Annotated in this window: 44 protein-coding genes and 1 pseudogene (1 of these 45 running past the window's edge); 23 read left to right on the plus strand and 22 right to left on the minus strand. The window is 61.3% G+C overall.

All coding sequences use genetic code 11. The features are described 5' to 3' along the window. Positions 1-389, plus strand: a pseudogene (locus MUW49_RS15805) (IS4 family transposase); the annotation flags it as partial. Between the two features lie 210 nt (positions 390-599). Here the strand turns inward: MUW49_RS15805 and MUW49_RS15810 are convergent. Next, on the minus strand, positions 600-1,283 hold the full coding sequence (locus MUW49_RS15810; RefSeq protein ID WP_039039002.1) for a B3/4 domain-containing protein: 684 nt from the start codon (positions 1,281-1,283) through the stop codon (positions 600-602). Between the two features lie 335 nt (positions 1,284-1,618). Between MUW49_RS15810 and ycaO the strand changes: the two genes are divergently transcribed. The 3 genes from ycaO (at position 1,619) to pflB (ending at position 6,934) form a co-directional block, all read left to right on the plus strand. Then, positions 1,619-3,379 carry a 30S ribosomal protein S12 methylthiotransferase accessory factor YcaO gene (gene ycaO / locus MUW49_RS15815; protein ID WP_103260004.1) on the plus strand — a complete coding sequence of 587 codons (1,761 nt, stop codon included), beginning with the start codon at positions 1,619-1,621 and terminating at the stop codon, positions 3,377-3,379. Between the two features lie 382 nt (positions 3,380-3,761). Further along, entirely contained in the window at positions 3,762-4,610 is an 849-nt protein-coding gene (focA, locus tag MUW49_RS15820) for a formate transporter FocA (protein ID WP_200164719.1), read from the plus strand. Positions 4,611-4,651: 41 nt separating this feature from the next. After that, complete coding sequence (gene pflB, locus MUW49_RS15825) at positions 4,652-6,934, plus strand: formate C-acetyltransferase (RefSeq protein WP_010674504.1); 2,283 nt, start codon at positions 4,652-4,654, stop codon at positions 6,932-6,934. A 708-nt stretch (positions 6,935-7,642) separates the two neighbouring features. Here pflB and MUW49_RS15830 read toward each other — a convergent pair. Continuing rightward, positions 7,643-8,098 carry a YcgN family cysteine cluster protein gene (locus MUW49_RS15830; RefSeq protein ID WP_103859296.1) on the minus strand — a complete coding sequence of 152 codons (456 nt, stop codon included), beginning with the start codon at positions 8,096-8,098 and terminating at the stop codon, positions 7,643-7,645. 519 nt (positions 8,099-8,617) lie between these two features. Between MUW49_RS15830 and MUW49_RS15835 the strand changes: the two genes are divergently transcribed. Then, positions 8,618-9,598: an IS5-like element IS5 family transposase gene (locus MUW49_RS15835; RefSeq protein ID WP_234915625.1), complete on the plus strand. Its 981-nt coding sequence runs from the start codon at positions 8,618-8,620 to the stop codon at positions 9,596-9,598. Between the two features lie 269 nt (positions 9,599-9,867). On the opposite strand, the gene sucD is transcribed toward MUW49_RS15835, so the two are convergent. The 8 genes from sucD to sdhC all read right to left on the minus strand — a co-directional run bounded on the left by sucD (position 9,868) and on the right by sdhC (position 19,448). Then, a complete protein-coding gene (gene sucD, locus MUW49_RS15840; RefSeq protein ID WP_005300222.1) occupies positions 9,868-10,740 on the minus strand; it encodes a succinate--CoA ligase subunit alpha in 873 nt (290 codons plus the stop codon). Continuing rightward, positions 10,740-11,906, minus strand: a complete 1,167-nt coding sequence (gene sucC / locus MUW49_RS15845) for an ADP-forming succinate--CoA ligase subunit beta (RefSeq protein WP_005300220.1) — start codon at positions 11,904-11,906, stop codon at positions 10,740-10,742. Before sucC ends, sucD begins: the two co-directional genes overlap by 1 nt. 106 nt (positions 11,907-12,012) lie before the next feature. Then, positions 12,013-13,206, minus strand: a complete 1,194-nt coding sequence (gene odhB / locus MUW49_RS15850) for a 2-oxoglutarate dehydrogenase complex dihydrolipoyllysine-residue succinyltransferase (protein ID WP_041211356.1) — start codon at positions 13,204-13,206, stop codon at positions 12,013-12,015. An 87-nt stretch (positions 13,207-13,293) separates the two neighbouring features. Then, a complete protein-coding gene (sucA, locus tag MUW49_RS15855; protein ID WP_010674498.1) occupies positions 13,294-16,104 on the minus strand; it encodes a 2-oxoglutarate dehydrogenase E1 component in 2,811 nt (936 codons plus the stop codon). A gap of 114 nt (positions 16,105-16,218) precedes the next feature. Continuing rightward, complete coding sequence (locus tag MUW49_RS15860; protein ID WP_010674497.1) at positions 16,219-16,935, minus strand: succinate dehydrogenase iron-sulfur subunit; 717 nt, start codon at positions 16,933-16,935, stop codon at positions 16,219-16,221. 17 nt (positions 16,936-16,952) lie between these two features. After that, a complete protein-coding gene (sdhA, locus tag MUW49_RS15865; RefSeq protein WP_103858742.1) occupies positions 16,953-18,719 on the minus strand; it encodes a succinate dehydrogenase flavoprotein subunit in 1,767 nt (588 codons plus the stop codon). A 1-nt stretch (position 18,720) separates the two neighbouring features. Next, positions 18,721-19,065 carry a succinate dehydrogenase, hydrophobic membrane anchor protein gene (sdhD, locus tag MUW49_RS15870; RefSeq protein ID WP_010674495.1) on the minus strand — a complete coding sequence of 115 codons (345 nt, stop codon included), beginning with the start codon at positions 19,063-19,065 and terminating at the stop codon, positions 18,721-18,723. Continuing rightward, on the minus strand, positions 19,059-19,448 hold the full coding sequence (gene sdhC / locus MUW49_RS15875) for a succinate dehydrogenase cytochrome b556 subunit (protein WP_029314418.1): 390 nt from the start codon (positions 19,446-19,448) through the stop codon (positions 19,059-19,061). Before sdhC ends, sdhD begins: the two co-directional genes overlap by 7 nt. Before the next feature lie 423 nt (positions 19,449-19,871). On the opposite strand from sdhC, the gene MUW49_RS15880 reads away from it, so the two are divergent. From MUW49_RS15880 to MUW49_RS15890, 3 genes are all read left to right on the plus strand, one after another. After that, positions 19,872-21,158 (plus strand): citrate synthase, encoded by a 1,287-nt coding sequence (locus MUW49_RS15880; RefSeq protein ID WP_103858741.1) that lies wholly within the window; start codon positions 19,872-19,874, stop codon positions 21,156-21,158. A 93-nt stretch (positions 21,159-21,251) separates the two neighbouring features. After that, positions 21,252-21,566 carry a DUF4377 domain-containing protein gene (locus MUW49_RS15885; protein ID WP_042863768.1) on the plus strand — a complete coding sequence of 105 codons (315 nt, stop codon included), beginning with the start codon at positions 21,252-21,254 and terminating at the stop codon, positions 21,564-21,566. A gap of 97 nt (positions 21,567-21,663) precedes the next feature. After that, the gene (locus tag MUW49_RS15890) at positions 21,664-22,188 is read left to right on the plus strand and encodes a GNAT family N-acetyltransferase (protein ID WP_103858740.1); all 525 of its coding nucleotides are present in this window, start codon (positions 21,664-21,666) and stop codon (positions 22,186-22,188) included. Positions 22,189-22,257: 69 nt separating this feature from the next. On the opposite strand, the gene fabB is transcribed toward MUW49_RS15890, so the two are convergent. Continuing rightward, a complete protein-coding gene (fabB, locus tag MUW49_RS15895; RefSeq protein WP_029314417.1) occupies positions 22,258-23,469 on the minus strand; it encodes a beta-ketoacyl-ACP synthase I in 1,212 nt (403 codons plus the stop codon). Positions 23,470-23,559: 90 nt separating this feature from the next. On the opposite strand from fabB, the gene mnmC reads away from it, so the two are divergent. Then, a complete protein-coding gene (mnmC, locus tag MUW49_RS15900; protein ID WP_181023104.1) occupies positions 23,560-25,575 on the plus strand; it encodes a bifunctional tRNA (5-methylaminomethyl-2-thiouridine)(34)-methyltransferase MnmD/FAD-dependent 5-carboxymethylaminomethyl-2-thiouridine(34) oxidoreductase MnmC in 2,016 nt (671 codons plus the stop codon). 118 nt (positions 25,576-25,693) lie between these two features. Here mnmC and MUW49_RS15905 read toward each other — a convergent pair whose 3' ends face one another. Beyond that, positions 25,694-26,299: a DUF922 domain-containing protein gene (locus MUW49_RS15905; RefSeq protein ID WP_103858738.1), complete on the minus strand. Its 606-nt coding sequence runs from the start codon at positions 26,297-26,299 to the stop codon at positions 25,694-25,696. Between the two features lie 323 nt (positions 26,300-26,622). On the opposite strand from MUW49_RS15905, the gene dcuC reads away from it, so the two are divergent. The 5 genes from dcuC (at position 26,623) to MUW49_RS15930 (ending at position 33,106) form a co-directional block, all read left to right on the plus strand. Next, positions 26,623-27,975, plus strand: a complete 1,353-nt coding sequence (gene dcuC / locus MUW49_RS15910) for an anaerobic C4-dicarboxylate transporter DcuC (protein WP_010674486.1) — start codon at positions 26,623-26,625, stop codon at positions 27,973-27,975. Between the two features lie 90 nt (positions 27,976-28,065). Next, positions 28,066-29,715, plus strand: a complete 1,650-nt coding sequence (locus MUW49_RS15915) for a bifunctional UDP-sugar hydrolase/5'-nucleotidase (protein ID WP_104452873.1) — start codon at positions 28,066-28,068, stop codon at positions 29,713-29,715. A gap of 279 nt (positions 29,716-29,994) precedes the next feature. Beyond that, complete coding sequence (locus tag MUW49_RS15920) at positions 29,995-31,638, plus strand: hypothetical protein (RefSeq protein ID WP_104452872.1); 1,644 nt, start codon at positions 29,995-29,997, stop codon at positions 31,636-31,638. Between the two features lie 131 nt (positions 31,639-31,769). Next, positions 31,770-32,273, plus strand: a complete 504-nt coding sequence (locus MUW49_RS15925) for a M48 family metallopeptidase (protein ID WP_010674483.1) — start codon at positions 31,770-31,772, stop codon at positions 32,271-32,273. A 20-nt stretch (positions 32,274-32,293) separates the two neighbouring features. Then, complete coding sequence (locus MUW49_RS15930; RefSeq protein ID WP_052258834.1) at positions 32,294-33,106, plus strand: DUF2927 domain-containing protein; 813 nt, start codon at positions 32,294-32,296, stop codon at positions 33,104-33,106. A 195-nt stretch (positions 33,107-33,301) separates the two neighbouring features. Here the strand turns inward: MUW49_RS15930 and MUW49_RS15935 are convergent, their stop codons facing one another. After that, positions 33,302-33,556 carry a DinI family protein gene (locus tag MUW49_RS15935; RefSeq protein ID WP_010674481.1) on the minus strand — a complete coding sequence of 85 codons (255 nt, stop codon included), beginning with the start codon at positions 33,554-33,556 and terminating at the stop codon, positions 33,302-33,304. A 225-nt stretch (positions 33,557-33,781) separates the two neighbouring features. Here MUW49_RS15935 and MUW49_RS15940 point away from each other — a divergent pair, with 225 nt between their 5' ends. Together MUW49_RS15940 and ykgO are read left to right on the plus strand one after the other, a co-directional pair. After that, the gene (locus tag MUW49_RS15940; RefSeq protein WP_039040091.1) at positions 33,782-34,051 is read left to right on the plus strand and encodes a type B 50S ribosomal protein L31; all 270 of its coding nucleotides are present in this window, start codon (positions 33,782-33,784) and stop codon (positions 34,049-34,051) included. Continuing rightward, the gene (ykgO, locus tag MUW49_RS15945) at positions 34,048-34,173 is read left to right on the plus strand and encodes a type B 50S ribosomal protein L36 (RefSeq protein ID WP_010674479.1); all 126 of its coding nucleotides are present in this window, start codon (positions 34,048-34,050) and stop codon (positions 34,171-34,173) included. Before MUW49_RS15940 ends, ykgO begins: the two co-directional genes overlap by 4 nt. A gap of 69 nt (positions 34,174-34,242) precedes the next feature. On the opposite strand, the gene araC is transcribed toward ykgO, so the two are convergent. The 4 genes from araC to MUW49_RS15965 all read right to left on the minus strand — a co-directional run bounded on the left by araC (position 34,243) and on the right by MUW49_RS15965 (position 38,883). Then, positions 34,243-35,154 carry an arabinose operon transcriptional regulator AraC gene (gene araC / locus MUW49_RS15950; RefSeq protein WP_104452871.1) on the minus strand — a complete coding sequence of 304 codons (912 nt, stop codon included), beginning with the start codon at positions 35,152-35,154 and terminating at the stop codon, positions 34,243-34,245. A 132-nt stretch (positions 35,155-35,286) separates the two neighbouring features. Further along, complete coding sequence (araH, locus tag MUW49_RS15955; protein ID WP_010674477.1) at positions 35,287-36,288, minus strand: L-arabinose ABC transporter permease AraH; 1,002 nt, start codon at positions 36,286-36,288, stop codon at positions 35,287-35,289. A gap of 48 nt (positions 36,289-36,336) precedes the next feature. Next, a complete protein-coding gene (gene araG, locus MUW49_RS15960; RefSeq protein WP_010674476.1) occupies positions 36,337-37,833 on the minus strand; it encodes an L-arabinose ABC transporter ATP-binding protein AraG in 1,497 nt (498 codons plus the stop codon). Between the two features lie 66 nt (positions 37,834-37,899). Further along, positions 37,900-38,883, minus strand: coding sequence for an arabinose ABC transporter substrate-binding protein (locus MUW49_RS15965; RefSeq protein WP_244812943.1), 984 nt, complete (start codon positions 38,881-38,883; stop codon positions 37,900-37,902). A gap of 360 nt (positions 38,884-39,243) precedes the next feature. On the opposite strand from MUW49_RS15965, the gene MUW49_RS15970 reads away from it, so the two are divergent. From MUW49_RS15970 to araA, 3 genes are read left to right on the plus strand one after another with little or no spacing between them, the layout of a single operon-like run. After that, positions 39,244-40,920 (plus strand): ribulokinase, encoded by a 1,677-nt coding sequence (locus tag MUW49_RS15970; protein ID WP_244812944.1) that lies wholly within the window; start codon positions 39,244-39,246, stop codon positions 40,918-40,920. Further along, positions 40,917-41,615 (plus strand): L-ribulose-5-phosphate 4-epimerase, encoded by a 699-nt coding sequence (locus tag MUW49_RS15975; protein WP_042863753.1) that lies wholly within the window; start codon positions 40,917-40,919, stop codon positions 41,613-41,615. The genes MUW49_RS15970 and MUW49_RS15975 overlap by 4 nt, the downstream gene beginning before the upstream one ends. Positions 41,616-41,629: 14 nt before the next feature. Beyond that, entirely contained in the window at positions 41,630-43,129 is a 1,500-nt protein-coding gene (araA, locus tag MUW49_RS15980; protein ID WP_139737324.1) for an L-arabinose isomerase, read from the plus strand. A gap of 96 nt (positions 43,130-43,225) precedes the next feature. On the opposite strand, the gene MUW49_RS15985 is transcribed toward araA, so the two are convergent. After that, the gene (locus MUW49_RS15985) at positions 43,226-44,116 is read right to left on the minus strand and encodes a LysR family transcriptional regulator (protein ID WP_139737325.1); all 891 of its coding nucleotides are present in this window, start codon (positions 44,114-44,116) and stop codon (positions 43,226-43,228) included. A gap of 115 nt (positions 44,117-44,231) precedes the next feature. Here MUW49_RS15985 and MUW49_RS15990 point away from each other — a divergent pair, with 115 nt between their 5' ends. Genes MUW49_RS15990 through MUW49_RS16000 form a run of 3 tightly spaced genes read left to right on the plus strand, consistent with a single transcriptional unit; the run spans position 44,232 to position 47,031 of the window. After that, positions 44,232-45,383: a methionine aminotransferase gene (locus MUW49_RS15990; protein ID WP_139737326.1), complete on the plus strand. Its 1,152-nt coding sequence runs from the start codon at positions 44,232-44,234 to the stop codon at positions 45,381-45,383. 8 nt (positions 45,384-45,391) lie between these two features. Further along, positions 45,392-46,207 carry a carbon-nitrogen hydrolase family protein gene (locus MUW49_RS15995; protein ID WP_041211571.1) on the plus strand — a complete coding sequence of 272 codons (816 nt, stop codon included), beginning with the start codon at positions 45,392-45,394 and terminating at the stop codon, positions 46,205-46,207. Positions 46,208-46,260: 53 nt separating this feature from the next. Next, positions 46,261-47,031: an ABC transporter substrate-binding protein gene (locus tag MUW49_RS16000; RefSeq protein WP_198497936.1), complete on the plus strand. Its 771-nt coding sequence runs from the start codon at positions 46,261-46,263 to the stop codon at positions 47,029-47,031. Positions 47,032-47,123: 92 nt separating this feature from the next. On the opposite strand, the gene MUW49_RS16005 is transcribed toward MUW49_RS16000, so the two are convergent. Together MUW49_RS16005 and mprF are read right to left on the minus strand one after the other, a co-directional pair. Further along, positions 47,124-47,837, minus strand: a complete 714-nt coding sequence (locus MUW49_RS16005; protein ID WP_198497937.1) for an AcvB/VirJ family lysyl-phosphatidylglycerol hydrolase — start codon at positions 47,835-47,837, stop codon at positions 47,124-47,126. A gap of 10 nt (positions 47,838-47,847) precedes the next feature. Then, positions 47,848-50,403, minus strand: a complete 2,556-nt coding sequence (mprF, locus tag MUW49_RS16010) for a bifunctional lysylphosphatidylglycerol flippase/synthetase MprF (RefSeq protein WP_244812945.1) — start codon at positions 50,401-50,403, stop codon at positions 47,848-47,850. Between the two features lie 219 nt (positions 50,404-50,622). On the opposite strand from mprF, the gene MUW49_RS16015 reads away from it, so the two are divergent. Then, complete coding sequence (locus tag MUW49_RS16015; protein ID WP_244812946.1) at positions 50,623-51,333, plus strand: metallophosphoesterase; 711 nt, start codon at positions 50,623-50,625, stop codon at positions 51,331-51,333. Between the two features lie 433 nt (positions 51,334-51,766). Here the strand turns inward: MUW49_RS16015 and MUW49_RS16020 are convergent, their stop codons facing one another. Beyond that, positions 51,767-55,300: a hypothetical protein gene (locus MUW49_RS16020; protein ID WP_244812947.1), complete on the minus strand. Its 3,534-nt coding sequence runs from the start codon at positions 55,298-55,300 to the stop codon at positions 51,767-51,769. 65 nt (positions 55,301-55,365) lie between these two features. Beyond that, positions 55,366-57,671: the 3' portion of a DUF1983 domain-containing protein gene (locus MUW49_RS16025; protein ID WP_244812948.1), read on the minus strand. It continues 961 nt past the right edge of the window; the window shows 2,306 of its 3,267 coding nt (coding positions 962-3,267); its start codon lies beyond the right edge, outside the window — the gene reads right to left on this strand; its stop codon occupies positions 55,366-55,368.

Genomic DNA, 57,671 nt, shown 5'->3' on the forward strand with positions numbered 1-57,671 from the left:
TCGAGCTGGGATACCGGGATATCAAAAGCGCGATGCAGCACAACGCCATCACGCTGAGAAGCAAGAAAGTGGACTTGGTCTATCAGGAGCTGTGGGGATTGCTGCTTGGATACAATCTGGTCAGGCGGGAGGCCAGCCAGGCCGCCATAGCCCATCAGCGAGCGCCCAATGAGGTGAGCTTTAAGTTTGCCTGTCAGTTCATCGCGAACCAGATGGCAGTGATGGCGGGCGCGTTATCGCCAGCCCATACGCCACGGAGGTTGGCGGAGTTGCGGGGCTGCATAGGCGTCATGTTCATAGAAAAACGCCCCAGGCCATCGAGACCCAGGGCGGTGAAGATATCAAAGACCCGTTTTCCGGTAAATCGCAATGCGGCTCCGCTTAAGTGAACAGCATTGCGGGTACACCGGCCCCGACGTGGCAAGCTCCAGGGGACGATGTCAGCCCGGCGTGTTGCCGTGTTCCTCTGCTTGCTGATGTGTTCGCAGGCGGTGGGTAAAGGCGGGCGGCACAGACGTGGCATGGCGAGCAAGATCCTCCCCATGACCGCCCGGGCGAGCATGAGGCGCCTCCTTTTATCTTTTCGTCTGCTCCTTCAATCACTCCACCAGCGTCTGCTCGATGCGGGCCCCAGGCATCATCTGCGTAAGACCGGCAATCAGCCTGTCGCCGGCCTCCCACAAGGCCGTGCGCGGCATCGGCGGCAGACACTCCAGAATGAACCACATCCGGGGGGAAGAGAGGCTCAGGCGAGTGCGGATCCCCTGGCGCCAGTTCCAGCGGCGACAGGTGACGCCGAGATCGTCCCGCCACACCACCTCTCCGGGAGCCGGTGCCTCCTGGGTTGGCAGCCCTTCTTTGAGGGTGTCAAAGCATTCGCTGCCATCGGCAATCACCAGGCGCGGCGCTCCCACATAGGCCGCCAGATCCTCCCCGCCCACGGGAATGGCATACTCGATGCTGATGGCGTTGTAGAGATCGACCACGGGATCGATGGCGGGCAAGACGCCATCGCGCAGCACCCGCTTGCGCAGTGCCTGGGCCGAGCAGGGCGTGCGGGCAGGCTTGGCGCCAAACCCCTTGAATACCTGATCCCAGGCGGCCAGATGTTCAAGGGCCCAGGGGGCCTCGTCGGTGCCAAGGGCCGCACATGCCCGGGCCAGGGCCCGCTCCCCCACCAGAGTGTCAATCACGGGGGCGGCTTCCACCACGATGCTGAGGGCACAAAAGCCCGGCGCCAACCTGGCTATCTCGGGGTCGATACGGGGGATCATCGGGAACATTCAGCACTCCTGGTCAAGGTTCATCAAGACGGGGGGGCGGAACGGGCACGGGCGTTCCCCTCTTTTCCTCCCCCCACCAACGGTTGACGCCATGATGAAGGGCACAGGGTCATAATAAAATTTACTTTATCTTAATTGTGTTAAGTAAAACTGATGGCCCAACCCTCTTTCCCATGAAAAATCACCGCCCCGCAGCGCACCGCCCGGCCCCACTACCACACCCCGCCCATCCAATGCAGACCAGGGCAAGCCCACACCATTGCCCTGGCCGCTTTCCCCGTCACTCATGCTATTATCTGCGTCCAAACATGAGCCCATAAAATCAGGATATTGTGATGACCGACCACACTTTTATTCCCGGCAAGGACGCAGCGCTGGAAGACTCCATCGAACGCTTCCAGACCAAGCTGCAAGCCCTGGGGTTTGATATCGAAGAGGCCTCCTGGCTCAACCCCGTGCCCAACGTCTGGTCCGTGCACATCCGGGACAAGGAGTGCGCCCTCTGCTTCACCAACGGCAAGGGTGCCAGCAAGAAGGCGGCGCTCGCCTCCGCCCTTGGCGAGTATTTCGAGCGTCTCTCCACCAACTACTTCTTCGCCGACTTCTACCTAGGCGAGCAGGTCGCCAATGGCGACTTCGTCCACTACCCGAACGAGAAGTGGTTCCCCATCGAGGGGGATCAGCTTCCCACAGGTCTGCTCGACTCCTTCACCCGCAAGTTCTACAACCCGGACGGTGAAGTGACCGCCGACATGCTGGTGGACCTGCAATCCGGCAACGAGGAGCGCGGCATCGTCGCCCTGCCCTTCGAGCGTCAGTCCGACCACCAGACCGTCTACATCCCGATGAACATCGTCGGCAACCTGTATGTCTCCAACGGCATGAGCGCCGGCAACACCCGCACCGAAGCCCGCACCCAGGGGCTGTCGGAAGTGTTCGAGCGCCACGTGAAGAACAAGATCATCGCCGAGGCCATCAGCCTGCCCCAGATCCCGGGCGAGGTCATCGCCCGTTACCCCGGCATCAAGGCGTCCATCGATGCACTGGAGGCCGAAGGCTTCCCCATCTACAGCTTCGATGCCTCCCTCGGCGGCCGTTATCCGGTCATCTGCGTGGTGCTGCTCAACCCGAGCAACGGCACCTGCTTTGCCTCCTTCGGCGCCCACCCGCGCTTCGAGGTCGCCTTCGAGCGCACCGTCACCGAACTGCTGCAAGGGCGCAGCCTCAAGGATCTGGACGTCTTCGTGCCGCCGTCGTTTGACAACGAGCAGGTGGCGGATCACCACAACCTGGAGACCCACTTCATCGACTCCTCCGGCCTCATCAGCTGGGATCTGTTCAAGGAAGAGTCCGACTTCGAGTTTGCCGACTGGGACTTCCGTGGCACCTCGCAAGAGGAGTTCGACCACCTGATCGGCATCTTCCACGAGCTGGAGCAGCCGGTCTACATCGCCGACTACGAGCACCTGGGTGTCTACGCCTGCCGTATCCTGGTGCCCGGCATGTCCGACATCTATCCGGTGGAAGATCTGCTGCTGGCCAACAACACCATGGGGGCCCACCTGCGGGAAACCATCCTGGCGCTGCCGGCGCTCGAGTGGGACGCAGAGCAGTACATGGCCCTGTTCGACCAGCTGGATGAAGAGGGTCACGACGAGCGGACCCGGGTGCGCGAGCTGCTCGGCATCGCCGCCGCCAAGGGCACTGCCCTGCACACCCTGCGCGTCGGTGAGCTCAAAGCCATGCTGGCGCTGGCCGCAGGCGACCTGGAGAGCGCCCTCGACCTCATCGACTGGACCATGGAGTTCAACCAGTCGGTGTTCCCGGCCGATCGCGCCGCTTACTACCGCGCCCTGCGCGCCTGCGTCGAGCTGTTCCTGGACGAGGATCGCGACCCCGAGCAATACCGCCCGGTATTCGCCCGCATGTTCGGGGAAGAGACCCTGGCACAGGCCTGGGCCAATGCCCGCGGCGAGGCGCGCTTCCACGGGTTGGAAGCCGCCGATCTCTCCCTCTCCCAGTTCCCGCTGCACCAGAAACTGCTGGCCGCTTACGAGAAATTGCAAAAAGCCAAACGAATCCATACCTGGAACTGATATGCTAGTGTGACGAAGGGGCCTTATGGCCCCTTCTGTTTTATGGTCTACGCTTTGGCTGGCCTTTATTCAAAGATGAAATAAAAGACAAAAAATACCTCTTAGGGGGTTGTTAATTTGATGCCCATGGTGCAGGGGTTCCGCAAAGGTGCCTTGCCGGTACTTTTTTAGAGATGCCGTTTATAAGTTCTTAAAAATCAGAATATTAATAAATTTTTCACTTCTGTTTCACCTGAAACCTGGTGTAAAGAGAAGCTTCCGGACGACGAAAAATCCTGTAGTAAAATTACATTCACAATCTGTAATTCTTGATCGGAGTCAATTTTGGGGATCTGCCCCTTTGTTATGATTTCCACAGGCAAAATATGCAGGTACATGAGAATTGAAAGCAGAATCACCCTTTGATTGTCTCAAGCCCGAAGCCATCGCCGCACTGGCCGAAGACATTACCTATGCCAAGGCCACCAAGCCCGCATACAAGACTATTCCTCTGGCCATCACGGCAGGCGCCTTCATCGCCATCGCCTTCGTCTTCTATATCACCGTCACTACCGGCTCAAGCGGCATGTCCTGGGGTATGGCCAAGCTGGTCGGTGGTCTCTGCTTCTCCCTCGGCCTCATCCTCTGTGTGCTGCTCGGTGCCGAGCTGTTCACCTCCACCACCCTGACCCTGGTGGCCAAGGCGGCCAATCGAATCAGCTGGGCCCAGTTGCTCAAGAACTGGGGACTGGTCTACTTCGGCAACCTCATCGGCGGACTCATCATCGTCGGGCTCATCATCATGTCGGCGGAATACACGGCGGCGGATGGCCAGTGGGGGCTGAACGCCATGAAAGTGGCCCAGCACAAGATCCACCACACCTTCTTCGAGGCCGTGGCCCTCGGCATCCTCTGCAACCTCATGGTGTGTCTCGCCGTGTGGATGGCCTTCGGCGCCCGCAGCGCCACCGACAAGGTGATGGTGATGCTGCTCCCCGTCGCCATGTTCGTGGCCTCCGGTTTCGAGCACAGCATCGCAAACATGTTTATGATCCCGGTCGGTATCGCCATCCACAGCGTCGCGAGCCCGGAATTCTGGCAGGCCATCGGCCAGGATCCGGCGACCTTTGCCGACCTGACCGTGTCCAACTTCGTCCTGCACAACCTCATCCCTGTCACCATAGGTAATATCATTGGTGGTGGCGTCATGGTTGGGCTGACTTACTGGTTTATCTTCCGTCGCCATCATTAAGGATGGCGGCAGACACATAAATACCTTGAGAGGTAATGAAAATGGCAGAACTTAACGAACAGTTCCAAAAAGCATGGGAAGGCTTCGCAGCCGGTGAATGGCAGACCTCTGTCAACACCCGTGACTTCATCCAGAAGAACTACACCCCGTATGAAGGTGACGAGTCCTTCCTGGCTGGTGCGACCGAAGCCACCACCAAGCTGTGGGACAAGGTCATGGAAGGCATCAAGATCGAGAACCGCACTCACGCGCCGGTCGATTTTGATACCGACCTGCCCTCCACCATTACCGCTCACGATGCCGGCTATATCGACCAGAGCCTGGAGCAGATCGTCGGTCTGCAGACTGACAAGCCGCTCAAGCGCGCCATCATCGCCAACGGCGGTATCAAGATGGTCAAGACCTCTTGCGAAGTGTACGGTCGCCAGCTTGACCCCATGGTCGAGAAGATCTTCACCGAGTACCGCAAGACTCACAACCAGGGCGTGTTCGACGTCTACACCAAAGACATCCTGAACTGCCGCAAGTCCGGCGTCATCACCGGTCTGCCGGATGCCTACGGCCGTGGCCGTATCATCGGTGACTACCGTCGTGTTGCCCTGTACGGTATCGACTTCCTGATGGCCGACAAACTGGCCCAGTTCAAGTCCCTGCAGGCCGATCTGGAAAACGGTGTCAACCTGGAAGCCACCATCCGTCTGCGCGAAGAGATCTCCGAGCAGCACCGTGCCCTGGCCCAGATGAAGGTGATGGCTGCCAAATATGGCTGCGACATTTCCGTACCGGCCAAGACCGCCAAAGAAGCCGTCCAGTGGACCTACTTCGCCTACCTGGCGGCGGTCAAGTCCCAGAACGGCGCGGCCATGTCCTTCGGTCGTACCTCCAGCTTCCTGGACATCTACATCGAGCGTGACCTGCAAAAGGGTCTGATCACCGAGCAAGAAGCCCAGGAGCTGATGGACCACATGGTCATGAAGCTGCGTATGGTTCGCTTCCTGCGTACCCCGGAATACGATTCACTGTTCTCCGGCGACCCGATGTGGGCCACCGAGACCCTGGCCGGTATGGGCGTTGATGGCCGTACCCTGGTCACCAAGAACAGCTTCCGTATGCTGAATACCCTGTACACCATGGGCCCGTCCCCTGAGCCGAACCTGACCATCCTGTGGTCCGAGAAGCTGCCGGTCGGTTTCAAGAAGTACTGTGCCAAGGTATCCATCGAGACCTCTTCCGTTCAGTACGAGAACGACGACCTGATGCGTCCGGACTTCAACAACGATGACTACGCCATCGCTTGCTGTGTGTCCCCGATGATCGTCGGCAAACAGATGCAGTTCTTCGGTGCCCGTGCCAACCTGGCCAAGACCATGCTGTATGCAATCAACGGTGGTATGGACGAGAAGCTCAAGATCCAGGTCGGTCCGAAGACCGAAATGGTCACCTCCGAGTACCTCGACTACAACGACGTGATGGACAGACTGGATCACTTCATGGACTGGCTGGCCAAGCAGTATGTCGCCGCCCTGAACATCATCCACTACATGCACGACAAGTACAGCTACGAAGCCTCCCTGATGGCGCTGCACGACCGTGACGTCTATCGCACCATGGCCTGCGGTATCGCCGGTCTGTCCGTAGCCGCTGACTCCCTGTCTGCCATCAAGTACGCCAAGGTCAAGCCGGTACGTGATGCCGATGGCGTCTCCATCGACTTCGAAATCGAAGGCGAGTACCCGCAGTTCGGCAACAACGACGCTCGCGTCGATGACATCGCCTGCGACCTGGTCGAGCGCTTCATGAAGAAGATTCAGAAGCTCAACACCTACCGTGGTGCCGTGGCTACCCAGTCCGTGCTGACCATCACCTCCAACGTGGTGTACGGCAAGAAGACCGGTAACACCCCGGATGGTCGTCGCGCCGGTGCGCCGTTCGGCCCGGGTGCCAACCCGATGCACGGTCGTGATCAGAAGGGTGCCGTTGCTTCCCTGACGTCCGTCGCCAAGCTGCCGTTCGCCTACGCCAAAGATGGTATCTCCTATACCTTCTCCATCGTGCCGAATGCCCTGGGCAAAGACATGGAAGCCCAGAAAGCCAACCTGGCCGGCCTGATGGATGGTTACTTCCACCACGAAGCCAACCTGGAAGGTGGTCAGCACCTGAACGTCAACGTGATGAACCGTGAAATGCTGCTGGACGCCATGGAAAACCCGGAGAAATATCCGCAGTTGACCATCCGCGTATCCGGTTATGCCGTTCGCTTCAACTCCTTGACCAAGGAGCAACAGCAAGACGTCATCACCCGTACCTTCACCGCTTCTCTGTAATAGCGTCTCGGTGAAACAAAACCGGCGCCCAGGCGCCGGTTTTTTTATGGCTGTTTGGCAGTGTGCAAGCCGCTTCCCACCTCCCAGGCCCGCTGGCTCGTGGGCTCTGACCCGCAGGCTCGGCCAGACGTTAGCCTCCTAACGCCCCTCTCTATGATGCCCCTCTCCACTCCCCTCCTGCGCTTGATGCACGGATGTGCCCACCGGCACTCAGGTACTCAGGTACTCAGGTACTCAGGTACTCAGGTACTCAGGTACTCAGGTACTCAGGTACTCAGGTACTCAGGTACTCAGGTACTCAGGTACTCAGGTACTCAGGTACTCAGGTACTCAGGTACTCAGGTACTCAGAAAAGCAGAGCAGAGCCATGCTCGACCACCACGAGTTTTGCATAGCAACCTCGATCTATTCCCTCTCCCCTTGGGAGAGGGTCAGGGTGAGGGGAAACCACTCTACATCGCTAGCAAGCGCCAGAAAGCAACAAGGGCTGCAGAGTGTGCTCTGCAGCCCTTGTGTCATGGATGCGGTTTAACGGGTGCTGGCTGCGTCAGGGGCGACCTCTCACGACTTCACGATGCTTTCATCTCACCATGAAGTTTCAAACTGCCTTTATCGCAAAAAACTGATCACTTATATGCCAAAAACAACAGGGGCAGAGAAGTCTCACTCCCCTGCCCCTATAGTAAGAAATAAACGGTGGTTTAAGGCTTAGCTCGCCCAGGTGATGATATGGTCGGCCCAATCGCCGGCATGTACCTCATGGATCACCTTGCCGCGCACCGACTGGCCAGCCTGATGCATGGCGCTGCGGCTGCCGGTGATAAGGGGATGCCACTCTGGCAGGCTCTGCCCCTCAGCCAGCAGGCGATAGGCGCAGGTGGAGGGCAGCCAGTTGAACTCGGCAATCTTGTCGTGGGTGATCTGCAGGCAGTCCGGCTCTTTCTTAAAGCGGTTGCCGTAGTCGGAGCACTGGCAGGTCTTGGTATTGAGCAGGTTGCAGGCCACGTTGGTGAACACCAGCTCCTCGGTGTCCTCGTCGATCAGCTTGTTCAGGCAGCACTTGCCGCAGCCGTCGCACAGGGACTCCCACTCGGCTGTGGTCATCTGTTGCAGGCTTTTTATCTGCCAAAAGGGGGCGCTCTGCACGGGTTCACTCTGCTGCATAAAAGTTGACTCACTCAATACACTGACAAGCGCGTGGTTATACGCCCTATGGCCCGATTTTTCAAGGTTGGTGGCGGTTTCGCCTATGAACTCTAGGTCGGTATTCTGGAACAGATCAACGATCCCCACGTTACTCACATCGTCTTTTACAGCAAGACCGATTTACCCAATCAAGGCTAAGCCTGCCATGCACTGCGAGCAAAGCGAAATGCCGTAAGCCCGGCGCCTTTGCCTGCGACATGCAGACTATTGGGTCCGCATTTTTATGACGCAAGTGATAGCCAGCCCTGATAGCGAGGAACGTTGTGCAAGGGTCAATAAGCGGGAGCTAACCCGGGTTCAGCATGACCCTTTGACCTGGACGGAGGAGGCATTAGCAACCACCGTGGCCGGCTTATTGCCCAAAACGGCGGCAGATTGATTCACCAGCGAAACAGCATCAGCCAACTTGGGAAGGTGCGAACAAGTCCCTGATATGAGATCATGTTTGTCATCTGGAGCCATGAAAAAGGGTTCATCATGAGTCATCAGCTCACCTTCGCCGACAGTGAATTCAGCAGTAAGCGCCGTCAGACTAGAAAAGAGATTTTCTTGTCCCGCATGGAGCAGATCCTGCCATGGCAAAACATGGTGGAAGTCATCGAGCCGTTTTATCCCAAGGCTGGTAATGGTCGTCGGCCCTATCCGCTGGAAACCATGCTGCGCATTCACTGTCTGCAGCACTGGTACAACCTGAGCGATGGCGCGATGGAAGATGCTCTGTACGAAATCGCCTCCATGCGTCTGTTTGCGCGGTTATCCCTGGATAGCGCCTTGCCGGACCGCACCACCATCATGAATTTCCGCCACCTGCTGGAGCAGCATCAACTGGCCCGCCAATTGTTCAAGACCATCAATCGCTGGCTGGCCGAAGCAGGCGTCATGATGACCCAAGGCACCTTGGTCGATGCCACCATTATTGAGGCACCCAGCTCGACCAAGAACAAAGAGCAGCAACGCGATCCGCAGATGCATCAGACCAAGAAAGGCAATCAGTGGCACTTTGGCATGAAGGCCCACATTGGTGTTGATGCCAAGAGTGGCCTGACCCACAGTCTGGTCACCACAGCGGCCAACGAGCATGACCTCAACCAGTTGGGTAACCTGCTGCACGGTAAGGAGCAATTTGTCTCAGCCGATGCCGGCTACCAAGGAGCGCCACAGCGCGAGGAGCTGGCCGAGGTGGATGTGGACTGGCTGATCGCCGAGCGTCCCGGCAAGGTAAAAACCTTGAAACAGCATCCACGCAAGAACAAAACGGCCATCAACATCGAATACATGAAAGCCAGCATCCGGGCCAAGGTGGAGCACCCGTTTCGCATCATCAAGCGGCAGTTCGGCTTCGTGAAAGCCAGATACAAGGGGCTGCTGAAAAACGATAACCAACTGGCGATGTTATTCACCCTGGCCAACCTGTTTCGGGCGGACCAAATGATACGTCAGTGGGAGAGATCTCACTAAAAACTGGGAATAGCGCCTTAAATGGCGAAGAAACGGTCTAAATAGGCTGATTCAAGGCATTTACGGGAGAAAAGATCGGCTCAAACTGAAAAAATGAAATGACTGAGTCAGCCGAGAAGAATTTCCCCGCTTATTCGCACCTTCCCTAAAGCAAGGAACACTCTGACGCCGTGTAAATAAAACTACTTCTTGGCGATCCCGCTATCACTAACCTCCATATAAAATGCCGCCCTAGGGCGGCATTTTGCTATCTGAGATAACAGGCTAACTTACCAGCCGGTTACTTCACGCAGGGCCTTGCCGATATCGGCCAGGGAGCGCACGGTTTTCACGCCGGCATCTTCCAGGGCGGCAAATTTCTCGGCCGCGGTGCCTTTGCCACCGGCGATGATGGCGCCCGCATGACCCATGCGCTTGCCAGCCGGGGCGGTGACGCCCGCGATGTAGGAGACCACCGGCTTGGTGACGTGGGCCTTGATGTAGGCAGCCGCGTCCTCTTCGGCGTTGCCGCCGATCTCGCCGATCATCACGATGGCTTCGGTCTGCGGGTCATTCTGGAACATCTCCAGAATGTCGATGAAGTTGGAGCCCGGGATGGGGTCGCCACCGATACCGACGCAGGTGGACTGGCCGAAGCCCTCATCCGTGGTCTGCTTGACCGCTTCATAGGTCAGGGTGCCGGAGCGGGAGACGATGCCCACCTTGCCCGGCTTGTGGATGTGGCCGGGCATGATGCCGATCTTGCACTCACCCGGGGTGATGACACCCGGGCAGTTGGGGCCGATCATGCGCACGCCGGTTTCCTGCAGCTTCACCTTGACGTCCAGCATGTCCAGGGTCGGGATGCCTTCGGTGATGGTGACGATGAGCTTGATACCGGCATCGATGGCTTCCAGGATGGCGTCCTTGCAGAACGGCGCCGGCACATAGATGACGGAGGCGGTGGCGCCGGTGGCTTCCACGGCGTCACGGACGGTGTTGAACACCGGCAGGCCGAGGTGAGTGGTGCCACCCTTGCCGGGGGAGACGCCGCCGACCATCTGGGTACCGTAGGCAATCGCCTGTTCGGAGTGGAAGGTACCCTGACCGCCGGTAAAGCCCTGGCAGATCACCTTGGTGTCTTTGTTGATCAGAACGCTCATTATTTGGCCTCCGCTGCTTTTACCACTTGTTGAGCTGCGTCAGTCAGACTCGTTGCGGCGATGATATTGAGGCCGCTGTCGGCCAGTTTACGGGCACCCAGTTCGGCGTTGTTGCCTTCCAGACGCACCACCACGGGCACTTTCACCCCCACTTCCTTGACGGCGCCGATGATGCCTTCCGCGATCATGTCGCAGCGCACGATGCCGCCAAAGATGTTGACCAGCACGGCTTGTACCTTGCTGTCGGAGAGGATGATCTTGAAGGCCTCGGTCACGCGCTCCTTGGTGGCGCCGCCGCCGACGTCCAGGAAGTTGGCCGGGGAACCGCCATGCAGGTTGACGATGTCCATGGTGCCCATGGCCAGGCCCGCGCCGTTGACCATGCAGCCGATGTTGCCATCGAGCGCCACATAGTTCAGCTCCCACTGGGCGGCGTGCGCTTCGCGGGGGTCATCCTGGGACGGGTCGTGCATCTCGCGCAGCTTGGGCTGACGGTACAGGGCGTTGGCGTCGATGTTGATCTTGCCGTCCAGGCAGTGCAGGTTGCCCTTGTCGGTGATGACCAGGGGGTTGATCTCCAGCAGGGCGAAATCGCAGTCCAGGAACATCTGGCCCAGGCCCATGAAGATCTTGGTGAACTGCTTGATCTGATCGCCGACCAGACCCAGCTTGAAGGCCAGCTCGCGGGCCTGATAAGGCTGCGGGCCTACCAGGGGATCGATGGCCGCCTTGTGAATGAGTTCCGGGGTTTCGTGGGCGACTTTCTCAATCTCCACACCACCTTCGGTGGAAGCCATGAAGACCACGCGGCGAGAGCCACGGTCGACCACGGCGCCCAGGTACAGTTCCTTGGCAATGTCGGTGCAGGACTCCACCAGGATCTTGGTAACCGGCTGACCATTGGCGTCAGTCTGATAGGTCACCAGGTTCTTGCCGAGCCAGTTCTGGGCAAAGGCGCGGATCTCGTCCTTGCTCTTGGCCAGCTTGACGCCGCCCGCTTTACCGCGGCCACCGGCGTGGACCTGGCATTTGACGACCCAGGTGTTGCCGCCAATCTTGTCGGCCGCTTCGGCCGCTTCCTGCGGGGTGGCACAGGCATAACCTTCGGAGACCGGCAGGCCATACTCGGCAAACAGCTGTTTTGCCTGATATTCATGCAGATTCATAGATGCTCTATCCGTGTTGTAGGTATTTCCGTCCGGGGCTCGTGTTTCTCAATCCCCTGTGAATGGGGGCCTGGGCGGCCCCTCGTTATCTTTCAGTCACGCTTGCTCAGACATCCAGCAGCAGACGGGTCGGGTCTTCCAGGAGCTCCTTGATGGAGACCAGGAAGCCCACGGACTCGCGGCCGTCGATGATGCGGTGATCGTAGGAGAGCGCCAGGTACATCATCGGCAGGATCTCGACCTTGCCGTCGACGGCCATGGGGCGGTCCTGGATCTTGTGCATGCCCAGAATGGCGCTCTGGGGCGGGTTGATGATGGGGGTGGACATCAGGGAGCCGAACACGCCACCGTTGGTGATGGTGAAGTTGCCGCCGGTCAGTTCATCCACGGTCAGCTTGCCGTCACGGCCCTTGCCGGCCAGGTCTTTGATGGCCTTCTCGATGTCCGCCAGGCTCATGTTGTCGCAGTCACGCAGCACCGGGGTCACCAGACCACGGGGGGTGGAGACGGCGATGCTGACGTCGAAGTAGTTGTGGTAGACGATGTCGTCACCGTCCAGCGCCGCGTTCACTTCCGGGTAGCGCTTGAGGGATTCGACCACGGCCTTCACATAGAAGGACATGAAGCCGAGCTTGATGCCGTGCTTCTTCTCGAAGATCTCGCCGTACTGCTTGCGCAGCTTCATGATGGGCGCCATGTTGATCTCGTTGAAAGTAGTCAGCATGGCGGTGGTGTTCTTGGCCTCCAGCAGACGCTCGGCGATGCGCTTGCGCAGACGGGTCATGGGCACACGCTTCTCGGTGCGACCGGCCAGCGGCGCGACCGGTGCGGCAGCCACGGGAGTGGCAGCAGTCGGCGCAGCCACCGGAGCCTTGCCCAGATTCTTGATGAAGGCTTCCACGTCTTCCTTGGTGACACGACCACCCTTGCCAGTGCCGGTCAGCTTGGCGACGTCGATGTCATGCTCGGCCACCATGCGGCGCACGGAAGGGCTCAGGCCATCGGCAGCGTCATCGGCCACGGCTTCCACCGGCTTTTCGCTGGTCGCTTCACCAGCAACGGGGGCCGGCTTGAGCATGGCGATCAGCTGGCGGGAGAGCACGGTGGCCCCTTCGCTCTGCAGGATGTCGCCCAGTACGCCGGCTTCCGGCGCGGGCACTTCCAGCACGACTTTATCGGTTTCGATGTCAACCAGCACTTCGTCACGGGCAACCAGATCACCCGGTTTCTTGTGCCAGGTCGCGATGGTGGCATCCGCCACTGATTCCGGCAGGTCCGGTACCTTGATCTCGATAGTCATGTAATCAGTTCCTTGTTACTTCTTGGCCAGCAGGCTTGTTCCAGGTCAGAGAGGATCCCGACACGGGCCCTCTCATCCACAACTCGTTCATTCCAGGGTAAGGGCGTCTTCCACCAGGGCTTTTTGCTGCTTGGCGTGGACGGACATGTAACCGACAGCCGGTGAGGCCGAGGCCGGGCGACCGGCATAACGCAGACGGGCATGGCTTGGCAGCACGCTGTCGTAGTGATGACGGGTGCTGTACCAGGCGCCCTGGTTCTGCGGCTCCTCCTGACACCAGACGAAGTCGGTGACATGGCTGTAATCGGCCAGGATGGCGCGCACTTCCTCTTCCGGGAAGGGGTAGAGCTGCTCGATCCGTACCAGGGCCACGTCCTGCTGCTCCGCCTTGCGACGGGCATCGAGCAGGTCGTAGTAGACCTTGCCGGAGCAGAAGACCACGCGCTTGACGCCTTTGGGATCCAGCGCATCGATTTCGCCGATGGCGTTCTGGAAGGTGCCCTCTGCCAGCTCTTCGAGCTTGCTCACCGCCAGCGGGTGGCGCAGCAGGGATTTGGGCGTCATCACGATGAGCGGACGGCGCATGGGGCGCACTACCTGGCGACGCAGCATGTGGAACACCTGCGCCGGGGTGGAGGGCACGCACACCTGCATGTTGTGCTGGGCGCACATCTGCAGGTAACGCTCCAGACGGGCGGAAGAGTGCTCCGGGCCCTGACCCTCGTAACCGTGGGGCAGCAGCATGGTCAGGCCACACATCCGGCCCCACTTCTGCTCGCCGGAGGAGAGGAACTGATCCACCACCACCTGGGCGCAGTTGGCGAAGTCACCGAACTGGGCTTCCCAGATGGTGAGACCGGCCGGCTCCGCGCTGGCGTAGCCATACTCGAACGCCAGGACCGCGTTCTCGGTCAGCACGGAGTCGTACACCTCGAACGGGCCCTGCTCGTCATGCAGGTTGCACAGCGGAGTGTAGGTGCTGGCATCGGTCTGACTGTGCAGCACGGCGTGGCGATGGAAGAAGGTACCGCGGCCGGAGTCTTCCCCGGTAAAGCGAATGCGGGATCCCTTGTCCACCAGGGTGGCGTAGGCCAGAGTCTCGGCGAAGCCCCAGTCCACCAGCTTCTCACCGGCGGCCATCAAGCGACGGTCTTCGTAGATCTTCTCGACCTGACGTTGCAGCACATGGGTCGCCGGGTACTGGCTGATGCGCTCACCCAGGGCCTTCAGATGATCCATGGGCACAGTGCTGTCATAGGCCATGGCCCAGTCGTGACCCAGATACGGCGTCCAGTCCACGGAGTGCAGCTCCATGGGGCGCCACTCCTTGCTCACCCGCTCGCCCCGATCCAGGGTGTCGCGATAGTCGTTGACTAGCGTGGTGGCCAGCTCCGGCGCGATGGCTCCTTCGGCGATCAGCTGATCGGCGTAGATCTTGCGCGGGGTCGGGTGCTGCTTGATCTTCTGGTACATCAGGGGCTGGGTCGCGCTCGGCTCGTCAGCCTCGTTGTGGCCGTGACGACGGTAGCAGACCAGCTCGATCACCACGTCGCGCTTGAAGGTGTTGCGGTAATCCAGGGCAATCTGGGTCACCAGCACCACGGCTTCCGGGTCATCCCCGTTGACGTGCAGCACAGGGGCCTGCACCGCCTTGGCGATGTCGGTGCAATATTCGGTGGAGCGCAGGTCACGGATATAGGAGGTGGTGAAGCCCACCTGGTTGTTGATGACGATGCGCACCGTGCCGCCCACGCCATAGGCACGGGTCTGGGACATGTTGAAGGTCTCGGCAACGACCCCCTGCCCCGCGATGGCGGAGTCACCGTGGATGGTGATGGGCAGGACGCTGGAGCCGTCCTTGTCACCGCGACGGTCCATACGGGCACGCACGGAGCCGATGACCACGGGGTTGACGATCTCGAGGTGAGACGGGTTGAAGGCGAGCGCCAGGTGGACGTTGCCGCCCGGGGTGGCGAAGTCGGAGGAGAAGCCCATGTGGTACTTCACGTCCCCTGTGCCCCAAGATTCGCCGTGCTTGCCGGCAAACTCGTCGAACAGGTCCTGGGCGCGCTTGCCCAGCACGTTGATGAGCACGTTGAGGCGACCACGGTGGGCCATGCCGATGACGGCTTCCTTGCAACCCTGCTCACCGGCGCGGCGAATAAGCTCTTTGAGCATGGGCACCATGGCATCGCCCCCTTCCAGGGAGAAACGCTTGGCCCCCGGGAACTTGGCACCCAGGTATTTTTCCAGCCCTTCGGCGGCGGTCAGGCTCTCGAGGAAGCGGGTCTTCTCTTCGAGGGTATAGTTGCCCTTCCCTTCGATGGATTCCAGCCTGTCTTGCAGCCAGCGCTTCTCCTCGGTGGAGGTGAGGTGCATGTAGTCGGCGCCGATGCTGCCGCAATAGGTTTTCTTCAGCGAGGCATACAGATCGGAGAGCACCATGGTCTCGCGACCGATGGCGTAGGAGCCCACATTGAAGGTGGCCTCCATGTCTGCACCTTGCAGGTTGTGGAAGGCCGGATCCAGCTCGGCGACCGGCTCGCGCTGCCACAGACCCAGGGGGTCCAGGTTGGCGTTCTGGTGACCGCGGAAGCGGAAGGCGTTGATCAGTTGCAGTACGCGAACCTGTTTGGCATCCACCTGGGGATCGGAGACGGGAGCGCTGTAACGGGAGGAGTCCTTGGCCAGGCGGCGGAAATAGTCGCGAACCTGGGAGTGGGGTTGTTCTACTGCATGTCCGTTGACCTGGGGCAGCGACTGGAACAGGCTGCGCCATTCGTCGGCAACGGAGTCGGGGTTTTCCAGGAAGGATTCGTACAAATCCTCAATGTAGCTTGCATTCGCACCAGCCAGGTGAGATGACTCCAACCAGGCCTTCATCACGCCGTTATGCATTTCTATCCCTTGTACATCTTGTTCGCTGCACTGCAGCTTATAGGGTCATAGCCATCCCGGGGCGGGATGGCTATCCAGAGGTCGGGCCCGGCGCAAGGCGCCCTGGCCCCGATACTACACGGCCCGGTTGAGCAACATCGACTTGATCTGACCGATGGCCTTGGTCGGGTTCAAGCCCTTGGGACAGACGTTCACGCAGTTCATGATGCCGTGGCAGCGGAACACGCTGAAGGCGTCATCCAGGTTGCCCAGTCGCTCACTGGCCGCAGTATCGCGGCTGTCCGCCAGCCAGCGATAGGCGGCGAGCAGGCCGGCCGGACCGATGAACTTGTCCGGGTTCCACCAGAAGGAGGGGCAAGAGGTGGAGCAGCAGGCACAGAGTATGCACTCGTACAGGCCATCCAGCTTGGCGCGCTCTTCGGGGGATTGCAGGTGCTCACGCACGGGCGGCAGTTTTTCGTCGTTGATGAGGAAGGGTTTGACCTTCTCCCACTGGGTGTAGAACTGGGTCATGTCGATCACCAGATCCCGGATCACCGGCAGACCGGGCAAGGGCCGAATGACGACCTTGCTGCCCTTCTTCAAGAGATCGGAGAGCGGCGTGATGCAGGCCAGACCGTTCTTGCCATTCATGTTGAGACCGTCAGATCCACATACCCCTTCGCGGCAGGAGCGGCGGAAGGCGAGCGTGGGATCAAGCTCCTTGAGCTGGATCAGTGCGTCGAGCACCATCATGTCGGAACCTTCAGGAATATCAAGACGATAATCCTTCATATACGGGACGTTATCAACGTCCGGATTGTATCTGTAGACAGAGAATGTGACGTTCATTGTGCTTGGCTCCGCAATCAGTAAGTCCGGACCTTGGGCGGGAACGCCTCACGGGTCTTGGGTGACATGTTGACAGCGCGACGGGTCATGGACTCGGTGTCCGGATGATAGAGGCTGTGGCACAGCCAGCTCTCATCGTCACGCTCCGGGAAGTCGAAGCGGCTGTGGGCGCCACGACTCTCGGTACGGAAGTTCGCCGCCACCGCGGTGGCATAGGCGGTCTCCATCAGGTTGTCCAGCTCCAGGCACTCGATGCGCTGGGTATTGAACTCCTTGGAGGTGTCGTCCAGACGGGCGTTCTTGAGACGCTCGCGGATGAGTTTCAGCTCGGCCAGCCCTTCTGCCATGGCATCCCCTTCCCGGAACACGGAGAAGTTGTTCTGCATGCAGCGCTGCAGGTCCTTGCGGATCTGGGCCGGGTCTTCCCCGTCACGGTTGTTTTCCCAGCGGTTGAAGCGCTCCAGCGCCTTGGCGATGTCGGCGTCGGTGGCTTCCGTGCCGTGCTCCATCGAGCCCAGGGTCTCCACCAGGTGCATGCCGGCAGCACGACCGAACACAACCAGATCCAGCAGCGAGTTGCCGCCCAGACGGTTGGCACCGTGCACGGAGACGCAGGCGATCTCGCCCACCGCGAACAGACCGACAACCGGCACGTCGTTGCCATCCTTGTCCTGGGTCAGGCACTGGCCGTTCACGCTGGTCGGCACGCCGCCCATCATGTAGTGGCAGGTCGGGATGATGGGGATAGGCTCTTTGACCGGATCCACGTGGGCGAAGGTGCGAGAAAGCTCGCAGATGCCCGGCAGACGGGATTCCAGCACCTCTTTGCCGAGGTGATCCAGCTTGAGCTTGATGTGCGGGCCCCAGGGACCGTCGCAGCCACGGCCTTCGCGGATCTCGATCATGATGGAACGGGCCACCACGTCGCGACCGGCCAAGTCCTTGGCGTTCGGCGCATAACGCTCCATGAAGCGCTCGCCGTCCTTGTTCAGCAGGTAGCCGCCTTCACCGCGGCAACCTTCGGTCACCAGTACCCCTGCCCCGGCGATGCCGGTCGGGTGGAACTGCCAGAACTCCATGTCCTGCACGCCGACCCCGGCGCGCAGCGCCATGCCGACGCCGTCACCGGTGTTGATGTGGGCGTTGGTGGTGGACTGATAGATGCGACCGGCGCCGCCGGTGGCGAGCACGGTAGCCTTGGCCTTGAAGTAGACGACTTCACCGCTCTCCATGTCGATGGCGGTACAGCCGACGATATGACCATCCTGGTTCTTCACCAGATCCAGGGCATACCACTCGGAGAAGACGGTGGTCTTGTTCTTGACGTTTTGTTGATACAGGGTGTGCAGCAGGGCGTGACCGGTGCGGTCGGCTGCCGCCGCAGTGCGGGCAGCCTGCTCACCGCCGAAGTTCTTGGACTGACCGCCGAATGGACGCTGGTAGACGGTACCGTTGTCAAAGCGGGAGAAAGGCAAGCCCATGTTCTCCAGCTCATAGATGGCCTCGGGGCCGGTCTTGCACATGTATTCGATGGCTTCCTGATCACCGATGTAATCGGAGCCCTTGACGGTGTCATACATGTGCCACTGCCAGTTGTCGTCGTGGGCATTGCCCAGGGCGACCGTGATCCCGCCCTGGGCGGAGACCGTGTGGGAACGGGTCGGGAAAACCTTGGATAACAGGGCGCAGCTCTTGCCGGACTGGGCAATCTGCAGCGCGGCGCGCATACCGGCGCCACCGGCACCGATCACGACCGCATCAAATTCACGAGTTGGAATAGTCACCTTACACACCCCACAGCACGACGAAACCAGTCATCACATAGACAAACAGCACCACCACCAGCACAAACTGCAGCGCACCGCGCAGTCCGACCGGCTTGATATAGTCGGTCAGCACCTGCCACAGACCGATCCAGGCGTGGATCAAGACGCATACGAGCGTCAGCAGGGTGAAGACCTTGGTGAAGGTGTTGGAGAAGAAGCCGGTCCACACCTCGTAGGTGATGTCGTTGAACGCGACAAAGCCAACCAGATAGAGGACGTAGCACGTCATGATGAGGGCGGTGGCGCGGATCAGGATGTAATCATGAACACCGCTGCGCCCGAAAGTTGCAGAATTGGTTACCATACCAGTACCCCCGCCAATACCGCCAAAACCGCGGTGATCACGAAGGCCACACGGGCACTCTGATTACCGGATTCCAGCTCTTCCCAATAGCCCATGTCCATGACCAGGTGCCGCAGACCGCCCACGATGTGGTAAGCCAGCGCGGTCAGGATCCCCCACAGCACGAACTTGACCAGGAAGTTGTCCATGATGGCAACGACCGATTCAAATCCTTCGGGAGAGGCGAGTGAAGTACCAAGCATCCACAGCAAGATGGCCAATGCCACAAAGGTGATGACCCCTGAGACACGATGCAAGATGGAAGCGATGGCGGTGACAGGAAAGCTGATCGTCTGTAGGTCGAGGTTTACAGGTCTCTGTTTGTTTTTCACGGCTTTGCCCACTCAGCTCCATTGAGCACGTTAGTTATTGTTTTCACACGCTTTGAGGGCGAGGAGTGGCATTTGTTAGGTTTTTGTTACCAAAACAACTCAGGAAAGCCAAAAATAACATTTTCGATATCACATCTGGCTTTGCGAAAGCGTTTCAAACACCGACGACCATCACCCACGTGGCGCAGTATATCGGCGGCCTTAACCAATGACAATCAAATAGCTACACAGAAAATCCAAAACCGTAAACCAGATCTCACAACAGCTTTAACAAGTCATTAATGATCATCCAGCAAAATTGACAAAGACATGGTTCTCTGGTTCAAATAAGGCGCTCCAGCCGCCGTGGTACGGGTAAGAACCTTTGCCAGCGTCATAACAGTCGTAATAAAGTAGGGCTGGAACCAAATTATAAAAGAGCAAAGGAGACGTGCTATGGCTGATAAGATAGCCACCCTACATCTGCCCGGAAAAGAGCCGGTTGAACTGCCGATCCTCTCCGGTACCGTTGGACCCGATGTGATCGATGTCAGAAAGCTGGGCACGCAAGGATATTTCACCTTCGACCCCGGCTTCATGGCCACCGGTTCTTGCAAATCTTCCATCACCTACATCGATGGCGACCAGGGTGTCTTGCTGCACCGCGGTTACCCCATCGCCCAGTTGGCCACCCAGGCCAGCTACCTCGAAGTCTGCTACATCCTGCTGTACGGCGAGGCCCCCACCAAGACCCAATATGCGGAATTTGAACGTCTGGTCACCCGCCACACCATGGTGCACGAGCAGATCGCCTTCTTCTTCCGCGGCTTCCGCCGCGACGCCCACCCCATGGCCGTCATGTGCGGCGTGGTCAGCGCGCTGTCCGCCTTCTATCATGACGCCCTCGACATCAACAACGAGGAGCATCGCGAGATCTGTGCATTCCGTCTGCTCTCCAAGATGCCGACCCTGGCCGCCATGTGTTACAAGTACTCCATCGGCCAGCCCTTCATGCAGCCGCGCAACGCCCTCTCCTATGCAGGCAACTTCCTGCACATGATGTTTGGCGTGCCGACCGAAGAGTACAAGGTCAACCCCATCATCGAGCGCGCCATGGACCGCATCTTCACCCTGCATGCGGACCATGAGCAAAACGCCTCCACCTCCACCGTGCGTCTGGCCGGTTCTTCCGGTGCCAACCCGTTTGCCTGTATCGCCGCGGGGATCGCCTCCCTGTGGGGCCCGGCCCACGGTGGTGCCAACGAAGCCTGCCTCAAGATGCTCGAAGAGATTGGCTCCGTGGATCGCATTCCCGAGTACATCGGCCGCGCCAAGGACAAGAACGATCCGTTCCGTCTGATGGGCTTCGGTCACCGGGTCTACAAGAACCACGACCCCCGTGCCACCGTAATGCGCGAAACCTGCCACGAGGTACTGACCGAGCTGCAGATCAAGGATCCGCTGCTGGACGTGGCCATGGAGCTGGAACGCATCGCGCTGTCCGACCCCTACTTCATCGAGAAGAAGCTCTACCCGAACGTGGACTTCTACTCCGGCATCATCATGAAGGCCATCGGTATCCCCATGTCCATGTTCACCGTGATCTTCGCCATCTCCCGTACCATCGGCTGGATTGCCCACTGGAACGAGATGCACTCGGACCCGGATCAGAAGATCGGCCGTCCCCGTCAGCTCTACACCGGTCAGCCCCTGCGCGAGTTCGTGCCCCTCGACCAGCGCTGAGCCCGATCTGTCATGGTTTGTTACAAAGGCGGTCATTGACCGCCTTTTCTTTTGCAGGTTTAATCGCGCCCTTTTACGCCAAGGACATTCATCATGAAATCTCCCCTGCTCCTCAGCTCCGCCCTCCTGCTCAGCGCCTGCCAGAGCGCCCCGACCACCGAAACCCTCTATATCCAGGACAAGTTGGCAGACTGCGTCGGTGTCGCCCCCATGAAGTGCATGCAGGTGCGCAGTCAGCCGGGAGAGAACTGGAGCCTCTTCTATCAGCAAATCGAAGGCTTCACCTTTGAACCGGGCTTTCGCTATCAACTGGAAGTGAGCAAGGAGCAACTTGCCGATGTGCCGGCCGATGCCCCTTCCTTGCGCTACCAGCTGATCAAGGTCGTGAGCAAGGAGCCGGTTCGCTGACGAGTCGCTGACAGGTAACCCGGTTTCGTTTGTGTGCTCTCTGAGGTATGCTGTCACCCCTTTTTGCCACGGTTTGAGTACGGACCCGACCCGCATCATGATCACGATCCGCACCATCCGCACGCCAGACTGGCCCGCCATCATGGCCATCCAGCACGAGTGTTATCACCAGTTCGAACCCGAGCCCCTCGAGGTGATGCAGAACAAAACCGAGCTGGCCCCCGCCTGCTGCTGGGTGGCCGAGCGTCAGGGCAAGGTGCTGGGCTACCTGCTCTGCCACCCCTGGCGTGCCCACCAGCCCCCGCCCCTCTCGGTGCCGATGAAGGCGCTGGCCGGCCACGACGAGTTCTATCTGCACGATCTCGCTGTCTCGAGCAAGGCACGCGGCCTGGGTGTCGGACAGCGACTGCTGGCAAGGGCACTCGCTTTCGCGAGCCATGCTGGATATCGCCATGCAGGCCTGGTGGCGGTTCAGGATGCCCCCGCCTTCTGGCGCAAGCAGGGGTTTGTGCCCGCCGACACCGGCAAATCGCTGGTGGAGTATGGTGACGGGGCTGTCTATATGCGGTTGCCCCTGGCAGACAGCGGTCCCGAACCGGGAACCATCAGCAGAGTTCAATAAAAAGAGTTCAATAAAAAAGGCGCCTTTCGGCGCCTTTTTCTATTTCGCGTTGCGCTCCCCACGGGGAGATCAAGCCTTGAACTTGCTGAACACCAGAGAGGCGTTGGTACCGCCAAAGCCGAAGCTGTTGGACATGACGGTATTGAGGTCGGCCGCTTCGTATTCACGCACGATGGGCAGGCCCACGGCTTTCTCGTCCAGGTTCTCGATGTTGATGCTGGGGGCGATGAAGCCGTGTTCCATCATCAGCAGGGAGTAGACGGCCTCATGCACGCCGGCGGCGCCCAGAGCGTGACCGGTCATCGCCTTGGTGGCGGAGAGCTTGGGTGCATTGCTGCCAAACAGGGTCTGAATGGCTTCCAGCTCCTTGGTGTCACCAACCGGAGTAGAGGTACCGTGAGTGTTGATGTAGTCCACCTTGCCGACACCCTGCATCGCCATCTTCATGCAACGCACGGCGCCTTCGCCACTCGGGGCCACCATGTCGTAGCCGTCGGAGGTCGCACCGTAACCGGTGATTTCGGCGTAGATGTGGGCACCACGGGCCAGGGCGTGTTCCAGCTCCTCGACCACCAGGATGCCGCCACCACCGGAGATGACGAAGCCGTCGCGGTCCGCATCATAGGTGCGGGACGCTTTTTCCGGGTTGTCGTTGTACTTGGTGGAGAGCGCGCCCATGGCGTCGAACTGGATGGTGGAAGACCAGTCAAGCTCCTCGCCGCCACCGGCAAAGATGATGTCCTGCTTGCCAAGCTGGATCAGTTCCAGGGCGTGACCGATGCAATGGGCAGAGGTCGCACAGGCGGAGCTGATGGTGTAGTTGACACCTTTTATCTTGAACGGGGTGGCCAGGCAGGCGGAGGTGGTGGAGGACATGGTACGCGGCACCATGTAGGGACCCACCCGCTTGACGCCCTTTTCACGGGCGATATCGGCAGATTCGGAGGTGTTCTTGCCGGAGGCGCCGCCGGAACCGGTCACGATGCCGGTACGCTCGTTGGAGACCATCTCTTCCGGCAGGCCGGCATCTTCGATGGCCTGCTGCATGGAGAGGTAGGCGTAGGCCGCGGCGTCACCCATGAAACGCATGACTTTACGGTCGATCAGTTCAGACGGATCGAGTTTGATGTTACCCCAGACACGGCTGCGCAGGTTGTACTGCTCGAACTGCTCGGAATAGGTGATGCCGGATTTGCCTGCTTTCAGGGAGGCCAGCACCTCTTCCTTGTTGTTGCCGATACTGGAGATGACGCCGATACCGGTGATCACTGCTCTTCTCATTAATTCATCTCGTCTGGAAAAACTGGCACCGAGTCTACCCGCTTTCGGCTGCCAAACTGGTCTGCTTTCACGTAGAATGCCCGCGATTTTGTGACGCGAGCCGAGGAAAACGTGAGTCAAACATCCTTACATCATGCCCGATTGGACTGGAACGAAGCGGGAACTCCAGTCTCCAGTGAGTTCGGGGATGTGTACTTTTCCAATGATAACGGTCTAAGTGAAACCCGCTACGTCTTTTTGCAGCAAAATCGACTGCCAGAGCGATTTTCGCACCACGATAGTGACAGTTTCGTGATTGGTGAAACAGGTTTCGGTACAGGACTTAACTTTCTGGCCACAATGGCCGCCTTTCTGGAACAGGCCCCCCTGTCCGGCAACGGATCCCGGCTGCACTTCATCAGCGTCGAGAAATACCCTCTTACCCAGGCCGATCTGCGCAAGGCCCTGGCCGCCTGGCCCGAGCTCGCCCCCTTGAGCCAGCCTCTCATCGACCAGTGGCCGTTGCCGGTCTCCGGCTGCCATCGCCTGCTCTTTGCCGATGGCCGCATCCGTCTCGATCTCTGGTTTGGCGACATCAAGGAGATGCTGCCCCAGGTGCCCCATCCGGCAACTGGTCTGGTGGACGCCTGGTATCTGGACGGTTTCTCCCCTGCCAAGAACCCAGAGATGTGGACCCAGGATCTCTTCGACGATCTCGCTCGCCTCGCCCGCCCCGATGCCACCCTCTCGACCTTTACCTGCGCCGGTTTCGTGCGACGGGGGCTGATTGCCGCCGGCTTTGCCATGAAGAAGGTGAAGGGCCACGGCAGCAAGCGGGAGATGCTGGCGGGTGTTCGGGAAGGCAAAGTGCCGCAGCAGAGCATCGCCCCCTGGTATGCCCGCCCCGCAGGGCGGGAGGGAGAGGTGCTCATCATCGGTGGCGGCATCGCTTCCGCCATGACGGCGCTCTCTCTGGTGGAGCGGGGTCGGCACGTCACCTTGCTGTGCGAAGACGGCGAACCGGCCAGCGGCGCTTCCGGCAATCGACAAGGAGCCCTCTACCCCCTGCTCAACGGCGAGCACGATGCCCTGTCGCGCTTCTATTCGCTGGCCTTCGGCTTTGCCAGAAACCGGCTGCTGGCTTTGGCAAAGCACCACCCCGTCGCCTTCTCCCTGTGTGGCGTCACCCAACTCGGCTACGACGACAAATCCGCCGCCAAGCTTGCCAAGATGAGCCAGGGCCCCTTCCCCCCCGAGCTGATGCACCCACTCTCGGCAGCGGAGGTTGAGCAGGTGGTCGGCCTGCCCTGCGATGCGGATGGTGTGAGCTATCCCCTGGGGGGCTGGCTCTGTCCGGCGGATCTCACCCGCGCCGCCATCAGGGAGGCGCAGGCCAGCGGGCGGCTGGAAGTGGTGTTCAATGCCGCTGTAACCCGCATTGCCGAAGAGGCCGATGGCTGGCACCTGGAGAGCCGGGATGGCCGCCAGTGGCGTGCCCCCAATCTGGTGGTGGCAGCCGGGCATCAGTTGCCAGCCCTTCTCCCCTTTGCCGAGCTGCCGCTCTATCCGGTGCGCGGCCAGGTGAGCCATGTGCCGACCACGGCTGGCTTGAGCCAGCTCAAGAGCGTGCTCTGCTACGATGGCTACCTCACACCGGCCCACAACGGCGCGCACTGCATCGGGGCCAGCTATGGCCGCAACCAGACCGATCTAGCTTACCGCACCGACGAGCAGGAGCAGAACAGGGCGCGGCTGCAAGCCTGTGTGCCCCAGCAGCGCTGGCCTGCCGAGGTGGATGTGAGCGGTGCTCTGGCCCGCATCGGGTTGCGCTGCGCCAGCCGGGATCACCTGCCGGTAGCCGGGCCCGTCGCCCGGTTGGCGGCGCTGGCGGATCATGACGTCAACGCCCCCGCGGATCAGCAGAGCGCACTGCCCCTGCACGCCGGCCTCTACGTGCTGGGGGCGCTCGGCTCCCGGGGTCTGTGCTCGGCGCCCCTGTGCGGCGAACTGGTCGCCAGCGAGATCTGCGGCGATCCCCTGCCGCTGGCCGCCGATCTGCTGGAGGCGCTCCATCCCGCCCGCTACTGGGTGCGAAGGCTGCGCAGGGGCAAGCCACTGCGCGACTAGCCACCCAGGAGCCGGGGCTGCCAGCCTCCACGCTATTGGCGCACCAACAAAAAAACGGGCTCAATCAGCCCGTTTTTTTATGTTTCCCATGAGCGGCCATGGGACTGTACACGTGTTATCAGCCAGCCCTGGGCCAGACGACCCCCAGCTTGCGACCCTGATCGGTCTGGCGGGCCAGGCTGTCGAACCGCGCCCGGGTGGCCTCCAGCACCGCCTGCCCTGCCTGCCAGCCCTGATGCTCCAGAGTTGGGCAATCCCGGGTCACCGGCAACTGGGCGAGGCGCGTGCCAAGCTGGCTCACGCTCTCCAGCAGGATGTCCTTGTGACGACTCTCGTAGTCAAACATGGCGGCCACCAGCTTGTCCCACTTCTGGCGCTCCTTCGCGGGCGCACGGGCCTTGTCCATCCAGTTGGGCACCCTGACCTGGATGCGGGCACGGACGCTGGCCTGCTCCAGCTCGCAGCGCGCCGCCGTCGCCTTCGTCTGCAACTGCCAGGAGAGCTGATAGCTGGCCTTGCCGATGTGCCCGTCCGCCTGGGTGGGCGACAAGGCGGTGATCTGGCGCATCACGGCCCCCACATCGGCCCCGGAGACCCGATAGAACTGGAAGTCGACCTTGATATCGGGGGCGACCTTCACACCGGCATAGTGGGAAGGTACAGCACCGATTGAGGCGGCATAAATGAGGGCCACCGTCACCCCTGTCTTGCTGAAGAGTCCCATCTGTCCGCGGCTTTGCTCCTTGTGAGTCCCGGCTTAATTTCAATTAATAATCAATGAATTAATAACCCGATTGGGAGATTACCCCTGATCCAGCCCCCTGTCATCCGCTCTTGGCACCCGGTTGCTGCAAACGTGCGAGTCATCACCCCGGCTCAGGCGGGGATTTGCAGTCGAGATCACAAGCTGCCATCGAACGGATGGTGAAACACTCCTTAGTGGGTAATATCCGCAGTGTTTTTGTTGGCCGATGCCGGATAGTCCAGCGCAACCCTCTGGTGAGCCCTGGCAGGCCACCCCCTCACTTCAACTCTTGGGAAGGTTTTATGATAGAACTCCTGATCGGCACCCTGGTCACCCTGGCCGTGGGTCGCTACATCTTCAAGGGCTACTCCGCCACCGGGGTACTGCTCAGCGGCGGCCTGCTGCTGCTGGCGATCACCGCCCTGATGGGCAAGGCGGTGCTGCCGGCGAGCGTCCCCTCTACCGGCCACATGGCCACCGACATCTTCGAATACGTGCGCTTCCTGCTGGTCGACAGGGGGGGTGGCCTCGGCATGCTCATCATGGTGCTGTGCGGCTTTGCCGGCTACATGAGCCACATCGGCGCCAACACCATACTGGTGAAGCTCGCGAGCAAACCCCTCGGTGTCATCAAGTCCCCCTACATCCTGCTGGTGGCCGCCTATCTGGTCGCCTGCGCCATGTCGCTGGCGGTGAGCTCCGCAACCGGCCTCGGGGTTCTGCTGATGGCCACCCTCTTCCCGCTGATGGTCAACATGGGGATCTCCCGTGGCGCGGCAGCGGCGGTGTGCGCCTCGCCGGCCGCCATCATCCTCTCCCCCACCTCGGGGGACGTGGTGATGGCAGCCCAGGCCGCGAACATGGAGCTCATCGAGTTTGCATTCAAGCTGACCCTGCCCATTTCCCTGGTGGCCATCGCCGCCATGGCGGTGACCCACTTCTTCTGGCAACGTTATCTGGATCAGAAGGCCGGGGAGCACAACGCCGCGGTCGCCCCGAGCGATCTCGTCACCGACGCCCCCGGCTTCTACGCCATCCTGCCCTTCACCCCCATCATCGGTGTGCTGCTGTTTGACGGCAAACTGGGGCCCAAGCTCGACATCGTCACCATCATCGTCATCTGCCTAGTGCTGGCCGCCCTGCTGGAGCTGGTGCGCAAGCGCAACGGCCGCGAGCTGCTGGACGGGCTGCAGGTGTGCTGGCGCAACATGGCCGACGCTTTCGCCGGCGTGGTGATGCTGCTGGTGGGTGCCGGGGTCTTTGCCCAGGGTCTGATGGGACTCGGTTTCATCGCCAACCTCCTGGATCTGGCTCAGAGCTTCGGTACCGGCGGCATCGTCATCATGCTGGTGCTGGTGGTCATCACCACCCTGGCGGCCTTCACCACGGGTTCCGGCAACGCCCCCTTCTACGCCTTCGTGGAGCTCATCCCCCATTTGGCCACCAGCCTCGGCGTCAACCCGGCCTATCTGGTGATCCCCATGCTGCAGGCATCCAACCTCGGCCGCACCATCTCGCCGGTCTCCGGGGTGGTGGTCGCCTGTGCGGGGATGGGCAATCTCTCTCCGTTCGAGGTGGTCAAACGTACCTCGCTGCCGGTGGCCGTCGGCCTGCTGGTGGTGATCCTCGCCACCCAGATCATGGTTCCCGCCTGACTCTTTACCGGCCCGGCTGCCGCCGGGCTGGTATCCCCCCCACCCCATGCAGTAGACTCGGTGCTCTTTTTTCCTAAGGAGGACCGAGCCTTGAGTATGACGGTTCAACTTGCCCACTTCAGCGACTGCCACTCCCATTTCGATGGCGCCCCCATGCGCTTCTCCCCCGATGGCAAGTCCGAATGGCGCACCCAGTGCGGCGGCTATGGCCGCATCCTGACCCGGCTCACCGCCCTGCGCCAACAGGCCGAGGCAGCCGGCCAGACCTGCCTGCTGCTGCATGGCGGCGATACCTTCCAGGGGTCACTTTACTTCAACCGCTTCAAAGGGCGGGCCAATGCGGACCTGCTGGCCCTCTTGCGACCGGATGCCATGGTGATCGGCAACCACGAATTCGATCTGGGCAACGGGCCGCTGGTGGAGTTTTTGCGCCAGCTCGATTTCCCGGTGCTCGCCGCCAACATCGACAACCGTCAGGAGCCCGCCGATGCCCCGCTGCGGCTGCAGGGGCTGCCGCAGCTGTTTGACGCGAGCCGCCCCTGGCACAAGCGCGTCATCGACGACGTGCCCTTCGCCCTGCTCGGCATCACGCTGCCGCAGATGGCCGCCATCGCGAGCCCCGATCCCCACACCCGTTTCCACGGTATCGAAGAGACCTTGAGCCGCGCCCTCGAAGAGATCAAGGCCGAGGGGATCCACCACATCATATTGCTGAGCCACCTGGGTCTGGCGCAGGACAAGCGACTGGCGACCCGCTTCCCCGAGCTCAGCCTCATCGTCGGCGGGCACACCCACAGCCTGCTGGGGGATCTGGCGCCGCTCGGGCTCGACAGCGAAGGCAGCTATCCCCTCATGGTGAACGGGGTGGCCATCCTGCACGCCGCCCACAGCGCCCTCTGTCTCGGGGTGTGCGAACTCACCTTCGACGAGCAGGGACGCGTGTGCCAAAGCCGCGGCCAGCTGGAGTGGTTACCCTGGGATCCCTGGCCCTTTGCTTCCCCGCCTCCTGCGGGGCTGCACTTCTGCGAACCGGCCCCCGAGCTCGAGCAGCATCTGACCAGACGCTATCGCCCCGAGCTCGAAACCATGACCCGGCGCGTGGTGACCCGGCTCGCTGATCCGCTCCATCACCAGCGCCTGCCCGATGCCAGCCTGCCCGCCGGCAGCCAGGTCGCCCCCCTGGTAGCGAGTGCCATGCTGGCCAGTGCCCGCGAACAGGTGGGTCAGGTGGACTTTGCCTTGCACAATGCCGGGGGCGTGCGCTGCTCCCTCGAGCCAGGCCCCCTGACCGAAGCAGACGTTGCCGGACGCCTGCTGCCCTTTGCCATTCCCCTCACCCTCTACCGGGTGCACGGCCATGAACTGGCCGAAGCGCTGGAGGGGGCCATCGACAACGCCACCAACAATGGTGTGACGGGCAATGGCAGCGGCAGCTTCCCCTATACCGCCGGGGTGCGCTTCTGCTATCAGGCCGACAGACCCAAAGGGGAGAGGATCACTCGCCTGGAATGGGAAGTCAGCCCAGGTCAGTGGCAGCACGTCGAGCCGGATGCCATCTATCGCGGGGTCTCCAGTGCCTATACCGCCTCCGGCAAGGAGGGCTACACGGCCCTTGCCCGCACCCTGACCCAGCACAATCAGGAGCTCGGCATTACCCTGGCGGATGCCTTCCTGCGCTGGGCACGCCACCTGCCGGAACTCAGCCCCCTGCCGGCCCTGGTGGAGTATCACGGCCAGTGAATCTGGCACCGGCCCATCCCGGGTCGGTGCCGCCTTTCCCCCGCATAGGGGCATCCTGATCCGCTCCCAGGCGCAGGCCCCCTACCATGCAACCTCAGGCTGTGACGCCCGACTGCGCCAGCCCTGTCTTGTGATGGGGCCTGCCAGTGCAGCCAGAGGCGTGAAAACGATACTTTTACGAATTATTTCAGGTGCCTACACTTCTTCCATTGCATCGTGCAGCCCGGCTCGGCAAGATAAGCCCGCTTTTTCAGTCTTTCCCGCAGGAACAGGTCACCCATGAATCATGCCATCCGCTTTACCCCGCACCGCCACAATCCCGGGATCAGGCCGTCGGTCATCTTGCTCACCGCCCTGATGGCTCTGCTGTTCTGTCTGCGCAATCCGCTGTTCCACGGCATGGCCCCGGGATTTGATGCCTCCCTGTTTGCGGTGATGGGCAAGATGTGGAGCGAGGGGGGCGTACTCTATCGGGACATGATCGACATCAAGGGTCCCATGATCTTCGCCCTCGATGCACTGGGCTATGGCCTTGGTGGCTTCTTCGGGATCTGGCTGCTGGAGTGGGTGCTCTGCTGGCTGGGCCTCATGGCGAGCTGGCAGGCTTTTTCGCAGCTCGGGCTCTCGGTGCGGGCGCGACTTGGCAGCATGCTGGCCCTGCTGGCGCTCTACAGCACTCGCTACTACTACGGCAACATGACAGAGGACTGGACATTCCATCTGGCCCTCATCGCCCAGTGGGCTTTCATCACCATGCTGCTGGACAAGCGATTCAGCTGGGGACCGGCCCTGGTCGCCGCACTCACCTTCGCCATCGTGGCCTGGATGCGCACCAACAACGGCGCCTTCTGGGGTGCCTGGTATCTGGTGCTCTTCTGTCACTGGTGCCTGCGTGAGCAGTGGCGCTGCGCCTTTGCCCTGCTCTTTTCCAGCCTGCTTGGACTGGCCCTCGTCGGCGGCCCGCTCTATGCCTACTTCCAGCACCACGACGTGCTGGCCGAGTTCAAATACTACGCCTTCGGCATCTTCTTCGAAGGGAGCTACGGCAACGGCTTCTCTCCTGAGGTGGGCGCCGTCGGTCTGCTGCGCACCGGCCTCATCATGCTGCTGCCCGCCTTCCTCGTCCTGATGCTCGGGCGCCGCCAGGAGTGGTATCTCCCCGCGCTGTGCGCCACCCTGCTGGGGGTGCTGTTCACCCTGATCGCCAACTCGGTCTCCGGCCATGTGTTCGATCACTATGATGTGCTCTATCTGCAGCTTGGCCTGCTGCCGCTCGCCTGCCTGCTGGACAGAAGCGAGCAGCGATCCGATGCCCTGGGGCTACTTTGCATCTCCCTGGTGGTGCTGACCGCCAGCTGGTTGCTGGCCCAGCAGCTCGGTTACGGCTGGAGCACCAAGGAGTGGTCTCTGGAGCGGGTGCGCGAGGTGCTCGGCAACAGCCTGCTGTGGGCCTTGCCCGTGCTCATTCTGGTCCCGCTCTGGCGCGCCTGGGACGTGCGAAGCGCCACCCCCTGGCTCGCCTCGCTGGCCATGCTGGTACTGCTGGTCAACAACGCCTGGGAAGGCAATCTCAAGGGTAGGCCGTTCAATCCCCCCGCCCAGGTCAGGGTCGATCGTATCCTGGCCGAGACGGCGCCTACCGACAAGATCTGGGTCGATGGCATCCAGCCGCAATACTACCTCTGGACCGATCGCCAGCCGGCCTCCGCCTATCTGTTCTTTGCCAACGTCAACCCGCCCTACGATGTGCGCGAGCGGGTGCTGGCTGACATCCAGCGCCAACAACCCAAATTCATCATCGCCAAACCGGAGCGGGTGGCACAGGAGCTCAAGACTCCGACCTCCCCCTCCCACCTTGCCTTCTACCAGTATCTGGCAGCCCAGTATGAAGAGGTGGACCCGGGCCTGTACCGGCGCCGCTAATCAGGCACACAGAAGGGGCCATCCTGGTGATGGCCCCTTTTCGTTGTCGTCATAAAGAGGGGGGCCGACCATGTTCAAGGGGCCCCATCCTGACTACAATGGCGCTCTTTTTTGCGGCAGAGGGAAGAATCATGGCGGAGCTGACTTATCTGGGGGGCTATCCGGAGCCACTCAAGGCTCAGGTACAGCAGTTGATTGCGGCGGGCAAACTCGGCGAGATGCTGGCCAAACGCTACCCGCAAACCCACCTCGTCCAGAGCGACAAGGCGCTGCTCGCCTATACCATGGAGCTGAAGAACCGCTACCTGAAAAGCTCGGCGCCGCTTTCCAAGGTGATCTTCGACGGCAAGATCAACGTGATCAAGGATGCCCTGGGACTGCACACCTATGTCAGCCGGGTGCAAGGCAGCAAGCTCAAGGCCAAGAACGAGATCCGCATCGCCGCCCTGTTCAAGGAGGCCCATCCCGCCTTTCTCAAGATGATAGTGGTGCATGAGCTGGCCCACCTGAAGGAGAAGGATCACAACAAGGCTTTCTACCAACTCTGCCAGCACATGGAACCGGACTATCATCAACTGGAGTTCGATCTCAGGCTCTGGCTCACCTGGCGTGATATCGAGCGTACCGCCCGCTGATCCCCTTGCAAGGAGGCAAGATGCGCCCATGGCACACACCTCTCCAGCCCGTTCGCCATGGGCACTGGTTGCTCCCGGGGCTGATGCTCTGGCTCTTCTCCCTGCCGCTGTCGGCCACCGAACGCTGGCAGCGTGATGACTACCTTGTCCAGAGCTTCATGGAAATCGCCATGAAACGGGAGTATGGCCATGAACAACAGGAGCACTTCTCCCGCTGGCCGGGCCCCGTGCGTCTCAAGCTCGTCAACGAATTCGGCGACAAGCCGCTGCAGGCCGAGGTCGTCAAGGTACAGACCCGTCACCTGAGCAGGATCACCGGTCACCCCATCGAGATTGTCAACGACAACCCCAATCTCACCCTCATCATGACCCGGCACAAACAGATGGCGAGCTGGGCTGCGCGCACCATGCGCCAGGACGAGTCGGTGCGCATCGCCCTCAAGGAGGGGATCTGCCTGGCCAATTTCGCCACCAACGCTCGCTACGAGATCACCCGTGCCACCATCATCATTCCGGTGGATTACAGCCGGGCAAAGGGCCGTTTTCTGGATTGCGTGGTGGAAGAGCTGAGCCAGGTGATGGGGCTGCCCAACGACTCGGACAAGGTGTTCCCTTCCATCTTCAATGACAGCAGCATCGACAGCTTTCTGACCGGGCTCGATTACGTGTTGCTCAGGCTTGCCTACCACCCGGCATTGCAACCGGGCATGACGGCGGACGAGGTACGCGCGGCGCTCCCCACCGCCCTCAAGGCACTGCGTGCCAATGGCGACATCGCACAGGCCACCCAACGGGTGCAGGTCGACAGCCTCAAGCGTTGGGCGGGACTCTGAGCGCAGCCAGAAACATTACTCTTTCGCCTTTCGCCTTCATGGTCATGCGCTTACCCCATCAACGCAACACGCAGCCCGAGGCTGCGTGTTTTGAAGAGCGGTTCGGCAAAGCCGGTACAGGGATCATCATCCGGCTGGAGGTTCCTCCTCGCGCCCTGGCGGATCACGACGATGTTTGCCGCTGAGAGCTTATCTTCAGGCCTCCAGAGCCTCTTCTTCCGGCATCCAGCTATCGGCGTTTTCCCACACCTCCTGCACCATGGCTTCGGCCAGCTCCTTGTCTTCCTTGCTGGCGCGACTGACCGTCAGAGCCATGGCACTACCCGGTGCCACCCGCACATGCAGATCGGGAAAGCGCTCACCCAGTTGCTTGAGCAGCTCCTGGCGCAAGGCCTCCATGGTCGAGGTGGGGATCTGGTGTTTTCTGTCGATGATGATTTCCAGGCGCATAAGGTACGTCTCCATGATAGTTTACTGTATTTTTATACAGTAATTTTGAAAAGTAAAGATGGTGGCTGCACATAGGCCCTCACCGCCCATGCCTTCTTGCTGACGATGTGCAGCCGAACGGCCCCGATTTTCCCCCATCGCTGTCATCATGGAAAAAACAGTTGATATTAATTCTCATCCATCGCATTATTCACGTCTTGTTATAACATAACAAAAGAGGCAATCATGCGCCCCCATATTCACCCTGAATACCGCAAGGTTCTGTTCCACGATCTCGCCAGCAATACCTACTTTCTGATCGGCTCCACGCTGGCCACCGATCGCACCAGAGAGTGGGAAGATGGCAACACCTACCCCTATGTGACGCTGGATGTCTCCAGCGCGTCCCACCCCTTCTATACCGGCAAACAGAAGCAGGTCGGCAAGGAAGGTCAGGTCGCTCGCTTCGGCCAGCGATTCGGTCAGTTCTTCAGCAAAGGAAAAGAGAAACAATGAAAGTCCTCGCCTCCCTGAAATCCGCCAAGTCGCGTCACCCGGATTGCCAGATCGTGCGTCGGCGCGGCAAGCTGTTCGTCATCTGCAAGAGCAATCCCAGGTTCAAGGCTCGTCAGGGCTGATTGCGCATCCGCCCCCTCATGGATAACAAAAGCCCTCGTCATGAGGGCTTTGTCATCTCTGGGCTCTGCTCATAGCGGGGTGGCGCACTTGCGGTATTCGGTGGGGCTGACCCCTACCCGCTTTCGGAACACCCGCGAGAAGTAGAGCTGATCGTCATAGCCCACCTGCTGGCCTATGGTGGAGACCGACAGCGGCGTGGTCTGCAGCAGCAGCTTGGCCCGCATGATGCGCTGATCCTCGCGCCAGCGCACTATGCTCACCCCCACCTGCTCGCGAAACAGGTGCGCGAGGCGCGAGGGGGACAAGAACACCTGCTCCGCCAGCGCTTCCACCGAGATCTCGGCCGAGAGGGACTCGCTCAGGATCTGGCATGCCTCGTGGACCCGGTGATCGATGGCGGGATAGGCATTCTGGGACGATGCCTCGTAGCAGCGGATGAGCAACCGCTCCAAGAGGTTCATGGCCAGTTGCTCCGACATGGGCCGCAGCTGCTTGTGGGTCTCCTCGATGTCGAGGAAGAGGGCGTCGAATTCGGTGAGCAGCTGGTTGTCCGCCAGTTGCAGCCGCCCCACCTGCTCCGTCACCTGGGGCCACTTGAGCCAGTCAGCCCAATAGGCCCGCGGCCGGAAATAGACCCAGCGGTGATACCACTCCCGGGCATCCGGCGCCCGGCCGTAATGGTGCACCGCCGCTGGAGGAAAGAGCAGCAGGTCGCCGGGTTCCACGGTGAAGGCCTTGTCCCCCTGAAAGATCTGCCCCTTGCCCTTGATGGTCAGGTTGACGATGAACCCCTTCATGCCGTGGGGCCTGTCGATGGTGAAATCCAGCGCGCTCCCCTGCTCGATGGGAGTCATCCCCGAGACCAGGAAGACGTCGAAGGCATAGCCAGGCAGCAGGGGATTGAGTTGTTTCGGCTTCTCTTTTTGCATCGAGGACATGGCGGAAAACAGGGTTTCGGTAAAAAAGTCGACATGGGCCATTGTAGAGATCCGGCGTAGGAACCCCCTAAGTTCGCAAGCTGTGCGTTGTGAAATTGTTGAACTGGCTCACAGCTTGCCGGGGAAAACACCGGGCCGGCGCGAGGCCGACCCGGTGACGAGGAAAGACATCGCTCAGATACGGGCTTTGCGCACCTGCTTGTAGCGGTCGAACAGCACGGCGGCGAGCAGGATGAGGCCACGCACCACGTACTGGGCAAACGGGGAGATGTTGAGCAGGTTCATGGCGTTCTCCATCAGCCCCAGGATCAGCACCCCGGCGATGATGTAGGAGATCTTGCCGATCCCCCCCTTCATGGAGACCCCACCCAGCACGCAGGCGGAGATCACCACCAGCTCGAAGCCGATGGAGGTCATGGGCTGACCCGAGGTCATGCGGGATGCGAGGATGATGCCGGCGAGCGAGGCGATGAGCCCGGTCATGGTGAAGATGATGATCTTGGTGCGCACCACGTTGACCCCGGCCAGACGCGCCGCCTCCTCGTTGCCCCCCATGGCCAGGGTATTGCGCCCGAAGGTGGTCTTGTTGAGCAGCAGACCGAACAACACGAAGCAGACAGCCGTCAGCCAGATGGGCGTCGGGATGCCGAGCAGGGCGGAGTTGCCAAGCTCGAAGAAGCCCTCCTCCACGATGCCCACCGCCTTGCCGTCGGAGATGATGTAGCCCACCCCGCGCGCCATCTGCATGGTGGCAAGGGTGGTGATGAGGGCGTTGATCTTGAATTTGGCCACGACGATGCCGTTGATGAGGCCAAAGACAAGGCCCACCGAGAGACCGGCCAGAATACCGAGGGGGATGCTCTCGGTGGCGTTGATGCCCACCGCGCAGGCAACCCCGGAGCAGGCCACCACGGAGCCCACCGACATGTCGAACTCGCCGGAGGCGAGGCAGAACAGCATGCCGCAGGCCACCATGCCCGACATGGAGACGGCAAGCCCGAGCCCCCGCATGTTGATAAGGCTGGCGAAGTTGGGGACCAGCACGCAGGCGAGCAGAAACAGGATGGCGAAGATCACCAGCATGCCGTACTGATCCCAGATGCGGGTCAGTTGCAGGCGGGTACCGCTCGCCGCGGTGTCGTTGGCGGCTTGGCCGACCGAGGTCGTTGTTGTCATGGTATTTCTCCTGAAAATTCCGGGTGCTATCTCGTTGCGGTCAGCAGATCAACGGGCCGGCATGGCCAGATTGAGCGCCTTGACCTCGTTGGCCTCGTCGTGGGAAAGCTCTCCGGCGATCTCCCCCTCCCGCATGACCAGGATCCGATCCGCGATGCCCAGCACCTCCGGCAGCTCGCTCGAGACCACCACCACGGCGATGCCCACCTTGGCCAGATCGTAAATCACGTTGTAAATCTCGTTCTTTGCCCCGACGTCGATGCCTCGGGTCGGCTCGTCGAGCAGGATCACTTTCATGTCTTCCGACAGCCAGCGCCCCAGAATGGCCTTCTGCTGGTTGCCGCCGGAGAGGTTCATGATGGCCTGCTGGGGAGACGGGGTCTTGACCCGCATGTCGCGGATCCGCAGCCTCGCGTTCTCGTCTTCCCACTTCTGGTTGATCCAGAAGCCTCCCCACGCGTGGTGGCGGCGAGCGCTGATGTTGATGTTCTCCTGCACCGAATGGATGGGGATGATGCCGAGCGCCTTCCTGTCTTCGGTACAGAGCATGATGCCGCTGCGAATGGCGTCGATGGGGCTCTGAATGACAACCTGTTTGCCAAACACCGATATCTCGCCCCCTCGAGGTGTCTCGGCGCCGAAGATAAGCTTCATCAGCTCGCTGCGCCCGGCCCCCACCAGCCCGAAGATGCCGAGGATCTCCCCTCTCTTTACCTCGAGCGACACCGGCGCCTTGAGGCCGGGCCCCATCAGGTGCTCCACCTTGAGGCCCGCCTCGCCAAGCGGCCTTGGGCTGTAACCATAGATGTCGGTCAGTTCGCGCCCCACCATGGTCTTGACCAGCAGATCCCGGTCCACCTCGGCCATGGAAGCGAAGGTGCGCACGAACTGGCCATCCTTGAACACCGTGATGGCATCGCACAGGGCGAAGATCTCGTCCATGCGGTGGGAGACGTAGAGAATGACCTTGCCCTCGTCCCGCAACTGGCGGATGACCCGAAACAGCTGCTCAATCTCGCGGGACGAGAGGCTGCTGGTCGGCTCGTCGAAGGCGATGACGCTGGCGTCCCGGGTCAGGGCCTTGGCGATCTCCACCATCTGCCACTGACCCAGGGACAGGTACTTGAGCGGCGTCTCGGGGGAGACATCCATCCCGAGGCGTGCCAGCTGCCTGGCTGCATCCTGATAGAGCTTCTCCCGATCGATGACGCCGCGCCGGGTCGGCAACTGCCCCAGGTAGATGTTCTCCGCCACGCTCATTTCAGGGACCAGGTGCAGCTCCTGATAGATGATGGCGATCCCGCTCTCAAGGGCATCGACCGTGTTTTGGAACACTTTCTCCTGACCCGCCAGCTTCACCACCCCGCGGGTGGGCGCCTGAAAACCGCTCAGGATCTTGAGCAGGGTGGACTTGCCGGCCCCGTTCTCTCCCATCAGCGCGTGTACCGTGCCCTGCTGGCAGGCGAAGGAGACGTTCTGCAGCGCCTTGACGCCGGGAAACTCCTTGCTGATGCCGCAAAACTCCAGATATGGAACTTGATTCATGAGATGACTCCAGCCAGCCGGCACGGCGCACTCCGCCATGCCGGCATGGGTATCAAGGGATGGGGATCACAGCCCTTTCTTTTGCAGCTCGGCCTTGAAGTTGTCGCGGGTGATGAGTACCACGTCGGTCACCTCGGTGAACTTGGCAGGCTCGGCGCCGTTGACGACCCAGTCATGGAGCATCTGGATGCTCTTGTAGCCGTGTACGTCCGGGCTGGGCAGCAGGGAGCCGAGGAAGCCGGTGGCGCTGGACTTGGAGAGCTCGTTCACCGCATCCACCCCGTTGATGCCGATACCGATGACGTTCTCCGCCTTGAAGCCCTGCCCTTCGGTGGCGCGCACGCCGCCGAGCACCGTGTTGTCATTCATGCCGACGATGAGCCAGTTCTTGACCTCGGGGTGTTGCACCAGCATGGAGTTGGCGGCATCCAGCGCCCCCGGAATGTCGTTGCTCTTGGTGGGCGCGCGGAAGATCTGGCCCTCGGGGAAACCGGCGGCCTTGAGCGCGCCCAGGGAGCCCTCGACCCGGCGACGGGCGGTGTCGAGCTCGTCGGCGGTGATGGCGAGCACCCCGGTGGCCTTCAGATCCCACTGGCGCTTTTGCATCTCCTTGTAGAGCTCCTGCCCCTGACGCTCGCCAATCTTGGTGGCGGCCATCATCACCAGGGGCACTTGCTCCATGGGCTGGCCCTTGGCGTTGACGAACTGGTCATCCACCGTGATGACCTTCAGATCCATGCTGTTGGCCTTGGCCATGATGGCGGCACCGAGTTTGGGATCCGGGGTACAGATGACGAAGCCCTTGGCGCCATTCGCCGCCAGACTGTCGATGGCATTGAGGGTCTTCTCCCCGTCGGGGACGGCTATCTTGATCACCTCGAAGCCCAGATCCTTGCCCGCCTTGTCGGCGAAGTTCCACTCGGTCTGGAACCAGGGCTCCTCGGGCTGCTTGACCAGGTAGCCCAGCTTCAGCGCTTCGGCCGAGAAAGCAGAATTTGCCATACCAAGGGCGAACCCCATCGCGATCATGCCTTTAACGATTTTGTTCATGCGAATGTCTCCAACGGTTCTATCAATCCATGTATCCACGCAATGCTGCTCGTTGAGTCAATCAAGTCGCAGCCATATAAAAACATGCTTAAACAGGACGTTATTGTTGTTGCTGGTTGAGCGAACCAAGTTGTAATCGTTTTCACTATTAAAAATGGAGAGCAGGATCACGCCATGAGATTGCAGCCATTTCGTCTATATAATTAGCAATTTCGTCACATATTGAATTTTAGAGAGCCGTCACCCTGTCGCACTGACAGCGTTAAAATCCATATTTCCAGCAGCCAATGGCTAACCGCCCCTCCTGCCCATCTCCTATGGTTCCCCCCAGTCACCCCTCATTGATGGTCAGGAGCACTTATGTCTGAGCACATCGTCATCGGACTCGATTTCGGCAGCGACTCGGTCAGGGCACTCGCCGTGCGCTGCCAGGACGGCGCCGAGCTGGCGACCCATGTCGTCTATTACCCGCGCTGGCAGGCAGGCCACTACTGCCAACCGGTCAACAACCAGTTCCGCCACCACCCCCTCGACTATCTGGAGTCCATGGAGCAGGCGGTGGTGGCGGTGGTGAGCCAGCTCACCCCGAGCCAGCGCGCCGCCGTGCGCGGCATCGGGGTGGACAGCACCGGCTCCACCCCCGCCCCCATCGACAGAGAGGGGCGCGTGCTGGCCCTGCGTCCGGAGTTTGCCGACAACCCCAACGCCATGTTCGTGCTGTGGAAGGATCACACCGCCATCGAGGAGGCGGAGGCCATCACCGCCCTGTGCCACGGCGGCCAGTTCCCCGACTACAGCCGCTACATCGGCGGCATTTACTCCTCCGAGTGGTTCTGGGCCAAGATACTGCACGTCTCCCGAGCCGATGCGGCAGTGCGCGCCGCCGCCTGCAACTGGGTCGAGCTGTGTGACTGGGTACCCGCCATCCTGAGCGGCACCCAGGCCCCGGCCACCCTCAAGCGCGGGCGCTGCGCCGCCGGTCACAAGTCCCTCTGGCACCCGAGCTGGGGCGGTCTGCCTGCCGCCGACTTCCTCAATGCCCTGGATCCGCTGCTGACGGAGGATCTCGACTACCCCCTCTTTACCGACAGCTGGACCGCCGATCTGCCGGTCGGCACCCTGACCCCGGAGTGGGCCGAGCGGCTGCACCTCTCCTGCGAGGTGGTGATAGCGGGCGGCGCCTTTGACTGCCACATGGGGGCGGTGGGAGCCGGGGCCGGCAACAATGCGCTGGTGAAGGTGATCGGCACCTCCACCTGCGACATCCTGATCGCCGACGAGGCCACCATCGGTGATCGGGCCATTGCCGGGATCTGCGGTCAGGTGGACGGCAGCGTGGTGCCGGGCATGGTGGGGCTGGAGGCGGGACAATCGGCATTCGGCGACATCTATGCCTGGTATCAGCGCCAGCTCGGCTGGCCGCTAGACAGCCTCGCCGCCCAATACCCCGAGCTTCGTACCGCCATCGAGGCCCACAAACGGGAGCTGTTGCCCAGCCTCGCCGCCGCCTGGGAGCAGCAGCGCGACCTGGCGCACCTGCCGGTGGTGCTCGACTGGTTCAACGGCCGGCGTACCCCCTATGCCAACCAGCGCCTGCAGGGCACCCTCACGGGGATCAACCTCGGTACCGATGCCCCCGACTTGTTCGGCGCCCTGGTGGCCTCCACCGCCTTCGGTGCCCGTAGCATCATGGAGTGCATGACCAGTCAGCAGGTGCCGGTGGAGCAGGTGATCGCCCTTGGCGGCATTGCCCGCAAGTCCGCCACCGTGATGCAGACCTGCGCCGACGTGATGAACAGGCCTATCCAGGTGGTGGCCTCGGATCAGTGCTGCGCCCTGGGGGCGGCCATCTTTGCCGCCGTGGCGGCCGGGATCCATCCCGATGTGGCCAAGGCCCAGCACCACATGGCGAGCGCCGTGGAGCGCACCCACCAGCCACACCCCGAGCGGGTCGCTGAGTATGAACGCCTCTACCAGCGCTACCTCGCCTGGGGCGCCGCCGCCGAACCGCTCTACAACCGGGGGGTGCCGGTATGAACCTCAAGACCCTCAAGGAGCAGGTGCTCGCCGCCAACCTGGATCTGCCGCGCCATGGCCTGGTGACCTTCACCTGGGGCAACGTGAGCGGCATCGACCGAGAGCGCAATCTGGTGGTGATAAAGCCAAGCGGCGTCAGCTACGAGCGGATGCGGGTCGAGGACATGGTGGTGCTGGATCTGGCGGGCAAGCAGGTGGAGGGCGCCTTGCGCCCCTCCTCCGACACCGCCACCCACCTGGTGCTCTATCGCGCCTATCCGGAGCTTGGCGGCGTGGTGCACACCCACTCCACCCATGCCACCGCCTGGGCCCAGGCGGGGCGCCCCATACCCATTTTCGGCACCACCCAGGCCGACTACTTTCACGGCGAGATCCCTTGCTCCCGCCTGCTCACCCCGGGTGAAGTGGAGGAGGATTACGAGGGGCTGACCGGTCATCTCATCGTCGAAACCCTCAAGCAGACCCCCATCCTCACCATGCCGGGGGTGCTGGTGGCCAACCACGGCCCCTTCAGCTGGGGCAAGAGCGCCGAGGACGCAGTACACAACGCCGTGGTGCTGGAAGAGGTGGCCCGCATGGCCTGGCTCACCGGCCAGATCAACCCGGGGGCCCGCCCCCTGCCCGATTACCTGCTGGAGAAGCACTACCAGCGCAAGCATGGCAAACACGCCTATTACGGCCAGACAAAAGCCTAAAAGAGGACAAACTCATGGAATTGATGAAACAGCTGGAAGTGTGGTTCCTGGTCGGCAGCCAGCACCTGTATGGCGCCACTACATTGAAGCAGGTAGCCGATCACGCCCATACCATCACCAACCAGCTCAACGAGGGGGCGAACCTGCCCCTCAAGATAGTGCTCAAGCCCACCGGTACCACCCTGGATGAAATCAGCGCGGTGGCCCGGGATGCCAACCACGACGAGCGCTGCGCCGGGCTCATGGTGTGGATGCACACCTTCTCCCCCGCCAAGATGTGGATCCCGGCGCTGAGTAAGTTGCAAAAGCCCCTGTTGCAGTTCCACACCCAGTTCAACCGGGATCTCCCCTGGAGCGAGATCGACATGGACTTCATGAATCTGAACCAGACCGCCCACGGCGGGCGCGAGTTCGGCTTCATGGGGGCCCGCCTGCGGCTGCCCCGCACCGTGGTGGTGGGTCACTGGCAGGATGAAGAGGCCAGACAGAAGATTGGCAACTGGATGCGGGTTGCCGCCGCCATCCACGACAGCCGCCACCTCAAGATTGCCCGTTTTGGCGACAACATGCGCAACGTGGCGGTCACCGAGGGCGACAAGATTGAGGCCCAGATCCAGTTCGGCTATCAGGTGAACTACCACCCGGTCGGCGATCTGGTCAAGGTGATCGATGCCGTGCCCGAGAGCGACATCGAGGCGCTGCTGGCCGAATATGAGGCGACCTACACCCTGACCCAGGCGGTGCAGGCGGGTGGGGGGCTTCGTGCCTCACTGTATGAGGCGGCGCGCCAGGAGCTGGGGATGAAGAAGTTCCTCACCGACGGTGGTTTTGGCGCTTTCACCACCACCTTCGAAGATCTCTATGGTCTGCACCAGCTGCCGGGCCTCGCCTGCCAGCGCCTGATGGAGCAAGGCTTCGGTTTTGGGGCAGAAGGGGACTGGAAGACCGCGGCCCTCTTGCGCACCCTGAAAGTGATGGGATATGGCCTTGCGGGGGGTGCCTCCTTCATGGAGGACTACACCTACCATCTGGAAGCGGGCAACAACCTGGTGCTGGGAGCCCACATGCTGGAAGTCTGCCCCTCCATCGCCGCAGGCAAACCCGTGCTGGACGCCCAGCATTTAGGCATAGGCAAGAAGGCCGATCCGGCCCGCCTGCTGTTCGCGGCCCCGGCGGGCAAGGCGGTCAACGCCAGCCTCATCGATCTCGGCAACCGCTTCCGCCTGGTGGTCAATCAGTTGGAGGTGGTGGACCTGCCAGAGGCCATGCCGAAACTCCCGGTGGCCAGCGCCCTGTGGAAACCCCTGCCGGACCTGCAGACCAGCGCCGAGGCCTGGATCCTTGCGGGCGCCGCCCACCACTCGGTGTTCACCCAGGCGGTGGACATCGAGCAGCTGCGCACCTTCGCCGACATCATGGGCATCGAGTTTGTGGTCATCGACGAGCACACCCGCATCCCCGCGCTCAAGGAGCAACTGCGCTGGAACGAGGTCTACTACAAGATCTGCCAGTGACCCTTTAATCGGCCAGCGGCCATCACCATGACTGTATGGATATGGTATTCGCCTGACAACAGCCCCGCCCGCGGGGCTGTTTCATTTCGCGTCCCCTCAGGGATGACCCTCCCCCTCCAGCAGCCAGTGACAGACTCGCTGTACCCCGTGGCGCCGGCTGTCGGGTCGGGCGAGCAGGGCGTATTCGTGATCCGTCTCCAGCACGGGAGCAAAGGGGGCGACCAGGGCGCCGCTCTCCAGCTCCTCGGCCACTATGGTGGGATCCCCGAGAGAGAGGCCAAACCCCTGCAAGGCGGCATTCATCGCCAAGTCCAGGGTATCGAACAGCTGCCCCCCCTGGGGCTGCCAGGGGATGTCGAGGAAGGCGGCAAACCAGTTGCGCCAGTCCCGCCTATCGGCGCTGGCATGGATGAGGGGCAGCAGGGGCAGCTCGTTCAGGTCGCGCTCGAACAGACGATGCTTGGCAGCAAACGCCGGGGCGCAGACCGGGGTCAGCCGTTCCCGAAACAGGGGCTGGCTGTGGGGATAGCGCCCCAGGCAGGGCTGGTAGACGATGGCGAGATCGAAGGGCTCCCGGGAGAAGTCGATGCCATGGCTGTGGCTGCCACGCACCTCCACCGCCTCCCCCTCGAACGCCTGCAACCGCCGCAGCAGCCAGCGGCTGGCGCAGGAGGGCACCTTGATGCTGATCGCCTGCTCGTGGGGCAGGGCCTGCAAGGCGCTGAGCCCCTCCCCCATGCGGGCCAGCCCTTCACGAACGAAAGGCAGCAGCCGCTCGGCGGCGGGGGTCAAGGTGAGGCAACGGGTGCCACGCACGAACAGCAGGTGGCCCAGGCGCGCTTCCAACTGGGCGATCTGCTTGCTCACCGCCCCCTGGCTCACGCACAGCTCGTCGGCGGCCAAGGTAAAACTCAGGTGGCGGGCAGAACACTCGAAGACCTGCAGGCCATAGAGAGGCAACTGAGTACGCGGCTGGGTGGACAACATGACAAGCCTCCATGCTTGAGAAAAACTCATGCATACCATGCCGAATAATCCGTTGTCCGGCAAGCCTTGGGGGGGCTAAAAAGGGACCTCTTTCACACACGCAGGTGACGGCGCCATGTCCATCCCCCAGGTTTCCAGCAAACTGCCCCAGGTGGGCACCACCATCTTCACCGTGATCGGGGATCTGGCCGCCCGCCATCCCAGCATCAACCTCTCCCAGGGGGCGCCGAGCTTCCCCTGCGATCCCGAGCTCATCCGGGTGACCCACGAGGCCATGCTGGCCGGTGAAAACCAGTACGCCCCCATGACGGGGCTGCCTGCCCTGCGCGAACAACTGGCGGCCAAGATTGCAGCCAGCTACGGCCATCACTATGACGCGGGCGACGAGATCACCATCACCGCCAGCGCCAGCGAAGCCCTGTTCTGCGCCATCACCGCCCTGGTTCACCCCGGCGACGAGGTGATCATGTTCGAGCCGGCCTTCGACAGCTACCGCCCCATGATCCAGTTGCAGGGAGCCACCCCTGTGGTGATCGCCCTCAAGGCGCCGGATTTCGCCATTCCCTGGGACGAGGTGGCCGCCCGCATCACCCCCCGCACCCGCATGATAGTGCTCAACACCCCCCACAACCCCACCGGCACCGTCTGGCAGGCAGGGGATCAGGAGCGCCTCGCCCGCCTGGTGCGCGGCACCGACATCCTGATCCTCTCGGACGAGGTGTACGAGCACGTGGTGTTCGACGGTGCCTTGCACCAGAGCGTGATCCGCTATCCGGAGCTGGTGGAGCGCTCCGTCGCCGTCTTCTCCTTCGGCAAGACCTTCCACGTCACCGGCTGGCGGGTGGGCTACTGCGTGGCTCCCCGTCCCCTGATGGAGGAGATCCGCAAGGTGCACCAGTTCGCCATGTTCGCCGCCGACACCCCCATGCAGTACGGCTTCGCCCACCTGTTGCAGCAACCGGCCCACTATCAGGGGCTGGCAGCCTTCTACCAGCGCAAGCGCGACCTGCTGACCTCGGCCCTGGCCGGTTCGCGCCTGACCCTGCTCCCCTCGGCGGGCAGCTTCTTCATGCTGGCAAGCTACGAGCGGGTAAGCGACGAGCCGGACAGCCTGTTCGTGCAGCGGCTCATCCGCGATCACGGGGTCGCCACCATTCCGGTCTCCGCCTTCTATCACGACGGCACGGATCAGAGGGTCATCCGCCTCTCCTTCTCCAAGGATGACGACACCCTGCTGGCGGGCGCCGAGCGCCTGTGCAGCGTCTAGGGGGCACCATGGATTCACTGCGCGTTGCCGTCCTCCAGATGGTCTCCGGGGATGACCTTGACCACAACCTGGCTCAGGCCGAGGCGTTGCTGCGTCAGGCCGCGGCCGAGGGGGCCGAGCTGGCCCTGCTGCCCGAATATTTCTACCTGATGCCGGTTGACGAGCGGGCGCGGGTGGCCCTGGCCGCCCCCGTTGGCGATCACCCCCTGCTTGCCTGGGTACAGAGGCTGGCCCGGGAGCTCGGCGTCTGGATCCTGGCCGGCACATTGCCGCTTGCCAGCCACGAGCCCGGCAAGATGCACAACAGCAGCCTGCTCATCGACCCGCAAGGGCAGCTCGCAAGCCGCTACGACAAGCTGCACCTGTTTGGCTTTTGCACCGGGCAGGAGCAGTATGACGAGGCCGCGACCATGACCCCGGGCCGGGAGGTGGTGAGCCATCCCCTGCCCTGGGGCGTGCTGCGCCTCGGGATCTGCTACGACCTGCGCTTCCCGGAGCTGTTTCGCCTGGGGCCCGCCCCCGATTTCATCGCCCTGCCCGCGGCCTTCACCCACACCACCGGGCTCGCGCACTGGGCGCTGCTGCTGCGGGCCCGGGCGGTGGAAAACCTGGCCTTCGTGTTTGCCAGTGCCCAGGGGGGGCACCACCCCGGTGGGCGGCGCACCTTCGGCCACAGCATGATCATCGATCCCTGGGGCCGGATACTGGCCCAGGTAGAGGAGGGTCAAGGCATGGCCATCGCCACCCTGGATCTGGCAGCACAGCGCACGGTGCGCAGCCAGTTGCCGGCCCTCACCCATCGCAAGATAGCCGTCGGCCCTTGAGGCCGGCACCCTTTAGCACGCTAGGAATGACACCACACTTCAAGGGACTGACCATGAAACTCAACACCGCAATGATGCTGATGGCCCTGGCCACCGCCGGCCAGGCCGCCGCCAAACCCCTGGTGATCGCCACCGATGCCACCTATCCCCCCTTCGAGATGGTCGACAGCAACGGCCAGCTCGGCGGCTTCGAGGTCGATCTCGCCTATGCCCTGTGCGCGGCCATGAAGACCGAGTGCGAGGTGATCAACCAGCCCTGGGATGCCCTGCTGCCCGGCCTGCAGGTGCGCAAGTACGACGCCATCATGTCCTCCATGAACATCACCGACGAGCGGCGCCAGAAAGTGGACTTCAGCCAGGTCTACTACATGATGCAGAACCGCTTCGTGGGGCGCAGCGACAAGGCAGCCGACTTTGCAGACGATCCGGCCCACTTCAAGGGCAAGGTGATAGCAGTGCAGGAGGGCACTCCCCAGGACAACTTCATCACCGCCCGCTACGGTGAGGTGGCCAAGATCAAGCGCTACGTCAATGCCCAGTCCCCCATGCTGGATCTGCAGTCCGGCCGCGCCGACTACACCTTCGGCAACATGGTGCAGTTGAAGGTGGGCTTCCTCGACAAGGAGATGGGCAAGCAGTTCGCCTTCGTCGGTCCCCAGTTCAACGGCACCCAGGACAAGATCCTGGGAGAAGGGGTGGCGGTGGCCCTTCGCAAGCACGATGACAAGCTCAAGGCCCGCTTCGATGCCGCCATCGAGAGTGTCAAGGCCGACGGCACCTTCAACACCCTGCTCAAGAAGTACCAGCTCGAAGATCTGCTTTGATCCCGGCATGCCGGCCCCCTGGACAGTTGCAAGGGGCCACGGCAACAGGGCGGCCATTGGCCGCCCTGTGTCGTTTTCCCAGCCTCTCGCCGTTATTGGGCCAGGCCCAGGTGCCCGGCAATCTCCTGATACAGGGTCTGGTAGTTGTCGTCGAAGTGGTGGGAGCCCGGCAGGGTCACCGTCGTCACGTTCGGCTGCTGCAAGCGCGGACAGAGTTTGACCGGGGAGTCATCCTCCGCGCCCTGCACGCAGAGCAGCGGCAGAGTCTGAATGCGTGTCACCTCCGGCAGGGTGGGATAGCGGCCTCCCTTGTCGTGCACCACCATGTCGCTGACGTGGATCTCGAAATCCGACGCCGTCGAGGGGGAGAGCATCACGGCCCCCGCCAGGCTGTCACGATAGGCTGGCGGCAGACGATTGATGACGAAGGGCACTATCTCGGCGCCAAAGGAGAAACCCACCAGCAACCAGCGCTGGCGCCCCCAACGGGACTGGTACTCGGTGAGGATGCGCACCAGATCCGCCGTCGCCTGCTCCGGCGTCTTCTTCTTCCAGTAATAGGAGAGCGAGCTCCAACCCACCACCGGCATGCCGTGGGCCTGCAACTGGGCGCTGAGCCCCTTGTCAAGCGCCGCCCAGCCGCCATCCCCGCTCATGAAGACCACCATGGGGGCAGACGAGGCTTGCACTACCGGCAACTCCACCAGCCCCAGATCCGCGCCGACCCGCCCCGGCTGGGCGGCCACTGCCGGCAAGGTGAACGAAGAGACGAAACAGCAAATCAACAGCAACAACATGGCTCTCATGGGCCAACTCCTATTTCTTCATGAGCCCGAAGGGGCCGCGACTGATGAGGGAGACGAGGTGGGTCAAGGTGCGGGGCAGCACCAGATGACCGGTACAGAGCAGGTAGCGGGGCTCCCACCTTGGGCCGAACTTCTCCTTGTAACGCCGCAATCCCTGGAAGTTGTAGAAACGGCTGCCCCGGGTGAACAGGGTGTTGCCAAGGCGGGCCCAGTAACCGCCGAGGGGGTTGTCGTTGAAGCCTGACATGGGGGCCATCCCCAGGTTGAAGCTGGCATACCCCTCCTGCTTGCCCCACAGCAGGAGCTCGACAAACAGGAAATCCATGACCGGCGCCGCCCCCGTGTCCAGGCTGTAGCGCATCAGATCGATGGAGAGGCTCTCCTTGTTGTCGCTGGTCCAGAGGTTGGCAAACCCGACGATCTGCCCCTCCCGCCGCACCAGCGCCATCGGGTTGAGGGTGAGGTAGGCGGGATCGAAACTGCCCACGGAGAAGCCCTTCTCCCTGCCCTGCTTGCTGTGCAGCCAGCTGTCGGAGATCCCCTTCAACTCGGGCAGCAGGGGGGCAATCTCACCGGGGGCCACCACCTCGAAGCGCAGCCCTTCCCGCTTGCCCTTGGCGTGGCTCTGGCGCAGGTTGCGCAGGCGACTGCCGGCAAGTTCGAAGCTCGGCAGATCCACGATGGCCTCCTCCCCCAGCTTGAAGGGGATAAGCCCGAGATCCAGATAGACAGGCAGATATCGGGCCGACACCTGGTAGAAGACCGGGCTGACGTCGTGCTCGTCACAGCGCTCGCGAAACTGCCAGAGCAGCTCCTCCACCAGGGAGGGCTGGCCGACGGGATCCCCCATCACTATCCAGCTGCTGCCCTCGGCCCCGTACATGAGGAAGGCCTCGCCGCTTGGGTGGAACAGCAGGGACTTGTCCCTGAGCTGGGCCAGGTAGCCGTGGCCTCCCCCTGCCCGCATCACCAGCCCATGGGCACGGGAGAGCGCCTCGGCATCCGGCTTGCAGGCGGCGAGGCGCAAGGGAGCCAGCAGATGGGCCACCCCGACCACCGCCAGCACGCCGATGACGCTCCCCATGGCGCGCAGGGCGCGGGAGGCGGCCCCGGGCCCGTGGGCCGAGACGTGCAGCCAGAGGGAGGGGTCGTACTCCACATGGCGGTAGGAGAAGAGCAGCAACCACAATGCTCCCAGCAGCACGGCCCCCACCGACATCAGCCAGGAAGGGGTGAAGCGGGCGTGAAGCAGGGAACCCTTGCGATAAAAGAGAGGGCGGCAGGGGGTGATGATGAGCAAGAAGCCCCCGAGCAGCAGGGCCGACTCCCAGTCAAACCCCTTGAACAGGGAGAACAGCATGCCAAGCCCCAGCAGCCACTGGGTGATCCTGAATGCCCCGTCATGACGGCGGTAGAGGCTGTGGGCCAGCAACAGCAGCAACACGCCGCTGACGCTGCCGAGCACATGGGAGAGCTCCAGCAGGTGCAGGGGCAGCACCTGCAGGAAGGCTTCGATGCGCCCCTTCATGGTCGGGATCATCCCGGAGCAGAGCAGCAGGGTGCCCGCCGCGAAGGTGCCCATGCTCACCAGGGCGGGCACAAACTCCCGGGTCGCCATCATCACTCCCTGCAACCGGTGTAGGCGGGCCCGCTGTTGCAGCAGCTCCTGACCTGCGAACAGCAGCAGGGCACAGAGGAAGGGCAGGAAGTAGTAGGTGCAGCGGTAGATAAGCAGGGAGGCGAGCAGCTTGTCCACCGGCAGATAGTGGGTGAGCAGCAGGCTCATGCTCGCCTCGAAGACCCCGATGCCCCCCGGCACATGGGCCAGCACCCCGAGCAGGCTGGAGAGCACGAAGGCACTGAGCAGTACCGGATAGGGCACGCTGCCCGATGGCAGCAGCACATAGAGCACGGCGGCGGCGGCCATCCAGTCGAGCAGGGCGATAAGCAGTTGCAGCAGGCGGTATCTGATGCGCGGCAGGAACAGCGGGTGCCCGCGCCAGACCAGGGCGGTCCCCGGCCACACCAGATACGCCAGCACCGTCAGCAGGGCCAGGCCCCCCGCCAGTTGCAACAACCCGGTCGCCCAGCGGGGCCAGTCCACCAGCAGGGCCGCCCCCTGCCCCAGCAGCAGGGCACTGCCTCCCCAGCCCAGCAGACCGAGGAAGAAGGTGATGGAGCAAAAGAGGATTACCCTGGCCACCTCCCCGGTGCCAAGCCCCAGGGAGGAGTAGAGCCGGTAGCGTACCGAGGAGCCGGTGAGCAGCGCAAAGCCCAGGGTGTTGGAGAAGGTGTAGGCGATGAAGGAGGTCATCCCCACCTGCTGCCAGGGCAGGCTTTTGTCCAGCACCTTCAGGGCCAGCAGATCGTAGCAGCAGAGGCAGCCATAGCTGAGCAGGGTGAGCAGCAGGGCGCCCCCCAACTGCGGCAAGGGTTGTGACCAGATGGCCTGGCGGATGTCGTGCCAGTGCCACAGGTGGGTCAAATGATAGAGGACGGTCAAGGCCGCCCCCAGCAGCAGCAGGCTGCACAGGGGGCCTATCCAGATCAACAGCTGACGCCGCATTCAAGATTCCTGTCAAAAAGCGTGGAGAAAGAGAGGCTCCGAAAGCGGGCGGACAAGGCGCCCTCCCGGAGTGACTCCCCCACAGGCGGCGCGTGACGCCGCACGTTCACGGGGGCAATCCTATGATTTACCAGGCCCTGCCCGCTCGCCACTTTTCTTCTGTAACCTTATGTACAGACAGACAAAACATCCCCGTCCGGGATAGAGGCAGGAGACGCCATGACACCCTCCCCCCTGATAAGACGCTTCCCCCAAAACGCCCAGGGGCGCGATCTGGCCGTCGGCGACATCCACGGCCACTTCGCCCTGTTGCAGCAGGCCCTCGACACCCTGGATTTTGATCCCGCCCGGGACCGTCTCTTCAGCGTCGGGGATCTGGCGGATCGCGGGCCCGAGTGCAGCGAGGTGATCCACTGGCTGGCCAGACCCTGGTTTCACCCGGTCTGCGGCAATCACGACGACTACGTCTGCCGTTACGAGAGCTGCGATCGGGAGAACTGGATCCGAAACGGCGGCGGCTGGTTTCAGCAGCTGACCCCTGCCGAGCAGGCGGCGTTCGCCGTCCACTACCGCAGCCTGCCCCTGGTCATCGAGGTGGCCACCACGGCCGGTCCGGTCGGGCTGCTTCACGCCGATTGTCCCTTCTCCTCCTGGCAGGGGCTGCTGGACCAACTCGATGCCGGGGTGAGCGGCGGACGGCTTCGGGCCATCAAGAACGTCTGCCTCTGGTCAAGGCGCCGTATCGAACGGCTGGACGAGAGCGGGGTCGCGGATCTCGCCGCCCTGGTGGTGGGCCACACTCCGGTGAGGGTGCCGGTGCGCCTTGGCAACGTCCACTACATCGACACCGGCGGCTGGTATCCCGATGAGGGCGGCTACTTCACCCTGCTGGACCTCAATACCCTGACTCCTCACTTTCCCCAGCCCTGAGCCGGACCGATGGGATGACCAGGCTCACGGACAACGCCCACTGCCCATTAAAGCGCCAGGCGAACGCCCCGGACTTCGCTCTGCCAGCGCGATGGTTTACCATGCAGGCAATTGCGGTGCATGGCACCCCCACCCAGGCGCCAGGCGCCGCCGTCATCGGATACTCCTTTCGAGCAACATGAGCACATCAGCGCACCCGGCCAGCGGGCCCACGTTCTACTTCCACGACTATGAGACTGCACAACAATAACTTGATTTTAAACAAATAAAATCTATGTCTAATACTTCTGTACCTGACTTTGTACCAACGTAAACTCTGAGACCAATATCACATCACTGATCGGGGTCAGAGTAGTGGGTTAGCCTCCTACCTTGTCGGCCCAGGCGAAAAATGAAAACCCCGACACAGGGCCGGGGCGGGTTCACACAATCTCTACACCAACGCAGCAGTGTTATTTTTTTCGATTTTACTGCCACTCTCAACGTATTCGACCAGCCCCAACGCCCCGCTTTCGCGGCAGTCGTGCAGCTTCAACGTCGAGCCATATCGAGCAGAATAAGCAACTGACTTGGACTTATACGACTTGCAATCATACAGGCGCATACTAGACACCTGTCCATTGGCTGCATCTGACCCGTGGTTGGCGTAGCCGATATTTGAGCCGACATCGACGCAGTTGTAGCACTCGACAGAAGTACCATTGGTGCCCGTCTCTTGATTCTCACCGACTAGCGCAATGCCCTCTCCCCATGCGCCATTGGAGGGTGTACCACCATACCCGTTGTATTTGGTTTTCAAGTTGTAATATGAGGTGTGAGAGCCGTATGAAGGGGCGGCTCCCCGGTCTGCATTGTACTCATACAACCCGCCCCATGTATTACCGACACAGTGCTCGTGCATCGACTCGCCATCATCACCGTTGTCGTGAGACCAGCAGTTGAAGCGTGACCACACCGAGCCGATGATCACCTGGCCGACTGTGTTATGGAAGTTCTGACCGTCATTCAGCGCCCCCGCCGTGCGACAGTTACGCAACTCCCCTCTGGCAACATCACCGATAATGCCCTGCCCAGCCGACCCAATGGATTCCATGTTGACCAGTGTGGGATTCTTGGAACCGAGCACGCTGATCGAGCCGAAATCCACCACGATGTCTTGCACATGTACGTTTACACCATTAGTCAACGACAGCCCGTTAGCACCTGAGTAGGTGATATAGGCCTCTGCAACGCTCGCATAAGAGCCGGCCAGCTTGATGTACAGCTTGCCGCTGCCGTAGTAATAGCCGCGACTGGCAGTTTTCAGAGCAGCCAGTGACACCTGTTTGTACAACTTAGTGTGCTCAAGCCGATGAGTCCGACCGCCATGCTGCGGCTCACGTTCAGCATCGGTGATCAATGTGGTCGAGTCGTTGACATACCCCTCCCAAATCCACGCAGCAGCCGGATCGGTGGTGGTCAATTCATAGATGTCAGTCTCGCCGGATGTGAGCACAAAGCCCTGCTGCCGAGTCCCGGCACGAATATGCGGCTTGGTCTTGGAGTTGCTGACGATGGTGATATTGCTCAGATCCGCCCCGGAGATGGACTGCACAGGATATACCCCATCATCTTTCACCCGAATAGTTCCGCGCCCGCCGAGCAATTTCGCGGCCTTGCTAAATGTCAAAACAGGACTGGATGATGTACCCAGATTGGTATCAACACCGGTCGTGCTGACATAGACCTCCGCGGTGGTAGCAGATGTTGCGGCTACCAATTGCCATTCAACAATGGTGGCTGATTTTTCTGGTAATGTGGCAGCATACAAGTGCTGCACAGTGCCAGTGATATCCACGCCACTGTTGGCCGTCCAAGTAGGGCGAAGTTGAATTCGGGTACAGGCGGCAGGGATGGAGCCAGAGATGGTTAATTTTTCGACTGTGCCGAGTGCCATCTGTGTACGGGTAAGTCGGGATATTTCCGAACCATCGGAACGCAGAAAGAGGATAACCAGATCAAACTTGGAGTTGGAATTGATTACCCCCGTGCTCACATTTAGCAGGGATTCACAGCCAAAGTAGATCTTCTTACCGGGTGCCAGTTCATTGATCGCATCTGCGTAAATTCGAGCGCCGGTTGTCCCTGGTGCAGTACCAGACACACTAAGAGTATCAATCCCGTTGATACGAGCGCCTGTCACACTCGGGCCAAATATTTCCTCAACGGCATAATTCGGACTGGGGATCAGGTTTTGCTGGCGCAATACTGGAGTTTCGGACTCCACCATCTCAGCAGAACTGCCCAACCTCAGACAAATATCAGTCAGCTTAAATCCGGCATTGAGAACATTACCGCTATCTGCATAGAACTCTACATACGACATCTTTGCGTCAATGGCGATAGATGTCTGTGATACCACTGCGGGGAACGTACTGAGCGCGCTGATGTCACCGACTGTTCTGGACAATTCTACGCCGGAACTGTCCCTCTGTATGACCAAAATACGGGCATAGACAGGCACACCGATTTTACCCAACACATTGACTGCCCAAGAAAATACGGAAGCCCCTGCGAAATCATCCGCTTTGAATACAGTCTTTGCCAGTGTATACGCCGTGTTGGCCGTGATGAACGTCATGACCCGTTTATTCGATGTCATGTCGATGGACGGCGTTTTCGTGACGTTACCATTGTCCCAATAGGCGGCATCTGTCAACGAGGACGGACTGAACATATTTTTAAGCGCGGTGTAGATAATCGGCGCCACAGCCACTTTTTCAATAGGGAGTGGATTGCGGAATCCTTTGTACACTCCGTCAGCGATATAGAAGTTGGTGAGCAGCACCCTATCGTTGGCATTGCCATCTGAATAATGGTAAATCTTGGCCGCATTCGGCATCACTGGGATTGCCGCCATTTCCAGCCAGACAGGTGACGAAATAACGGTCGCATTGGTGTACGTACCGATGGTATCTCGACGTATTTCAGCCCCGCCAGAGTCAAATTGCAGGATCATGTGTCGGAATTGCTGTCCGGCTACAGCGGTGCCCTGCTTGGACAGTAGCAGACAGCCTGCACTCAGATAACCCGACGGGAAGGCCGTTTGTGGATCGTTGACGTTGAAAAGGGCACTAGTCTGCGGGCCGATGGCGATGGCCGGTTTACCGCCAACGTTTACCTTCTCATACCCTACTGGTCTCCACTTATATTTACCCGGAACAGTAGTCGCTGTCGGGTCTGAGTGTAGATTTGGATAGTTCAGAGATAGGCCGATGGCGACCGTGTTGTCATGTGCCGAATCCGCTTTCCAGATGGGGGCTGCATAATCCGCCACGGCCTTACCGCTGACGGCATCGCTGGTATTGGCCGGTGAGACAGTCCCTGCAACCAGCGAGGCATCTTTTACATAGGCACTGCCGTTGTAGCTGTAGTAGCCGTTCTTGGTCGTAGTGGAGTCATTGACTACTTTAAACGACCCTTGTACTTGTTCCGCCGTTGGCACATGCGCCTGCAACGATGCCAGTGTTTGAAAGACCACCACACCGGCCTGTTGCCCTTCAGCCACAATATTAATCAGCCCCTGCATGGCGGAAATCGAGAGCACCTGTAGTTGTTGCCCATCCGGCGCCGTCAGGGTCACCATATCGGTGCCGGTCAGGATCTGCTCCCAGCTCTCGTACTGAGCCTGGGAATAGGCGAGCTGTTCCGATACTTGGCGCGATAAGGCGGGAATAGTCCCGGTGCGGGTGATGTCGATGGCATAGCTCTGGCTGTCCACCGTGGGCCCGCCATAAGCCGACACGAGATAGAGCACGGTATCACTCTCGACATAATCGACCTCGTAAGGCTTGCCGTCAGCGCTGTAGAAGGTGTGGCCCTTGTCCACGTTCCAGGTCGATGTCTGCCACTGAGTCATTAAGCCCGTAACCTTTTTACTTCCATTTGTGACGGTGACGGTGCCGCCGCGATACCAGATCCCTGCCATTTATCAGACTCCTGAAAATAAGAAGCCCGACACAGGGTCGGGCTTGTTTGAGTTCGGTTGGTTGATCACTGCATAAATACCATCATCACGCTGCCCCGCAGCCGGTAGCCTCCAGTGAATGAAATGGTTACGGTCGTCGCCTGGTTCGCAGGAATGGACTGGTTCTTACCGCAGATCGTGCTGGCGTAACTGCCAGCCCCACTCGCGGAGACCGAATCGCCACTCACTACCCCGTTTATGCTGACTGAACAGGAGGCGGAGGCGGTGATATCCCTATCGGCATGATCGCCACCACCACCCTGGGTAGAGCCCTTGGCATAAATCTCGATACCCGAGATCACTAGATGCCTGGCTCGGGTATAGGCGGGGATGGTGATCGTCAAGCTGTCGCCCACGAGGAAGGTCTCCAGGGCATACACCTTGGCTACATCCCCCACGATCCGGTCAGCTGATAGCGTCCCCAGAATCGAGCAGGTCTCGAGGATAGTGACATTGTTCAGGGTGCCGGAATTCGCAACCATGTTCCCTTTAAATGTCCCGCCAGAAAAATACACATTGCTGCCAAAAAACTGCCCATTGGAATCGATGCCGGCATTCCAATTTTTTCCGTATGCAACGAACTCGCCCGCCGGATTTTCCCCGATCCAGAGATCCCCGCCCCGGAACGAGCCGCCCTCGATCAGCGCGCCCACCAGATGCTGCACATCGATATACTTGGCGATCACATTGCCAATTTCCGCCGTGTCCATCAGCGCATGATTCATGTAGACGCTGCCATTTTTGACCACAAACGGATGACGCGTTGAGGTTTCCCCTATCGCGCGGGAGAGCACGGCAAACACGTCGGCATCGATCACGAAGGAGCTCAGCACTGAGCCATCCTCGGTGAGCTGCACAGACAGGCCAAAGCCGCCCCCCTCACCGTTGATCTGGGCCTTAGTGTACCAGCCCGCCTCGACTTGCCCAGCGAGATCAGCCTGAGCACGGGCCACCGTCTGTACGGCGGCGGATGTTTCATCGAGCTCAACCTGCACCGTATCAACGGTTTCAGCCAGCGCCTTGGTCTGGTCTACCAATATCTTTTGTTCATGCCGGATCTGGCCGATCGAACGCCGCTGGCGGTCAGCCTCCGTTGCAGCGCCCAGCGCCCCACCAAGGGCAGCCTCGGCCGCCAGGTCAACGGCGGCGGTGAGAGTTTCCAGCTTACTGACTACGGATGACCCATCACCCAGCACCACCTCCTGCAACTCGGCGATTGAAGCTGCATGCCCATCGGTCATTTCTTCCAGCTCGGGGATCCGCTCGATTGGCTCGCGCAGCTCCTGACGAAGTTGCTCGGCGCCGATCTCCCCATCCAGCACATCGAGAATAGAGGCGACGTCGTAACTGGTGCGCGCCCTGGCGGCGATCAGCCCCGACTTGCCGTAGGCGTTGACCGCCCGCAGCCAGACGAAATACTCGGTGTCCGGCCGCAGCCCCTGCAGGGTCATGTAGGCGGCGATCCCGGCCGGGGTTGCCTTCGCCATTGCCTCGCCGAGGGGGTGATCGATATGGCTCCACCACCATTCGCACAACACGCTGTAGTCGTGGCCACCGGCAAACAGGGGACGCAGGGCCAGCGCCCAGTTGCCCGCCTCTACCTCCACCCCGGTCGGGGTGGCCGGCACGGCGATGGTGAAGTTGACCGCGGCCACCGGCGAATGGGCACCGGTGAGGGCCACGGCGCGCACCATGGCGACGTAGTTGCCGGCGGCGAGGCCGTTGATGCGGCACGACTGGCCGGGCACCTGGGCGGTCATCACCGTGACCGGGGTGGCCCCCTGCGCCAGGCGCTGCACGATCACCTGGTTGTACGCAATGCGGCCCGAGTTCTGCCACGACAACACCCCTTGCAGCACCTCGCCCAACTGCTCCACCTCGTAGCGCAGCTGGTCGGGCATGGCCACGCCGCCGGTCGGCAACTCGGTGATCTCTGGCCGGGTCATGGGCTTGCCGATGGCATCGGCCCAGAACAGCGGGGAGTCCTCCCGCAGGGTCAGGTCCACCCCGTTGTTGAGGCTGAAAGCCCAGTCACTGACCCGAAACTCCGGCCCCTGAATACCCAGCGCGGGAATGTAGAGCCTGATGGTCTGGCCGGGGCGGTAGCGCCAGCCGGACAGGTTGACGCTGCAGGTGAGAGTACGGGCATTGCGGCGCTGACGCAGGATGATGTTGGCCAGGCGCTGGGCCTGGTGCTCGCTGGTGACACAGCGCAGATCGAGATCTTCGACCAGCGGCTGGCCGCCGTCCTCTTCGACCCACTCCGGCACGATCACGGCGGGAAAGTCGGTCTTCTTGAAGGAGACAGGGTCGACGAAGGTGCCCGCCACCT

It is taken from the genome of Aeromonas sp. LsrichE-8G (assembly GCF_022869435.1).
Lineage (GTDB): Bacteria > Pseudomonadota > Gammaproteobacteria > Enterobacterales > Aeromonadaceae > Aeromonas > Aeromonas caviae.

Coding starts and splice junctions, on each gene's coding strand:
- MUW49_RS15810 (WP_039039002.1), bottom strand. CDS start 1,283: ATGTTCCCGATGATCCCCCGTATCGACCCCGAGATAGCCAGGTTGGCG.
- ycaO (WP_103260004.1), top strand. CDS start 1,619: ATGACCGACCACACTTTTATTCCCGGCAAGGACGCAGCGCTGGAAGAC.
- pflB (WP_010674504.1), top strand. CDS start 4,652: ATGGCAGAACTTAACGAACAGTTCCAAAAAGCATGGGAAGGCTTCGCA.
- MUW49_RS15830 (WP_103859296.1), bottom strand. CDS start 8,098: ATGCAGCAGAGTGAACCCGTGCAGAGCGCCCCCTTTTGGCAGATAAAA.
- MUW49_RS15835 (WP_234915625.1), top strand. CDS start 8,618: ATGAGTCATCAGCTCACCTTCGCCGACAGTGAATTCAGCAGTAAGCGC.
- sucD (WP_005300222.1), bottom strand. CDS start 10,740: ATGAGCGTTCTGATCAACAAAGACACCAAGGTGATCTGCCAGGGCTTT.
- sucC (WP_005300220.1), bottom strand. CDS start 11,906: ATGAATCTGCATGAATATCAGGCAAAACAGCTGTTTGCCGAGTATGGC.
- odhB (WP_041211356.1), bottom strand. CDS start 13,206: ATGACTATCGAGATCAAGGTACCGGACCTGCCGGAATCAGTGGCGGAT.
- sucA (WP_010674498.1), bottom strand. CDS start 16,104: ATGCATAACGGCGTGATGAAGGCCTGGTTGGAGTCATCTCACCTGGCT.
- MUW49_RS15860 (WP_010674497.1), bottom strand. CDS start 16,935: ATGAACGTCACATTCTCTGTCTACAGATACAATCCGGACGTTGATAAC.
- sdhD (WP_010674495.1), bottom strand. CDS start 19,065: ATGGTAACCAATTCTGCAACTTTCGGGCGCAGCGGTGTTCATGATTAC.
- MUW49_RS15880 (WP_103858741.1), top strand. CDS start 19,872: ATGGCTGATAAGATAGCCACCCTACATCTGCCCGGAAAAGAGCCGGTT.
- MUW49_RS15885 (WP_042863768.1), top strand. CDS start 21,252: ATGAAATCTCCCCTGCTCCTCAGCTCCGCCCTCCTGCTCAGCGCCTGC.
- MUW49_RS15890 (WP_103858740.1), top strand. CDS start 21,664: ATGATCACGATCCGCACCATCCGCACGCCAGACTGGCCCGCCATCATG.
- fabB (WP_029314417.1), bottom strand. CDS start 23,469: ATGAGAAGAGCAGTGATCACCGGTATCGGCGTCATCTCCAGTATCGGC.
- MUW49_RS15905 (WP_103858738.1), bottom strand. CDS start 26,299: ATGGGACTCTTCAGCAAGACAGGGGTGACGGTGGCCCTCATTTATGCC.
- dcuC (WP_010674486.1), top strand. CDS start 26,623: ATGATAGAACTCCTGATCGGCACCCTGGTCACCCTGGCCGTGGGTCGC.
- MUW49_RS15920 (WP_104452872.1), top strand. CDS start 29,995: ATGAATCATGCCATCCGCTTTACCCCGCACCGCCACAATCCCGGGATC.
- MUW49_RS15925 (WP_010674483.1), top strand. CDS start 31,770: ATGGCGGAGCTGACTTATCTGGGGGGCTATCCGGAGCCACTCAAGGCT.
- MUW49_RS15930 (WP_052258834.1), top strand. CDS start 32,294: ATGCGCCCATGGCACACACCTCTCCAGCCCGTTCGCCATGGGCACTGG.
- MUW49_RS15935 (WP_010674481.1), bottom strand. CDS start 33,556: ATGCGCCTGGAAATCATCATCGACAGAAAACACCAGATCCCCACCTCG.
- MUW49_RS15940 (WP_039040091.1), top strand. CDS start 33,782: ATGCGCCCCCATATTCACCCTGAATACCGCAAGGTTCTGTTCCACGAT.
- ykgO (WP_010674479.1), top strand. CDS start 34,048: ATGAAAGTCCTCGCCTCCCTGAAATCCGCCAAGTCGCGTCACCCGGAT.
- araC (WP_104452871.1), bottom strand. CDS start 35,154: ATGGCCCATGTCGACTTTTTTACCGAAACCCTGTTTTCCGCCATGTCC.
- araH (WP_010674477.1), bottom strand. CDS start 36,288: ATGACAACAACGACCTCGGTCGGCCAAGCCGCCAACGACACCGCGGCG.
- araG (WP_010674476.1), bottom strand. CDS start 37,833: ATGAATCAAGTTCCATATCTGGAGTTTTGCGGCATCAGCAAGGAGTTT.
- MUW49_RS15965 (WP_244812943.1), bottom strand. CDS start 38,883: ATGAACAAAATCGTTAAAGGCATGATCGCGATGGGGTTCGCCCTTGGT.
- MUW49_RS15970 (WP_244812944.1), top strand. CDS start 39,244: ATGTCTGAGCACATCGTCATCGGACTCGATTTCGGCAGCGACTCGGTC.
- MUW49_RS15975 (WP_042863753.1), top strand. CDS start 40,917: ATGAACCTCAAGACCCTCAAGGAGCAGGTGCTCGCCGCCAACCTGGAT.
- araA (WP_139737324.1), top strand. CDS start 41,630: ATGGAATTGATGAAACAGCTGGAAGTGTGGTTCCTGGTCGGCAGCCAG.
- MUW49_RS15985 (WP_139737325.1), bottom strand. CDS start 44,116: ATGTTGTCCACCCAGCCGCGTACTCAGTTGCCTCTCTATGGCCTGCAG.
- MUW49_RS15990 (WP_139737326.1), top strand. CDS start 44,232: ATGTCCATCCCCCAGGTTTCCAGCAAACTGCCCCAGGTGGGCACCACC.
- MUW49_RS15995 (WP_041211571.1), top strand. CDS start 45,392: ATGGATTCACTGCGCGTTGCCGTCCTCCAGATGGTCTCCGGGGATGAC.
- MUW49_RS16000 (WP_198497936.1), top strand. CDS start 46,261: ATGAAACTCAACACCGCAATGATGCTGATGGCCCTGGCCACCGCCGGC.
- MUW49_RS16005 (WP_198497937.1), bottom strand. CDS start 47,837: ATGAGAGCCATGTTGTTGCTGTTGATTTGCTGTTTCGTCTCTTCGTTC.
- mprF (WP_244812945.1), bottom strand. CDS start 50,403: ATGCGGCGTCAGCTGTTGATCTGGATAGGCCCCCTGTGCAGCCTGCTG.
- MUW49_RS16015 (WP_244812946.1), top strand. CDS start 50,623: ATGACACCCTCCCCCCTGATAAGACGCTTCCCCCAAAACGCCCAGGGG.
- MUW49_RS16020 (WP_244812947.1), bottom strand. CDS start 55,300: ATGGCAGGGATCTGGTATCGCGGCGGCACCGTCACCGTCACAAATGGA.